The organism is Micromonospora sp. M42 (genome assembly GCF_000568915.1).
In the GTDB taxonomy this organism is placed as follows: domain Bacteria; phylum Actinomycetota; class Actinomycetes; order Mycobacteriales; family Micromonosporaceae; genus Micromonospora; species Micromonospora chalcea.
Genome location: NZ_KK037233.1, coordinates 2131028 through 2186203 on the forward strand (window position 1 = coordinate 2131028; position 55176 = coordinate 2186203).

General features: G+C 72.4%; 57 protein-coding genes and 2 pseudogenes (1 of these 59 running past the window's edge). 24 read left to right on the plus strand and 35 right to left on the minus strand.

Features of this window, described 5'->3' with window-relative positions:
- The coding region (locus MCBG_RS09595) for an FAD-dependent oxidoreductase (protein ID WP_223201145.1) at positions 1 to 653 on the minus strand (653 nt) is incomplete at its 3' end.
- A gap of 147 nt (positions 654 to 800) precedes the next feature.
- Between MCBG_RS09595 and MCBG_RS09600 the strand changes: the two genes are divergently transcribed.
- From MCBG_RS09600 to MCBG_RS09625, 6 genes are read left to right on the plus strand one after another with little or no spacing between them, the layout of a single operon-like run.
- The gene (locus tag MCBG_RS09600; protein ID WP_043325160.1) at positions 801 to 1214 is read left to right on the plus strand and encodes a YbaB/EbfC family nucleoid-associated protein; all 414 of its coding nucleotides are present in this window, start codon (positions 801 to 803) and stop codon (positions 1212 to 1214) included.
- A complete protein-coding gene (locus MCBG_RS09605) occupies positions 1211 to 1540 on the plus strand; it encodes a hypothetical protein (RefSeq protein ID WP_043325161.1) in 330 nt (109 codons plus the stop codon). Before MCBG_RS09600 ends, MCBG_RS09605 begins: the two co-directional genes overlap by 4 nt.
- A 3-nt stretch (positions 1541 to 1543) precedes the next feature.
- Entirely contained in the window at positions 1544 to 2038 is a 495-nt protein-coding gene (locus tag MCBG_RS09610) for a WXG100-like domain-containing protein (RefSeq protein ID WP_043325162.1), read from the plus strand.
- Complete coding sequence (locus MCBG_RS09615; protein ID WP_043325163.1) at positions 2031 to 2558, plus strand: hypothetical protein; 528 nt, start codon at positions 2031 to 2033, stop codon at positions 2556 to 2558. The genes MCBG_RS09610 and MCBG_RS09615 overlap by 8 nt, the downstream gene beginning before the upstream one ends.
- Complete coding sequence (locus MCBG_RS09620; RefSeq protein ID WP_043325164.1) at positions 2555 to 3106, plus strand: SUKH-4 family immunity protein; 552 nt, start codon at positions 2555 to 2557, stop codon at positions 3104 to 3106. The genes MCBG_RS09615 and MCBG_RS09620 overlap by 4 nt, the downstream gene beginning before the upstream one ends.
- Positions 3103 to 3639, plus strand: coding sequence for an SUKH-4 family immunity protein (locus MCBG_RS09625; RefSeq protein WP_030499656.1), 537 nt, complete (start codon positions 3103 to 3105; stop codon positions 3637 to 3639). Before MCBG_RS09620 ends, MCBG_RS09625 begins: the two co-directional genes overlap by 4 nt.
- Before the next feature lie 539 nt (positions 3640 to 4178).
- Here the strand turns inward: MCBG_RS09625 and MCBG_RS09630 are convergent.
- Both MCBG_RS09630 and MCBG_RS09635 read right to left on the minus strand, forming a co-directional pair.
- Positions 4179 to 4640 (minus strand): hypothetical protein, encoded by a 462-nt coding sequence (locus MCBG_RS09630; RefSeq protein ID WP_223201146.1) that lies wholly within the window; start codon positions 4638 to 4640, stop codon positions 4179 to 4181.
- A gap of 147 nt (positions 4641 to 4787) precedes the next feature.
- Positions 4788 to 5402: a dihydrofolate reductase family protein gene (locus MCBG_RS09635; RefSeq protein WP_043325165.1), complete on the minus strand. Its 615-nt coding sequence runs from the start codon at positions 5400 to 5402 to the stop codon at positions 4788 to 4790.
- Positions 5403 to 5560: 158 nt separating this feature from the next.
- On the opposite strand from MCBG_RS09635, the gene MCBG_RS09640 reads away from it, so the two are divergent.
- The gene (locus tag MCBG_RS09640) at positions 5561 to 5923 is read left to right on the plus strand and encodes a hypothetical protein (RefSeq protein WP_043325166.1); all 363 of its coding nucleotides are present in this window, start codon (positions 5561 to 5563) and stop codon (positions 5921 to 5923) included.
- A 48-nt stretch (positions 5924 to 5971) separates the two neighbouring features.
- On the opposite strand, the gene MCBG_RS09645 is transcribed toward MCBG_RS09640, so the two are convergent.
- Positions 5972 to 6709 (minus strand): VOC family protein, encoded by a 738-nt coding sequence (locus tag MCBG_RS09645; protein WP_043325167.1) that lies wholly within the window; start codon positions 6707 to 6709, stop codon positions 5972 to 5974.
- A gap of 144 nt (positions 6710 to 6853) precedes the next feature.
- Here MCBG_RS09645 and MCBG_RS09650 point away from each other — a divergent pair, with 144 nt between their 5' ends.
- Positions 6854 to 7279, plus strand: a complete 426-nt coding sequence (locus MCBG_RS09650) for an iron chaperone (protein WP_043325168.1) — start codon at positions 6854 to 6856, stop codon at positions 7277 to 7279.
- A gap of 8 nt (positions 7280 to 7287) precedes the next feature.
- Here MCBG_RS09650 and MCBG_RS09655 read toward each other — a convergent pair whose 3' ends face one another.
- Positions 7288 to 8241, minus strand: coding sequence for an FAD-dependent oxidoreductase (locus tag MCBG_RS09655; protein WP_043325169.1), 954 nt, complete (start codon positions 8239 to 8241; stop codon positions 7288 to 7290).
- Positions 8242 to 8333: 92 nt separating this feature from the next.
- Complete coding sequence (locus tag MCBG_RS09660) at positions 8334 to 9044, minus strand: hypothetical protein (protein ID WP_043325170.1); 711 nt, start codon at positions 9042 to 9044, stop codon at positions 8334 to 8336.
- A 196-nt stretch (positions 9045 to 9240) separates the two neighbouring features.
- Between MCBG_RS09660 and MCBG_RS09665 the strand changes: the two genes are divergently transcribed.
- The 5 genes from MCBG_RS09665 to MCBG_RS09685 all read left to right on the plus strand — a co-directional run bounded on the left by MCBG_RS09665 (position 9241) and on the right by MCBG_RS09685 (position 11710).
- Positions 9241 to 9690 (plus strand): MarR family winged helix-turn-helix transcriptional regulator, encoded by a 450-nt coding sequence (locus tag MCBG_RS09665; RefSeq protein ID WP_043325171.1) that lies wholly within the window; start codon positions 9241 to 9243, stop codon positions 9688 to 9690.
- The gene (locus MCBG_RS09670; RefSeq protein WP_043325172.1) at positions 9687 to 10502 is read left to right on the plus strand and encodes an NAD-dependent epimerase/dehydratase family protein; all 816 of its coding nucleotides are present in this window, start codon (positions 9687 to 9689) and stop codon (positions 10500 to 10502) included. Before MCBG_RS09665 ends, MCBG_RS09670 begins: the two co-directional genes overlap by 4 nt.
- A 62-nt stretch (positions 10503 to 10564) precedes the next feature.
- Positions 10565 to 10897, plus strand: a complete 333-nt coding sequence (locus MCBG_RS09675; RefSeq protein ID WP_043325173.1) for an ArsR/SmtB family transcription factor — start codon at positions 10565 to 10567, stop codon at positions 10895 to 10897.
- Positions 10894 to 11370, plus strand: a complete 477-nt coding sequence (locus tag MCBG_RS09680) for an SRPBCC family protein (protein ID WP_043325174.1) — start codon at positions 10894 to 10896, stop codon at positions 11368 to 11370. Before MCBG_RS09675 ends, MCBG_RS09680 begins: the two co-directional genes overlap by 4 nt.
- Positions 11348 to 11710: a nuclear transport factor 2 family protein gene (locus tag MCBG_RS09685; RefSeq protein WP_043325175.1), complete on the plus strand. Its 363-nt coding sequence runs from the start codon at positions 11348 to 11350 to the stop codon at positions 11708 to 11710. The genes MCBG_RS09680 and MCBG_RS09685 overlap by 23 nt, the downstream gene beginning before the upstream one ends.
- On the opposite strand, the gene ftrA is transcribed toward MCBG_RS09685, so the two are convergent.
- Positions 11683 to 12675, minus strand: a complete 993-nt coding sequence (gene ftrA / locus MCBG_RS09690) for a transcriptional regulator FtrA (protein WP_043325176.1) — start codon at positions 12673 to 12675, stop codon at positions 11683 to 11685. The two genes, MCBG_RS09685 and ftrA, sit on opposite strands and share 28 nt — an antisense overlap.
- Before the next feature lie 62 nt (positions 12676 to 12737).
- Here ftrA and MCBG_RS09695 point away from each other — a divergent pair, with 62 nt between their 5' ends.
- On the plus strand, positions 12738 to 13202 hold the full coding sequence (locus tag MCBG_RS09695; RefSeq protein WP_043325177.1) for a rhodanese-like domain-containing protein: 465 nt from the start codon (positions 12738 to 12740) through the stop codon (positions 13200 to 13202).
- A gap of 55 nt (positions 13203 to 13257) precedes the next feature.
- On the plus strand, positions 13258 to 13836 hold the full coding sequence (locus tag MCBG_RS09700; protein WP_043325178.1) for a dihydrofolate reductase family protein: 579 nt from the start codon (positions 13258 to 13260) through the stop codon (positions 13834 to 13836).
- On the opposite strand, the gene MCBG_RS09705 is transcribed toward MCBG_RS09700, so the two are convergent.
- Both MCBG_RS09705 and MCBG_RS09710 read right to left on the minus strand, forming a co-directional pair.
- Positions 13818 to 14528: a helix-turn-helix domain-containing protein gene (locus MCBG_RS09705; RefSeq protein ID WP_043325179.1), complete on the minus strand. Its 711-nt coding sequence runs from the start codon at positions 14526 to 14528 to the stop codon at positions 13818 to 13820. The two genes, MCBG_RS09700 and MCBG_RS09705, sit on opposite strands and share 19 nt — an antisense overlap.
- Positions 14529 to 14549: 21 nt before the next feature.
- Complete coding sequence (locus MCBG_RS09710; protein ID WP_043325180.1) at positions 14550 to 15425, minus strand: sulfotransferase domain-containing protein; 876 nt, start codon at positions 15423 to 15425, stop codon at positions 14550 to 14552.
- A gap of 321 nt (positions 15426 to 15746) precedes the next feature.
- Between MCBG_RS09710 and MCBG_RS34770 the strand changes: the two genes are divergently transcribed.
- Entirely contained in the window at positions 15747 to 15872 is a 126-nt protein-coding gene (locus MCBG_RS34770) for a hypothetical protein (RefSeq protein ID WP_255358599.1), read from the plus strand.
- A gap of 45 nt (positions 15873 to 15917) precedes the next feature.
- Positions 15918 to 16343: a VOC family protein gene (locus tag MCBG_RS09715; protein ID WP_043325181.1), complete on the plus strand. Its 426-nt coding sequence runs from the start codon at positions 15918 to 15920 to the stop codon at positions 16341 to 16343.
- A gap of 3 nt (positions 16344 to 16346) precedes the next feature.
- On the opposite strand, the gene MCBG_RS09720 is transcribed toward MCBG_RS09715, so the two are convergent.
- Both MCBG_RS09720 and MCBG_RS09725 read right to left on the minus strand, forming a co-directional pair.
- A complete protein-coding gene (locus MCBG_RS09720) occupies positions 16347 to 17321 on the minus strand; it encodes a BtrH N-terminal domain-containing protein (RefSeq protein WP_223201147.1) in 975 nt (324 codons plus the stop codon).
- Between the two features lie 11 nt (positions 17322 to 17332).
- Positions 17333 to 18460 carry a DUF3800 domain-containing protein gene (locus tag MCBG_RS09725; RefSeq protein WP_223201148.1) on the minus strand — a complete coding sequence of 376 codons (1128 nt, stop codon included), beginning with the start codon at positions 18458 to 18460 and terminating at the stop codon, positions 17333 to 17335.
- Between the two features lie 93 nt (positions 18461 to 18553).
- Between MCBG_RS09725 and MCBG_RS09730 the strand changes: the two genes are divergently transcribed.
- Together MCBG_RS09730 and MCBG_RS09735 are read left to right on the plus strand one after the other, a co-directional pair.
- Complete coding sequence (locus tag MCBG_RS09730) at positions 18554 to 19495, plus strand: daunorubicin resistance protein DrrA family ABC transporter ATP-binding protein (protein ID WP_043325183.1); 942 nt, start codon at positions 18554 to 18556, stop codon at positions 19493 to 19495.
- Positions 19492 to 20238, plus strand: coding sequence for an ABC transporter permease (locus MCBG_RS09735; RefSeq protein WP_043325184.1), 747 nt, complete (start codon positions 19492 to 19494; stop codon positions 20236 to 20238). The genes MCBG_RS09730 and MCBG_RS09735 overlap by 4 nt, the downstream gene beginning before the upstream one ends.
- Here the strand turns inward: MCBG_RS09735 and MCBG_RS09740 are convergent.
- The 6 genes and pseudogenes from MCBG_RS09740 to MCBG_RS09765 form a co-directional block, all read right to left on the minus strand.
- Positions 20222 to 23136: pseudogene (locus MCBG_RS09740) on the minus strand (BTAD domain-containing putative transcriptional regulator). The gene MCBG_RS09735 and the pseudogene MCBG_RS09740 overlap by 17 nt on opposite strands.
- 121 nt (positions 23137 to 23257) lie before the next feature.
- Positions 23258 to 24394, minus strand: a complete 1137-nt coding sequence (locus MCBG_RS09745; RefSeq protein WP_369799360.1) for an acyl-CoA dehydrogenase family protein — start codon at positions 24392 to 24394, stop codon at positions 23258 to 23260.
- 38 nt (positions 24395 to 24432) lie between these two features.
- Positions 24433 to 25379, minus strand: a pseudogene (locus MCBG_RS09750) (NAD(P)-dependent oxidoreductase).
- Positions 25380 to 25387: 8 nt separating this feature from the next.
- Positions 25388 to 26815, minus strand: coding sequence for an aldehyde dehydrogenase family protein (locus MCBG_RS09755; RefSeq protein WP_043325186.1), 1428 nt, complete (start codon positions 26813 to 26815; stop codon positions 25388 to 25390).
- Between the two features lie 2 nt (positions 26816 to 26817).
- Positions 26818 to 27855: an ABC transporter ATP-binding protein gene (locus MCBG_RS09760; protein ID WP_043325187.1), complete on the minus strand. Its 1038-nt coding sequence runs from the start codon at positions 27853 to 27855 to the stop codon at positions 26818 to 26820.
- Complete coding sequence (locus tag MCBG_RS09765; protein WP_043325188.1) at positions 27855 to 28889, minus strand: ABC transporter ATP-binding protein; 1035 nt, start codon at positions 28887 to 28889, stop codon at positions 27855 to 27857. Before MCBG_RS09765 ends, MCBG_RS09760 begins: the two co-directional genes overlap by 1 nt.
- A 120-nt stretch (positions 28890 to 29009) precedes the next feature.
- Between MCBG_RS09765 and MCBG_RS09770 the strand changes: the two genes are divergently transcribed.
- Genes MCBG_RS09770 through MCBG_RS09785 form a run of 4 tightly spaced genes read left to right on the plus strand, consistent with a single transcriptional unit; the run spans position 29010 to position 33625 of the window.
- Positions 29010 to 29540, plus strand: coding sequence for an Lrp/AsnC family transcriptional regulator (locus MCBG_RS09770; protein WP_030499629.1), 531 nt, complete (start codon positions 29010 to 29012; stop codon positions 29538 to 29540).
- A 19-nt stretch (positions 29541 to 29559) separates the two neighbouring features.
- Positions 29560 to 30507: a nickel ABC transporter permease gene (gene nikB / locus MCBG_RS09775; protein WP_043325189.1), complete on the plus strand. Its 948-nt coding sequence runs from the start codon at positions 29560 to 29562 to the stop codon at positions 30505 to 30507.
- Positions 30497 to 31402, plus strand: a complete 906-nt coding sequence (locus MCBG_RS09780) for an ABC transporter permease (protein ID WP_223201149.1) — start codon at positions 30497 to 30499, stop codon at positions 31400 to 31402. Before nikB ends, MCBG_RS09780 begins: the two co-directional genes overlap by 11 nt.
- Before the next feature lie 36 nt (positions 31403 to 31438).
- Positions 31439 to 33625 carry a thiamine pyrophosphate-dependent enzyme gene (locus MCBG_RS09785; RefSeq protein ID WP_369799361.1) on the plus strand — a complete coding sequence of 729 codons (2187 nt, stop codon included), beginning with the start codon at positions 31439 to 31441 and terminating at the stop codon, positions 33623 to 33625.
- A gap of 62 nt (positions 33626 to 33687) precedes the next feature.
- Here MCBG_RS09785 and MCBG_RS09790 read toward each other — a convergent pair whose 3' ends face one another.
- The 5 genes from MCBG_RS09790 to MCBG_RS09810 form a co-directional block, all read right to left on the minus strand.
- Entirely contained in the window at positions 33688 to 34668 is a 981-nt protein-coding gene (locus MCBG_RS09790) for a D-2-hydroxyacid dehydrogenase (RefSeq protein WP_051611099.1), read from the minus strand.
- The gene (locus MCBG_RS09795) at positions 34665 to 34865 is read right to left on the minus strand and encodes a tautomerase family protein (protein ID WP_018786431.1); all 201 of its coding nucleotides are present in this window, start codon (positions 34863 to 34865) and stop codon (positions 34665 to 34667) included. The genes MCBG_RS09790 and MCBG_RS09795 overlap by 4 nt, the downstream gene beginning before the upstream one ends.
- A gap of 1 nt (position 34866) precedes the next feature.
- The gene (locus MCBG_RS09800; RefSeq protein ID WP_043325191.1) at positions 34867 to 35733 is read right to left on the minus strand and encodes a tetratricopeptide repeat protein; all 867 of its coding nucleotides are present in this window, start codon (positions 35731 to 35733) and stop codon (positions 34867 to 34869) included.
- Positions 35734 to 35797: 64 nt separating this feature from the next.
- Positions 35798 to 37411, minus strand: coding sequence for an ABC transporter substrate-binding protein (locus MCBG_RS09805; protein ID WP_158559980.1), 1614 nt, complete (start codon positions 37409 to 37411; stop codon positions 35798 to 35800).
- Between the two features lie 31 nt (positions 37412 to 37442).
- Positions 37443 to 38498: a dipeptidase gene (locus MCBG_RS09810; protein WP_043325193.1), complete on the minus strand. Its 1056-nt coding sequence runs from the start codon at positions 38496 to 38498 to the stop codon at positions 37443 to 37445.
- A gap of 436 nt (positions 38499 to 38934) precedes the next feature.
- On the opposite strand from MCBG_RS09810, the gene MCBG_RS09815 reads away from it, so the two are divergent.
- Complete coding sequence (locus MCBG_RS09815) at positions 38935 to 39570, plus strand: helix-turn-helix domain-containing protein (RefSeq protein WP_223201430.1); 636 nt, start codon at positions 38935 to 38937, stop codon at positions 39568 to 39570.
- Positions 39571 to 39640: 70 nt separating this feature from the next.
- On the opposite strand, the gene MCBG_RS09820 is transcribed toward MCBG_RS09815, so the two are convergent.
- The 13 genes in view from MCBG_RS09820 to MCBG_RS09880 are tightly spaced (at most 15 nt apart) and all read right to left on the minus strand, a layout consistent with a single transcriptional unit that may run on beyond the window.
- Positions 39641 to 40732: an alpha/beta hydrolase gene (locus MCBG_RS09820; RefSeq protein ID WP_223201150.1), complete on the minus strand. Its 1092-nt coding sequence runs from the start codon at positions 40730 to 40732 to the stop codon at positions 39641 to 39643.
- Between the two features lie 5 nt (positions 40733 to 40737).
- Entirely contained in the window at positions 40738 to 41736 is a 999-nt protein-coding gene (locus tag MCBG_RS09825) for an LLM class flavin-dependent oxidoreductase (protein WP_043325196.1), read from the minus strand.
- Positions 41733 to 42062: a TIGR04076 family protein gene (locus tag MCBG_RS09830; protein WP_043325197.1), complete on the minus strand. Its 330-nt coding sequence runs from the start codon at positions 42060 to 42062 to the stop codon at positions 41733 to 41735. Before MCBG_RS09830 ends, MCBG_RS09825 begins: the two co-directional genes overlap by 4 nt.
- Positions 42059 to 43063, minus strand: a complete 1005-nt coding sequence (locus tag MCBG_RS09835) for an NADPH:quinone oxidoreductase family protein (protein WP_043325198.1) — start codon at positions 43061 to 43063, stop codon at positions 42059 to 42061. The genes MCBG_RS09830 and MCBG_RS09835 overlap by 4 nt, the downstream gene beginning before the upstream one ends.
- Positions 43060 to 43473 (minus strand): nuclear transport factor 2 family protein, encoded by a 414-nt coding sequence (locus tag MCBG_RS09840; RefSeq protein WP_043325199.1) that lies wholly within the window; start codon positions 43471 to 43473, stop codon positions 43060 to 43062. The genes MCBG_RS09835 and MCBG_RS09840 overlap by 4 nt, the downstream gene beginning before the upstream one ends.
- Positions 43470 to 44735 carry an amidohydrolase family protein gene (locus MCBG_RS09845; protein ID WP_043325200.1) on the minus strand — a complete coding sequence of 422 codons (1266 nt, stop codon included), beginning with the start codon at positions 44733 to 44735 and terminating at the stop codon, positions 43470 to 43472. The genes MCBG_RS09840 and MCBG_RS09845 overlap by 4 nt, the downstream gene beginning before the upstream one ends.
- Positions 44732 to 46402 carry a hydantoinase B/oxoprolinase family protein gene (locus MCBG_RS09850; protein ID WP_043325201.1) on the minus strand — a complete coding sequence of 557 codons (1671 nt, stop codon included), beginning with the start codon at positions 46400 to 46402 and terminating at the stop codon, positions 44732 to 44734. The genes MCBG_RS09845 and MCBG_RS09850 overlap by 4 nt, the downstream gene beginning before the upstream one ends.
- Positions 46395 to 48083 (minus strand): hydantoinase B/oxoprolinase family protein, encoded by a 1689-nt coding sequence (locus MCBG_RS09855; RefSeq protein WP_043325202.1) that lies wholly within the window; start codon positions 48081 to 48083, stop codon positions 46395 to 46397. The genes MCBG_RS09850 and MCBG_RS09855 overlap by 8 nt, the downstream gene beginning before the upstream one ends.
- Positions 48080 to 50131, minus strand: a complete 2052-nt coding sequence (locus MCBG_RS09860; RefSeq protein ID WP_043325203.1) for a hydantoinase/oxoprolinase family protein — start codon at positions 50129 to 50131, stop codon at positions 48080 to 48082. Before MCBG_RS09860 ends, MCBG_RS09855 begins: the two co-directional genes overlap by 4 nt.
- Positions 50128 to 52161 carry an ABC transporter ATP-binding protein gene (locus MCBG_RS09865; protein WP_043330407.1) on the minus strand — a complete coding sequence of 678 codons (2034 nt, stop codon included), beginning with the start codon at positions 52159 to 52161 and terminating at the stop codon, positions 50128 to 50130. Before MCBG_RS09865 ends, MCBG_RS09860 begins: the two co-directional genes overlap by 4 nt.
- 2 nt (positions 52162 to 52163) lie before the next feature.
- Entirely contained in the window at positions 52164 to 53051 is an 888-nt protein-coding gene (locus MCBG_RS09870; protein WP_043325204.1) for an ABC transporter permease, read from the minus strand.
- The gene (locus tag MCBG_RS09875) at positions 53051 to 54061 is read right to left on the minus strand and encodes an ABC transporter permease (RefSeq protein WP_043325205.1); all 1011 of its coding nucleotides are present in this window, start codon (positions 54059 to 54061) and stop codon (positions 53051 to 53053) included. Before MCBG_RS09875 ends, MCBG_RS09870 begins: the two co-directional genes overlap by 1 nt.
- A gap of 15 nt (positions 54062 to 54076) precedes the next feature.
- On the minus strand, positions 54077 to 55176 hold the 3' portion of the coding sequence (locus tag MCBG_RS09880; RefSeq protein WP_043325206.1) for an ABC transporter substrate-binding protein. The gene runs 556 nt beyond the window's last position; the window shows 1100 of its 1656 coding nt (coding positions 557–1656); its start codon lies beyond the right edge, outside the window — the gene reads right to left on this strand; the stop codon is at positions 54077 to 54079.

Below are 55176 nucleotides of genomic sequence, written 5' to 3' on the forward strand. Positions count from 1 at the left end.
GGATGCACGTACGTGATGCCGGCCCGAGGTCGCCCTCGTCGCGAACCCGAGACGGTCAGGTCGAGGGTTCGCCACCAGCAGGACGTGCCCGCGCGCCGGGTACACGGCCGGGTCGGCGGCGAGCCGCCCGGCGGCCAGACCGGTCGCGTTGACCACGACCGGCGCGACCTCGTACGCGTCGGCGAGCGTGCCCAGCCACGGCGGACGACCCGGCCGCCGCCCGACTCCAGGCGCTCCCGCAGCCAGGTGAGGTACGGGGTCATCTCCACCGACGGGGCGGTGAACCGCAGCAGCGCGGTGTACGGCGGCTCCGCCGGCTCGACCACCAGGTCGCCGCAGGCGTCGGCCCACCAGGGCGGCCCGGCGTAGCGATAAAAAAAACCACATCCGGGTGGGCAAAGTCGACCACAAAACGGCACGCCGTCGGCCGCCTGGCGGCGCAGCTCGGCGTGGGTGTCCCGGGCCCAGCGCAGCACCCGTGGGTCCTCGTCGGTGTGGCTCGGGTACCAGACGGCGGCGGCCACGGTGGAGACCGTGTCGGCCGGGTCGTGGGCGGTCAGCACGGTGACCCGGGCACCCCGCCGCTGGAGCGTGAGCGCTGTCGTCAGCCCGACGACGCCGCCGCCGACCACCACCACGTCCGCCTCGGTCATGTTCCGCTCCCGTCACCCGTACCCGTGTGTTCCTGCCGATGGTGGCCGCCCGGACGCCCGGTGTCCAAGACGGATCGGGCGGCGCACGGGACAAATCGCTTTGTCCGTCTCGGTTACGCTCGTGGCGTTTGGCCTTGGGGAGGTCTCATGAGTGCGGATCCTTCGATGAGCGGCGACTTCACCCGCATGCTCGACGCGACGATGGCGGCACTTCGGACAGTGGGTCCGCCGCCGGCGGACGAGCCGGAGACACCGGCGGTCGGCGAGGCCGCCGACGGGCAGGTCCGCGCCGAGATGGGACGCGACGGCAAGCTCCACGCGCTACACGTCGAGCCGCGGCTGATGCGGCTCGGCTCCGAGGAGCTGACCGCGCACATCGTCAGCGCGGTGAACGCGGCGATCGACGGGCTGCGTACCGGCGAGAATCCGCAGGTCGCGGACATGTCGCAGTTGCGGGAGCAGTTGCAGGAGGTACGGGACACCGCCGTTCCCCGGCTCGGGTCGTTCCTCGATGCGCTGACCGAGGCGCAGGAGCGGATGGCACGCGGCGGGCAGCGATGAGCGGCGGCGGCTTCGAGGTGCACCCGCCGCTGATCCGGGCCGCCGGGCGGGGCGTCACCGACGCGGCCAAGCGGTTCACCGGCGAGCTGGAGGCGTTCGAGGCACGGATGCAGGGCTACGGCGAGCCGTGGGGCGCCGACGACATCGGGTCGCTCATCGGCATCGCCTACACCGAGGTGGCGAACTACATCTTCGACTGCGTCGGCATGGCCGCCGACGAGTTCACCGCAGCCGGCGCCGACATCGCCGGGATGGCCGACTCGTACGAGCGGGTCGACGAGGACGGCGCGGGCGCCATGCGTTCGCTGGCCGGCGGGCTGGGCTGAGCCGTGGGACTGCAACTACCGGGTGAGCTGGTCACCGCGCTCGGCTGGATCGGCTACACCTGGCCGGCCGCCGACGAGGAGAAGCTCTTCGAGATGGGCCAGGCGTGGCTGGAGTTCGGCGGCCGGATCGGGGCGGCGGCCGGCGCGGCGGACGCGGCTGCCGCGCAGGTGTGGACGCAGAACGTCGGTCCGGCGATCGCGGCGTTCCAGAAGTGGTGGGGCGGCGAGCAGAACGGGCCGGTCGTGCTGCACGACAGCATGCCCGCGGCGATGCTGCTCGGCGCCGGGCTGATCATCTGCGCGGCGATCGTCCTGGCGCTGAAGATCGCGGTGATCGTGCAGCTCGCCATCCTCGCGTTCGAGGTCGCCCAGGCGATCGCCACCGCCGTGGTCACGTTCGGCGCCTCGCTGGCCGAGATCCCGATCTTCCAGATCATCACCCGGGAGATCGTCGGCGCGCTCATCGACCAGGTCATCGGGAGACTGCTCGATGCCTAGCCCGAGGCGCGGCCGGGGCGCCGCCGCGAAACCGGCGGCCGGCAAGATCGTCCGCAAGGCGGTCGAGAAGCTGGAGAAGCCGATCGTCCGGGTCACCGGGCCCAACCGGAGCCTGCCGACGAAGGTCGTCCGGGTGCAGCGCCGGGACTTCCACGCCACCGCCCAGTTCCGGCGCAAGATGGCCGCGCTGAAGAAGCTCAGCGACGACGGCAAGCTCTACAAGGCCACCAACCCGGTGGCCCGCGACAAGAACCTCACCGACGGGTACAAGGACCGGATCCGCCAGAAGATCTGGGACAAGTACTGGCCGCACGACAAGGACCTCGCCAACCGGCTCAGTCAACGGCTCAGCGACTACCACCCCGACCACGTGTGGGAACTGCAGCTCGGCGGGCCGGACACCGTCGACAACCTCAAGCTGCTGCATGGTAGAACCAACACGGACATCGGCTCCCAGATCTGGGGGCAGATCCAGAATCTGCCGGACGGAACCCCGATCCGAATAGAGGTAGTGGATTGACTTCCGATCTCGCGCAGCTTCTCGCCGAACTCCGCGCCGACCTGGCCGCGGACGAGCCGGCCAGTCTCGCGTACGGGCAGATCGGCGACCCGGCCGACGAGGGCGACGTGCCGGCGGAGCTGCCGGACGGCGTCCGCGAGTTCCTGCTCGTGGCCGACGGCCTGCGGGCCGGCGCGTTCGAGCTGGCCTCGACCGGCCGGCTGCCCGGTGTCCAGTACTTCCTCGACTACGCGCCCGACTTCTCCCCCATCGGCCAGGACAAGGGCGGCTGGCTGGTCGTCGGCACACGCAGCGACGAGCCGATCTTCCTGGAGCGCGCCACCGGGGCGGTCTGGTACTTCCCGCCGACCGGCACCGAGTGGTTCATGGGCGACGCGTTCGAGGAGCTGGCGCCGGACCTCGACTCGTTCGTGCACTACTACGTGCTCGGCCCCGGCTACGCCGAGCTGGTCACCGACGACGACGGGTGGTACGCGTTCCTCGACCGGCAGGGCCTGCTCGACGAGGCCGAAGCCGAGGACGAGGACGAGGACGAGGCGCAGCCGTGACAGTCACCCGCGAACAGCTCACCGCCTTGTGGGGTGAGCGGGGCGTCATCTACTTCCCCGACCAGCGCTTCGACGCGATCCTCGGGCCGCTCGGGCCGGAGGTGTTCCCGCCCGACGGCGCGCTGCCGGTCGAGGTGCCGATCCTGTTCACAGTGGACGTCTCGGTCCCCGACGTCGAGCTGTTCTCCACGCTGTCGATCGAGCTGGGCGACCAGGGCCCCCGCCCGTACGTCGTGCTCGGCTCCGCGCCGGAGGACCCGGCGCTGCTGTTCTGCCTGGACGCGGGCACCGGCGCGGTGATCCTGCTCGACCTGGAGACACCGAACCTGGAGACGGTGAACAGCACGTTCGCCGCGTTCGTGGAGTTCCTCTACCGGCTCGGCCAGCTCATCGCCACCGACCCCGGCGGGCGGGAACGGGCCGCCCGCGCGGCGGCGATCCGCGACGACCTGCGTCCGGTCGACCCGGTCGCGTTCGCCGAGCCGGAGTCGTGGTGGAACATGGCCTTCGACGAGCTGGAGTCGACCGCCTGAGGTCAACCGGCCGCCGGTGCGGCCCGGTCCGCGCCGGGTCAGCCCGGCGACGAGCAGCAGGTACGCGGCCCAACTCCACCGCCACCGTCAACGCCGCCACCGTTGCGGCATCGCCAAGGTGGGCGGGATGGCGTACCAGGCGAACAGGGCGGTGCCGTCCAGCCGACTGACATCACATAACTGCTTGTCGCCTGAAGCTACAAAGACGACGCCCGAAATCGAGGGGGATCAACCATCGCCTAGACACCAAGTCACTTTAGAATCCTCTCGACGTCTTGAATGTATATGTTATATACTCAAACCGATGTCGTACGAAGAGCTGATGCCCGCCGGTCGGTGTCCAGAAGGAAAATATCCAGAGTGAGTTAGCAAGAGGACCCCCCACACTCTTTTCTCCGGTTGTGGGAGTCTAGACACGTGGGCCTAGATAAGGTAACCTAGGCCTGCAAAGGGTTCTGGGGGCCCCCTGATCTAGGGTGTTACCTCGGTACCGGGATATGAGTTTCCCATATTGAGTGCGTGTCAGCTGACGTAGGCTTCTAAGGACCTGTGAGTAACTGCCCACTGTGGACGCAACCCATAGTGTCCACCCGGGTCAGCGTGGTCTCGGTGCGGATCTCCAGGCCCGGGGTGACGGCGGCGACGGCGACGCCGATGTCGGTGACCCGGACTGCCGCGTACCCGACGACGGGTGCGGCGGCGACCGCGGCGGCGATCAGGTGCCGGCGCCGTCCAGGGCCCCGGCACGCGACCAGCAGCACCGCCACCGCGACAAGCGCCGCCCAGCTCCCGGCGAGCGCCGCGTCGAAGCCGGCCGTCCGGTCGACGGCGCTGTCGCCGCTGCCGTACACCGTCCAGCCGAAGTCCCCGGTGCCCGGCCCGGCCGGCATGGTGCGGACCGCGTCCACGATCAGCGGTGCGAGCGCCGCCGGCACCGCCCAGCGCGGGGCGGGCAGTCCGGCGGCGACGGCGTACGCCAGCAGCAGCGCCAGGCTCAGCACCTTCCGCGCCGCGCCAGAGCGGTGCGGCCACCAGGACGCCGACGACGTGGGCGACGGCGGCCACGGCCGCAGGGATCAGCAGCAGCGGAGCACGACGCACCGGCGGATCCTTTCACGGCACACCGGGCCGCCGCCGCCCCGTGATCGTCAGCTGCCGGCCGGCACCTGGTCCTTGATGTCGTCGTACCCGGCCGCGCCCGGCGCCGACGCCGGGGTGTAGATCACCCGGATCACGCCGGTCGGGTACGCCTCCGTCGCGGCCACCCGCAGGTGGTACGGCGCGTCGCCCTCGTCGAACAGCCGGCGGCCCTTGCGGGCGGCGACCGGGTGCACCAGCAGCCGCAGCTCGTCCACCAGGCCCGCGGCGAGCAGTTGCTGCACCACCGAGATCGAGCCGGGGATGAGGATGCCCTTGATGCCGGCGTCGGCCTTCAGCGCGCGCACGGCGTCGGTCAGGTCGCCCTGGATCAGCTCCGAGTTGCGCCAGGAGAACTCCAGCGGCTGGCGGGACACGACGACCTTGCGCATGTCGCCGAGCTGCTTGGCGAACGGCGCGTCCTCACCGCCGGCGGCCTCCCGGTCCGGCCAGGCGCCGGCGAAGCTGTCGTACGTCTCCCGGCCGATCAGCAGCACGTCGGAGGTGTCGTAGTCCTCGGTGACGGCGCGGCCCATGTTGTCGTCGAAGTACGGGAAGTGCCAGTCGGGGTCGATCTCGGCGACACCGTCGGCCGAGATGAACAGCGTGGAGATGACTTTGGCCATCGCGGTGCTCCCTACCTGTCTGTCTGGGATGTCGAAGGGTGGACCGCCGAGGCTTCGCGAACTCATCGCACCCGCTGTCGATTCTGCTGCCGAAACCCGATGGCCGGTCGCGGCGCGCCGCCGGTACGGTGCCATGACCGTGGCAGAAGGGGTGCGTGGTGACGGAGACGACGACGCTGTGGCGCCCGACCGGCCCACGGGAGCTCGACCTCGTCCGCGCCTCCGGCTGGCGGGCCTGGCCGCCGCGGCTGCCGGACCAGCCGATCTTCTACCCGGTGCTCAACGAGCAGTACGCCGTCATGATCGCCCGGGACTGGAACGTGCCGGCGTCCGGCGCCGGCTACGTGACGCGCTTCCACGTCGAGCGCGCGTTCGCCGCCCGCTACCCGGTCCGGCAGGTGGGTGGCCGGGACATCCTGGAGCTGTGGGTGCCGGCCGAGGAGCTCGACGAGTTCAACCGGCACATCGTCGGGCCGATCGAGGTGGTCCACGAGTTCCGGGCGGAGAACCGGCCGGCCTGACCGACGCCGGGCGGGCGGTCGTACCCGCCCGGCGCCGCGGTCCGCGGATCAGCCCGGGGTGAGGACGCAGAACTCGTTGCCCTCCGGGTCGACCAGCACCCGCCACGGGATGTCGGTCCCGCCCAGGTCCGCGTCGGTGGCGCCGAGCGTCCGCAGGCGGGCGACCTCGGCGTCCAGGTCGTCGCCCGCGTAGGGGCGGACGTCGAGGTGGACGCGGTTCCACCCGGTCTTCGCGTCGGCGCTGCGGGCGAACCGCACGTACGGGCCGACGCCCTGAGCGGAGCGCAGCACCGCCTGCTGGTCGGTCACCTCGTGCACGGTCCAGTCGGTGGCCCGGCCCCAGAAGTCCGCCATGGCGCGCGGGTCGGCGCAGTCGACCACCACCTCGCCGATCGGCCCGGTGTCCGCGTGCCGCGGGTCCGGCTCGCGTACGCAGAACTCGTTGCCCTCCGGGTCCGCCAGGACCGTCCACGGCACGTCGCCCTGGCCCACGTCTGCGGGGGTGGCGCCGAGCGCGGTCAGGCGCGCGACCAGCTCCGTGTGGTGCGCGGGCGAGGTGGTCGCGAGGTCGACGTGGACGCGGTTCTTCGCCGTCTTGGGCTCGGTGGAGACGACGAGGTCGACGTAGAGGGCGCGGGGGTCCGGGTAGGTGAGGCCCGCGGGTTCGAGGTTGGTCACGCCGGGTTCCTCGCTGGACATCTCCCAGCCGAGCACCTCCGCCCAGAAGCCGCCAAGCGCCACCTCGTCGTGTGCCTTCATGTTGATCTGTACGAGCCGGGTTGCCATGGCCGCGATGGTAGGTGCCGCGCCGGGTCGCCGTGGTCCCGGCAGGTGGTCAGGAATCGAGAAGCGGGCGCCCACCGCCGGGCCATAGCGTTGCTGCCAGGCGGTCGGCACCACGCGGACCGCGAGTCACGAGGGGGGATCGAGATGTCCGACGGGTTCACTGCCGAGGAACGCGCCGCGATGAAGGAGCGCGCGGCCGAGCTGCGCGCCGAGGGCAGGAAGGGCGCGAAGAAGGCCGACGACCTGCAGGCGGTGCTCGACCGGATCGCGCAGATGGCGCCGGAGGACCGCGAGCTGGCCGAGCGCGTGCACATGACGATCATGTCCGCCGCGCCGGAGCTGGCGCCGAAGACCTGGTACGGCATGCCCGCGTACGCCAACGCCGCCGGCAAGATCGTCGTGTTCTTCCAGGACGCGGGGAAGTTCAAGTACCGCTACTCGACGGTGGGCTTCCAGGAGGCGGCGAACCTCGACGACGGCGACATGTGGCCGGCGTCGTTCGCGCTGGTGCGGTGGAGCCCGGAGGTGGAGAAGAAGCTCGCCGAGCTGGTGCGTACCGCCGTGTCCTGACCGTGCCGTCAGGCGGACGGCGCGGCGCCGAGGGCGAGCGCGGCGGCGTCGCGGGCGCAGCCCCAGGACAGCATCACGCCGTTGCCCGCGTGGCCGTAGTTGTGCACGACGAGCGCGTCGCCGCGCCGCTGCGCCGCCACGCGCGGCGCCGCCCGGCCGGGACGCAGCCCGACTGTGTGTTCGAGGACCTCGGCGGCGGCCAGGGCGGGTTCGATCGCGACGCACCGGGCGAGGACGTCGGCCTCCTCGGCCGGATCGGGGGTGGTGTCGTCGCTGCGTCGCTGGCCGCCGCCGAGCACCACGTGGTCGCCGTGCGGGAAGATCGACGCCCAGGCCGGCGCCATCGGCGCCTCCATGAAGAACCGTTCCAGGCCGGGGTTGCGCACCACGATCCGGGGGCCGCGCACCGGGTACAGGCCGGTGTCGCCGGTCAGGGCCCGCGCCGCCAACCCGGCGCAGTTGACCACCACCGGGGCCAGCGTCGCCGCCTCGTCCAGCGAGCCGACCGGCTCCTGGCGCACCTCGCCGCCGCCGTCGCGGAGTCGCTCCAGGAGGTACGCGAGGTAGACCGGCATGTCGACCAGCGGCAGGCGGACGGTGAACGCGGTGCCGAAGCCGGCCGGCCGCTCGTCGTCGCCGAGCTGCCGGAAGCCCGGCGTCTGCTCGGCGTACGGGGGCGTCGCCCCGGCCGGCCGGGCGGCGAGCGTGCCGTCGCGCCACACCACGCCCGGCATGGGCTCGGCGCCGAGCACCCGCAGCGTCTCGTCGGTCCAGGCGCGTTGCGGGTCGCCGGGTGGCGACAGGTTCGGGCCGACGAGCGCCGACGCCAGCGCCGAGGTGGTGCGGGCGGGCGGCACCGCCGTGCGGACGAGCACCCGGGCGCCGCTCTCGGCCAGCCGGATGCCGGTGCTGAGCCCGCTCACGCCGGCTCCGAGGACGACGACGTGCGGATGTGCGGTCATGGCGGGCCCCCATCGCGTCGCGGCTGCGGTCGCCCGCCCATTCTGCCCGGCGATCCCGCTCCCGTTTGCCCCGTCCGGCCGCCGTCAGTCGCTCAGCGCTGCCAGGAGTCGAGGCCGCGGACCGCGGCGGCGGCGATGTCGTCGGACAGGCCGGGGTCGTTGCTGGCGCCCTCCCAGCCCTGGTCGTGCACGACGGTGACCGCGTCGGCGACCCGGATCACGATGATCTGGCTGGTGGCCTGCCCTTCGGCCGGGCTGCCGTCGAGGCCGGTAGCCGGTCGCGTCACCGTCACCAGCAGGGCTTCGTCGCCGGTCCGGGCCATCGGCTCGGACCGGACGGTGACGGTGCCGCCCGACTCCTGGAACGACCGGCAGGACTCCATCGCCCCGCGGACCCGGCGCAGGTAGTCGGCGGCGCCGGTGCCCTCGAACGCGAAGACGGTCTGGTGCAGCGTGCCGAAGGGGACGTTCTCCGGCGGGTCCGTCGGCTTCTTGTAGGCGCTCGTCATGGCGGCGCTCGCGGTGACCGACCGTCCGCCGCTGCGGAACTCCTGGTCGCACAACTCGGGCAGCGCGTCGGTGACCTCCATCGGCTGCGCCTCGGTCTTGCGCAGCTCCGGCGGCAGGTCGGCGAAGGCGGACGTCGGGATCGTCACGCGCCCGCCGGACGACTGCGACGTCTCCGGCGTCGCGGGGGCGGTGGCCGAGGTCGCGCTCGGGTCCGCGGCGCCGCCGTCGTCCCCACCGCCGTCGCCGCACGCGCCGGCCAGCAGCGCGGTGACGAGCAGGGGTACGCCAAGCATCCGCCTACGGCGACTCGGTGTCCTCATGTCGACCTCCGTCCCGTGCCCGTCCCGACGACGTTCCCGATGCCACGCCGCCCGAAACGGCGTCAGTCCCCTGCTCCCCCAACTGCCGGGCGCCCCGTGGCGTTCCGGCGCGCAGCCACCTCTTGACATGTCGTTAGGCACCTGACAATGTTGTCAGGTGCCTAACGACATGAACGCCTACGAGCTGGCCGCTCCGGGCGTCTGGGCGAAGAAATACTTCCTCGCCAGCCGGGCCCTGATGGAGTCCGTGCTGCGCCCCTACGATCTCGGAAACACCCAGTGGTACGTGTTGTACCGGCTGAGTGAGGGCCGGCCGGTCGGCCAGCGCACCCTCACCCGCGAACTGGAGGTCGAACGGGCGACCCTCAGCGCGGTGATCGCGGCGCTCGTCCGCAAAGGCCTGATCGAACAGGTGCCCGACCCGGACGACCAGCGTCAGAAACAGCTGCACATCACGCCGGCCGGCGTGAACCTGTGGAACTCGCTCCCCGATCCGATGGCGTTGATCGCGGAGGTCGCCTTCGGCGGGGTCGACCCCGCGGACATCGAGACCATGAATCGCGTCCTCAGCGGCGCGACCAGACGACTGATCGACTACCGGAAGGAGCACGGGTCATGACCGTTCTCGTGACCGGCGGAACGGGCCTGGTCGGCCCCCGCCTGCTCGGGCGACTCACCGCGGCGGGTGTCGAGTGCCGCGCCCTCGTCCGTCCCGGAAGAGCAGTGCCCGACGGCGTACGGCGCGTCGAGGGTGACGTCCTCAGCCCCGAATCCCTGCCGGCGGCCGTGGAAGCGGTCACCGCGGTCATCCACCTGGCCGCCGTGTTCCGCACCCGCGACGACGAGCAGATCTGGGCCGTCAACCGTGACGGCACCCGCAACCTGATCGCCGCCGTCGAGAAGCACGCGCCGCAGGCCCGGTTCCTGCTGGCCAGCACCTCCCACGTCTACGGCGCCGACAGCACCCACCCCGGGCGTGAGGACGACCCCGTCGCGCCGACGCTGGCCTACCCCGCCAGCAAGATCGAAGCCGAGCAGCTGCTTCGCGCCAGCGGGCTCACCTGGGGCATCCTGCGCCTTCCCTTCATCTACGGCGACCGGGACGGGCACCTCGAATCGTTGCCCGAACTCGCGGCCGGCATGGGGTGGCACCCGGCACAGAGGCTGAGCGTCTGCCACCACGCCGACATCGCCACGGCGTTCGCACTGGCCCTCACGGGCGCGTTCGACAACCGCACCGTCAACATCGCCGACGAGTCGCCCCTGAGCATCTACGAGATGTCCCAGCTCGTCGGCTACTCCTACGGCTCCTCCGCCGAACCGCTCCGTCAGCCGTGGCGGGGGCAGATGGACGTCAGCCTCGCCCGCAGCCTCGGCTTCACACCGACGATCAGCACCATCTACGAGGCCGTCCGCAGCGGCGCGCTCTGACCCGGCGCGAGCATAAACAAAGGGTTGTTTGCGCAAACCTGTGTTTGCGCTAGCGTGAGGGCATGCGCTCCGATCCGGACCTCGATCTCGCCTTCGCCGCGCTCGGCGACCCGGTCCGCCGCGCCCTGGTGACCCGCCTCGCGCGCGGGGAGGCCACCGTGGGCGAGCTGGGTGAGCCGTTCGACCTGACGCCGCAGGCGATCTCCCACCACGTCGGCGTGCTGCGCCGGTGCGGCCTGGTCGAGCAGCGACGGGAGGGCACCCGGCGACCCTGCCGGCTGCGCGTCAACCAGCTCACCCGGCTCGGCTCGTGGATCGACGAGCAACGCCGCGCCTGGGACGACCGTCTCGACGCGCTGGAGACGCACCTCTCCGACCCGGAGGCGACCCGGTGAGGACGCGCGTCGAACGGCACGGCGACGAGCTGATCGCCCGGCGGCACCTGCCCGCCGCGCCGGACCGGGTCTGGGCGGCCTTCACCTCGCCGGCGAGCATCGCCGCGTTCTGGGGCGGTTCGCACGCCAGCGTGCCGCCGGGCTCGGTGACCGTCGACCTGCGGCCGGGCGGGGAGTTCGCCCTCGACACACGCGCGCCCGACGGCCGGACCGGGCGGCTCCGGTTCGTCTACGTCAGCGTGGACCCGCCACGGGAGCTGGTCTTCGACGAGCCGGTCACCGGCCTGCGTACGACCGTCACGCTCCGGCCCGCGCGCGACGGCACCGACCTGACGGTGCACCAGCGCAAGCTTCCGCCCGAGTTGCGTACCGACCAGGCCGCGGACGGGCTCGCCTCGATCCTCGACGCGCTCGCCGCCCACCTCCGACACCACGACGATGGAGACGACAGTGCCCCGAGCAACCCAGCGTGACCTGGTCGCGGAATACTTCGCCGGCTTCCGGGCGAGCGACCACGAGCGCATCCTCGCCACCCTCACCGACGACGTGGAGTGGGTCATCCACGGCCACCGCACCACCCGCGGCCGGGCCGAGTTCGACGGCGAGATCGAGAACCCCGCGTTCACCGGCAGTCCACGGCTCGACGTCGAGCGCGTGATCGAGGACGGGCCGGTCGTCGTGGTCACCGGCGAGGGCCGGGGCGCCACCGTCGCGCACGGGCCGTTCCGCTTCGCCTTCAACGACCTGTTCACGTTCCGGGACGGGCTCATCGCCCGCGTCGACTCCTACGTCGTACCGCTGCCCGGGGCGTGAGCGCCGCCTGACGCCCCGGTGAAGGCCCGCCGGTACGCCGACGGCGAGGTCCGCATCGCGGCGGTGAAGTGGTGCCGGAACGTCACCGCCGTCTCGAACCCCACAGTGGCGGCGACCTCCTCGATCGGCGCGCTCGTCGTCTCCAGCAGCGGCAGGCTGGCCTGGACGCGCCGGTCGATCAGCCAGCGGATCGGCGTGGTGCCGGTGGCCCGCGCGAAGTGCCGCAGGTACGTACGGGGCGACATGTGCGCCTGCCGGGCCAGCCTGGCCACGGTGATCTCGGCGGTCAGGTTCGCCAGCGCCCATGACATGCTCGCGGCGAGCCGGTCGTCGCCGGGGTCGGCCGGGACCGGCGCCTCGACGAACTGCGCCTGGCCGCCGTCGCGGTGCGGCGGTACGACCAGCCGGCGGGCGACCGCGTTGGCGATCGTCGGCCCGTGGTCGCGGCGTACCAGGTGGACGCAGAGGTCGAGACCGGCCGCGCTGCCGGCGCCGGTGAGGACGTCCCCGTGGTCCACGTACAGCACGTCCGGGTCGACGCGGACCGCCGGGTGCCGCCGGGCGAGCAGGTCGGCGTACCGCCAGTGGGTGGTGGCCCGGCGGCCGTCGAGCAGGCCCGCGCCGGCCAGGGCGAACGCGCCCGAGCAGATCGACACGATCCGGGCGCCGCGCCGGTGCGCGGCACGCAACGCGGCGGTCAGCCGGGGCGACGGGTCGGCGTACACGTCGGCGACGCCGGGCACGATCAGCGTGCCGGCGCCGGCGAACACGTCGAGGCCGTGGTCGGTGTGCAGCGTGGCGCCGCCGACCAGCCGCACCGCGCCGGGTGTCTCCGCGCAGACGGTCAGCTCGTACCAGGGCACGTCGAACTCCGGGCGGGGCAGGCCGAAGACCTCGGTGACGATCCCGGTCTCGAACACCGACATGCCCTCGTACGCCAGCACCGCCACGGTGGCACGGTTCATGGCGGGATGTTAGCGAAGGGCGGCGCTCACGCCACTGGGGCCACCGGACGGCGGTCGGCACGATGGGTGCCATGTCGAACGTCCTGCGCATTCCCGCCGCCCGCCCCGCCGACGCCGTCGCCCACTACGCGGCCCGGCTCTCCTTCCAGGCCGACGTCAGCGACGTGCACGCCGATCTGGAAGCGGGCGTGACCGGCCTGGTCGTGGTCGACTCGCGCAGCCTCGCGGCGTGGCGGCAGGGGCACATCCCCGGCGCCGTCCACCTGCCCACCGCGCAGATCGCCGACCGGGCCGCCGAGCTGATCCCGGCGGACGCCACGGTGGTCACCTACTGCTGGGGACCGGGCTGCGACGGCGCCACCCGTGCGGCGCTGGAGTTCGCCCGGCTCGGCCGGCCGGTCAAGGAGATGATCGGCGGATACGAGTACTGGGTGCGGGAGGGCTTCCCGGTACGCACCGACGCGGGGCTCGTCCGCCGGCCCGCCGACGACCTCACCGCGCCGGCCGGGGCGTCGTGCGGCTGCTGAGGGCGTGTCGGTTCCGTACAAGACACCGGGTGGCGGGCGTTCCTAGCATTGCCGCATGCGTGATCTTGTCTACACCGGATTCATGTCGCTCGACGGCGTGGTGGACTCCCCCGGCGGCGGCCCGGGCGAGGACCACCGCAGCGGCGGCTGGGTCGTCAAGGACGTCGAGTTCCTGCCCGAGGCGTTCTCCCTCAAGGGCGAGGAGCTGGAGCAGACCACGGCGCTGATGTTCGGGCGGCGCAGCTACGAGGCGTTCGCGCCGACCTGGCGCGACTCCGAGGACCACGCCGCCTACCGGGACCTGCCGAAGTACGTGGTGTCGTCCAGCCTGCCCGACGACGCGCTGGTCGACGGCTGGGGACCGACGACGATCCTGCGCTCCACCGCCGACGTGGCCGCGCTCAAGCGGGGCGACGGCGGCGACATCTTCATCCACGGCAGCGCGGAACTCGCCCGCCGTCTCGCCGAGGCGGACCTGATCGAGCGGTACCACCTGCTCGTCTTCCCGGTGCTGCTCGGCGCCGGCAAGGGCCTGTTCACCCGGGCGGACCGGGACCGGCAGACGCTGCGGCTGCGCGACAGCGCCGCCTACCCCAACGGCGTCGTCAAGCTGATCTACGACGTGACCCGCTGAGCCGGGTCCAGCGCGATCGCGCCACCGGCGCCCGCGCGCAGCTCACCGGCCGTCCGTCCGACGTACCGGCGCAGCGCGCGGGCCAGGTGCGGCTCGTCCACGTACCCGAAGGTGGTGACCGCGTCGGCGGGCGGGCCGCCCGCGGCCAGCAGCACGGCGGCCCGGCGCGCTCGGTCGATCTGCCGCACCGCGCCCCGGGTCAGCCCGGTCGCCGCCCGGAAGCGGCGTTCGAGGGTACGCGGTGACGCCGGTGGACGGCCGCCGCGCAGGGTCTCGGTGACGAGCGGGTCGCGGACCACCACGCCAGCCCGGACCAGCCGCTCGACCAGGGCCTCGGCGTCGTCCGGGCCGGGTGTCTCCCACCAACCGCCGTCGAGGCGGAACGTCCGGCGGCTCACGTCGGGCAGCTCGGCGCCGCTGTCCACAAGCTCAGGCGTGGGTACGAGCCGCAGCGAGGTGCCGACCGCGAACTCGATACCGACGAAGCTCGCGCCCTCGGGCACCGGCGCGGCGCCGGTGGCGGTCTCGGGGCCGGAGACGGCCGCGTAGGAGCGCCCGTCGCGCTGCCAGAACACGAGCCCCCAGCACGGCGTCGCCACCGAGGTCATCTCGTCGACCCGGTCGCTGACGCAGGTCCACACGGTGTCGATCCAGGCCGAGTCGGACGCGCGCGTGGTGAACCGCAGCTCCACGGCAGGAGCATACGGCGACGGTCAGCGGGCCGGGGTCTCGTCCCGGGCGGGGTAGCCGAGGATCTCCGCGAGGTCACCGGCGGCGGCCGTGTACGCGGCGTAGATGTCGTCGTCGAAGTGGTTGCGCCAGTCGCCGGACGCGCCCTTGCGGTAGTGGGAGATCCGCCCGGGGGTTTCCTTCGACTTCTTCATCTTGGTGAAGCTGTAGCGGGCCAGCAGGGCCTCCAGCTCGGCCGGCGGCAGCGTGATCCCACAGTGCCGCAGAAGCTGGTCGACCTCTTCGGTCTGCCGCTCGCCGGTCAGGTCCTCGTAGCGGAACAGCCGGAACGTCTCGTCGCTCGGCGCGACCGCCCAGGACCGCATCTGCCCGAACTGCTTCTTGTCGCGCAGCCGGTCGATGACGTAGAGCATTCCCTCCTTCTTCGGCAGTTCCTGGAGGGCCTTGCGCGCCTGCGGGATGTCGCCCATCGGGGCGTGCGAGTTGCGCAGCGAGAAGTAGCTGGACACGACCACGTCGCGCGGGTCGCGGATCACGAAGAACGCGCGGTAGCTGCCGGCCTTGGGCACCGCCTCGAACCGCTTGTGGGAGAGGAAGATCGCCAGGCCGACGCGGCCGGCCGGCACCGGCGCGGTCGCGCCGCCGGAGTAGAAGCGCGGGTCGTAGGGCAGCAGCCCGCAGTGGCGGTAGACGGCCGGATCGCTGAACAGCGCCTTGATCCACTGGCTGCCGGTCTTGCGGACGGTGCAGTGGAAGATGTTGGCGAACTCGCTGCGGGCCGCCACCGGAACGGTGAGTCGCATACGGGCGTTGCGCGCTTCCATCTGCGCCCGCCGGGCCTTGACGCGCAGAGAATTCGGCGAATTGTGCTTGGCGAATTCAACGGCCCGATTAATCATTTCCCAACCTCATCCGGACCCCGCGGAGCAGGGGCAGCACGAACACCTTTCCGCACGCCACGCAGGTGAAATCCGCAGACCTCGCCTGCTCCGCCCCGCGCCCCGACGCGCCGCTAGGAATATCCCCGACGGTCCGATTAATGTCAATCCCGGTCACCTGGGAGAACGCTGAAAATCTACAATTTCTCTAGGAATTGCGGAATAAGGGCGAGGGTCAGGTCGCGGCGCGCAACACGTCCGCCATCGTCTGCTCATCGCGACGGCGGCCCGACCCGGCGGTCCTCGCCGGGCGCGGCGACCTGGCCGGGCGGGCTGTTCGCGGTGACGCTCGTGGCGCACGGGTCGGAGTTCGGCTGGAGGACGCCGTGGCGGGACCTGCTGATCGGGTTGCGCCGCCATCCGGACGCGGACGTGCGGGAGGCGGCGTACACGCTCGACATGAGCTGACCAGGCCGGACGTCGCCCTATGCTCGGGGCGTGACGCTTCAGCGGATGGACCACGTCAGCGTCGTGGTGGACGACCTGCCGGCCGCGATCGCCTTCTTCACCGAACTCGGCATGGAGGTGGAGGGCGAGATGCCGGTCGAGGGGGCCTGGGTGGACCGGGTCAACGGCATGGACGGCGTGCGTGTCGACATCGCGATGATGCGCACCCCGGACGGCCACGGCAAGCTCGAACTGACGCGGTTCCGGGCGCCGGCACTCGTCGCCGCCGAACCGTCGGACGCGCCGCCGAACACGCTCGGCCTGCGGTCGGTCATGTTCGCCGTGGACGACGTCGACGACACGGTGGCCCGGCTGCGGGCCCACGGCGGTGAGCTGATCGGTGAGGTGGCGGACTACGGGGACGTCTACCGGCTGTGCTACCTGCGCGGCCCTGCGGGCGTCATCGTGGCGCTGGCCGAGCAGCTGAGCTGACGCCTACCCCGCGTCGACGGCGGCCAGCACCGTCATCGCCTCGCGTTCACGGACGGCCAGGTCGGCGAGGACCGCCGAGGCGCGGGTCAGGTGGACCGCGTCGCCGGTCCGCCCGGCGGTGGCGATGTGGTCGGCGACGGCGGTCCACAGCGGCGCGATGTCGGCGTACATCAGCTGCGCCCGGCGCAGGTGGGCGTCGCCGGTGACGGTGGCGGCCTCGGCGAGGAAGTCCCGGTACATGGCGCGGAACAGCGCGCCGCCGGTTCCGCCGCGTTCTATCAGCGTCGCGGCGAGCGGCAGGTCACGTGCCGGGTCGGCGGCGCGGTCCAGCCAGCGGGTCACCCGGGCGGCGGCGGTGGCGATCCCCCGGTGGCCGAGGTTGGCGATCGGCGGGTCGAGGAACGCTGCGGCGTTGGCGCGTACCGCCGCGCGGATCGCCGTGCCCAGGTCCGGCGGGCCGCCGGGCGCGGTGAGCGTGTACGACAGGTGGCGCGCGGTCATCGGCCCCCGCGCGGCACGGGCCCGGGCCAGGCTGTCCAGCGTGGTGGTCACCGCGCCGCCCTGCTGGGCGGTGTCGACCAGGTGGGCGTGGGTGTCGTCGTAGCCGTAGATGGCGACGGTGTGCCCGCCGAAGTGGACCCGGGTGGTGAAGTAGTCCAGGTGGTACGAGTCCAGTTGCAGGCCGACCGGCTGCCCCGCGTCCAGCGCCTCGGTGACGTTGCGCCACGCCCTGGCCGCCGACGTCGTCTCCCGTACCCGAAGGTCCAGGCCGAGGCGGTGGGCGGCGGCGCGGGTCACGCACAGCGGCTTGGTGCGCCCGCCGAGGAACCGCACGTCCATGCTCTTGGCGTCCCAGTAGACGAAGCCGAGCCCCTCGCCGAGGCCGAACAGCATGGGCTCGGAGAGGTCCAGGCCCGCGTGCCGGGTCAGCACGCCGAGCGTGGTGGTCTCGCAGTGCAGTCCGGGGCGAGGCGTCACGCCACTCAGGATCACGTAGCCTCCTGTTCCGCCGGCTCGGCTGCGGCGTTCGGGGCGGGTGGGGACAGCAGCGGGCGCAGCGGCCCGTCGCCGGGCATCCGGCGAGCCACGCCGGCGAGCAGGTCGGCGGCCTGGACGCGCGGGTCGTCGCGCGAGTCGGTCATCACCAGCCCGGCCAGCGGCGAGGGGCCGGCCGGGTCGCCCGCGGCCAGCGCCGCCTGGAGGCGGCGGAGCCGGTCCTCGGTGAGCGCGCTCTGCTCGTCGTGGATCACCAGCACCCGCCGCAGGCCGGCGCTCCAGTGCAGGACGGTCTCGGCCAGCGCCGGCAGCAGCGGTTCCAGCGGTGGCGGGATCGTCCGGTCGCCCGCGTACAACCGGGCCTGCACGGCTGCCACGCGGGCCGGGTCGAGCGCGTCGAGGACCGCGCCGGCCCGCGTGTCGTCGACGTGGCGCCGCAGCACGTCGCGCGCGGCGAAGAACCGCTCGACGCTCCGGTCGTCGGCCCGGTCCCGCCGCTTGGTGCGCAGCATCTCGACCACTGCGGCGAGGAAGGCCGCCCAGTCGGGCCCGGCCGCCCGCCCGGCCCGGTGCAGCGCCGCCGCGGCCGGACGCCGGTCACCGGCGAGGCGGGTGCCCGCCGCGTAGGACGGCTCGGCCAGCAGCAGGTCGACGACCCGGGTGGCGAGGAAGAACTCCTTGTCGACGAGGTGCACGTGGGCCCGGCCGCGTAGCGCCGCCAGGAACCACTGCACCGCCTCGGCGGCTTCGCGACGGCGCAGGAACTGCCGGGACTTGACCTCGTCGGGCGAGAACCGGAACCCGGACCGCAGCGTACGGATCAGCTCGGCGGCTTCGTCGCGGCCCAGGTCGACACTGGCGTGGACGATCACCGGGGTGGCCGGGTCAAGCAGGTTGGTGCCGGAGAAGCCGGACTCGTCGCAGGCGATCTCCCGCACCGCGCCGGTCAGCGCCTCGCCGGGTGGCAGCCCGCCCTGAAGCGGCAGCCTCGCACCCGTCGAACCGGCCATGCCGACATGCTCGCCGACCTGGCGCGCCGGGGCCAGCCGATTCGGCGACGCCGGGACGGGAGCAGCCCGGTCGGCGGCGTCGAGCGCCTCCCGGAACGTCTCCCGATCCACGGCGGGACCGTACGCCGCCCCACCGACAAGCTGTCAGCGGCCGTGTCAGCGCCGTGTCAGGGCGGTGGCGGTGCGGCCGCCCATGGTGGTCGCATGACGAGTTCAGCGATAGCGGTCTCCGGGCTGCGCAAGGCGTACAAGGACCGGGTGGTGCTCGACGGCATCGACCTGGACGTCCCCGCCGGCACGATCTTCTCCCTCCTCGGCCCGAACGGGGCCGGCAAGACGACTGCCATCAACATCCTGACCACGCTGATCCGCGCCGACGCCGGATCGGTGCGGGTCGCCGGGCACGACGTGGTCACCGAGGCCAGGGCGGTACGCGCGGCGATCGGCGTGACTGGGCAGTTCGCGGCGGTGGACGAACTGCTCACCGGGCGGGAGAACCTGCAACTGATGGTCGACCTCGGGCCGCGCAACCGGGTGACCGGCAAGCGGGTCGTCGCCGAACTGCTGGAACGGTTCGACCTGGTCGAGGCCGCCGACAAGCTGGTGTCGACGTACTCCGGGGGCATGCGCCGCAAACTGGACCTCGCGATGACGCTGGTCGGCGAGCCGCGGATCATCTTCCTGGACGAGCCGACGACCGGGCTGGACCCGCGCAGCCGCCGGACCATGTGGTCGATCATCAGGGAGCTGGTCGCCGGCGGCGTGACAGTCTTCCTCACCACCCAGTACCTCGACGAGGCCGACCGCCTCGCCGACCGGATCGCGGTGCTCGACCAGGGCCGGCTGGTCGCCCAGGGCACGCCGGAGGAGCTGAAGCGCCGGATCCCCGGCACGCACGTGCGGTTGCGGTTCGGCACCGGCGCCGAACTGGACGCGGCGGCGCTGGTGCTGCCCGAGGCGGTACGCGACGAGGAGGCGCTGGCCCTGCGCGTGCCCACCGACGGCGGATCCGCGGCGCTGCGCGCCCTGCTCGACCGGCTCGACGCGCACGCGATCAGCGCCGACGACCTGTCCGTCCAGACCCCCGACCTCGACGACGTCTTCCTGGCCCTGACCGGCCGTACCCCGGAGGTGGCCGCCAAATGAGCCGCAACCACTCGGTCGTCATGCTGCGCCGCAACCTGACGCACCTGCGCCGCAACCCGACCTCGGTGTTCAACGCCGTGCTGATGCCGATCATCGTGATGCTGATGTTCGTCTACATGCTCGGCGACGCGTTCTCCGTCGGCGTCGACTACGTCGACTACGCGACGCCGGGCCTGATGCTGCTGGCGGTCTGCTACGGCCTCGGCGGCACCGCGACGTCGGTGAACTCCGACATGACCAAGGGCATCATCAACCGGTTCAAGGTCATGCACGTGTCCCGGGGCGCGGTGCTGACCGGCCACGTCGTGGCCACCGTGCTGACGAACGTCCTCGCGGTCGCGGCCCTGGTCGGGGTGGCGTTCCTGCTCGGCTTCCGCCCGGCCGCCGAGCCGCTGCACTGGCTCGGTGCGGCCGGCGTGGTGGTGCTGCTCAGCGTCGCGGTCAGCTGGTTCACCGTCGCGCTGGGCCTGTTCGCCAAGTCGCCGGAGTCGGCGGGCATGGCCTCCGTGCCGCTGGTCCTGCTGCCGTTCTTCAGCAGCGCGATCGTGCCCGCCGACAAGATGGGGCCGGGCCTGCGGCAGTTCGCCGAGTACCAGCCGTTCACGCCGATCATCGAGACGCTGCGCGGCCTGCTCGAGGGCGCGCCGTCGGCCGGCGACGTGATCCCCGCGCTCGCCTGGTGCGCCGGCATCGCTGTGGTCGGCTACCTGTGGGCGCGGTCCACGTTCACGAAGCGAGCGTGACCTCGACCAGTCGCTCCCAGCCGGTCTCCCGGCCCTGCGCGACCGCCTCGGCGAACCCCGCGTCGCCGAGGCGGTCGCGCGCCGCCGCCTCGATCCGGGGCACGTCGGGGTGGGTGCGGTCGGGCTGGCCGCGTACCGCGGTGGCGGCGCCGAGCAGCCGCGCCGCCTGGTCCGGCCGGTCCAGCCGCACCGCCAGGTCCGCGACACCGACGAGCACCTGCGCGGTCAGCGGCGCGTAGCCCCCCTCGCGCGCCGCGCGGCACGCCGCCGCCCGATGGGTACGCGACAGCTCGACGTCCTCGGCCAGGTAACCCAGCAGATCCTGGGTGCCCGCCCGGACACTGGCCAGGTCCGCCTCGTCGCCGAGCAGCGCCGACACGGACCGCAGCTGCGCGTACGCCTCGTCCGCGTCACCGTCGTGGCGGGCCAGGTACGCCCGGACCAGCGCCAGTTCGGCCAGCGCCCCCGGCCAGGCGACCCCGGCGGCGAGCCGGTACGCCTCGGCCAGCGCGTCGGCGCTCGCCGCCTCGTCGCCGCCCAGCCGGTACAGCCAGGACAGCCGTGCCCGCATCCGGATCACGTCCTCGACGGCGCCGACCTCGGTGACCGCCGTGACCGCCTGCTCGTAGTAGTCGCAGGCGCCGGCGACGTCACCGCGCACGGCGATCAGCTCGGCCAGTTCGCTGAGCGCGAACGAGATCCCGAAGCGTTCGCCCACCGCCCGGAACTCGGCGAGCGCCTGCCGCAGGCACGCCTCCGCCTGCGCCGCCTCCATGCCGAGGATGACCCGCAGCTTGCCCAGGTGCAGCCGGGCCAGCGCGCGTACCCACGGATCGTCGTGGTCGAGCAGCGACTCCCAGGCGGGCAGCAGCGCGTCCGGTTCCCGCAGCATCCGCTCCATCGGCACGACCAGGGCCAGCTCCGGGTGGCCGCCGCGACCCTCCCCGCTCAGCCGGTACGCCTTGTGGATCCACTCGGCCGCGTGCTGCGCGTCGCCCGGCCCGGAGCTGAGGAACAGCACCACCAGTCCGTACACCACGGCTCGGGTGTCGTCGGGCACGTCGCCGGGCGCCTCGGTGGCCGCGATGATCACTTCCATGCCCTCGGTGCGGTGTCCGCCGAGCCACCAGTACCAGCCGGCGCCGGCGGCGAGCCGCATCGCCTCGGGCCGAGCATCCGGTAGCGCGGCCCGGCGTCGCCGGCGGCGACCAGCAGCGACTTCTCGGTCAGCGCGGTGAGCAGGTCGAGCACGTCGGCCGGCGCGACGGCGCCGCCGGCGCAGACCCGCTCGGCCGCGTCCAGGCCCGCCCCGCCGGAGAACACCGACAGCCGGCGCAGCACCGCGCGTTCGGCGTCGCTGAGCAGTTCCCAGCTCCAGTCGACCATCGCGCGCAGCGTCCGGTGCCGGGGCAGGGCGGTCCGGCTACCGCCGGTGAGCAGCCGGAACCGGTCGTCGAGCCGGGTGGCGAGCTGGTCGACGGACATGGCGCGCAACCGTGCCGCGGCCAGCTCGATGGCCAGCGGCATGCCGTCGAGCGCGCGGCAGATCCGGGCCATGGTCACCGACGTGTGGCCGTCGTACGCCAGGTCGCGGCGGACGGCGGCGGCCCGGTCCCGCAGCAGGCGCACGGCGGGCGACGACTCGACCTCGGCGGCAGTGGCGTCGCCGCCGGGCAGGCCCAGCGGCGCGACCGGCCACAACGCCTCCCCGGTGATGCCCAGCGGCTCCCGGCTGGTGGCCAGGATCCGCAGCCGCCGGCACTCGCCGAGCAGCCGGTACGCCAGCGCCGCCGCCGCCTCGACGACGTGTTCGCAGTTGTCCAGGATCAGCAGCATCTCCCGGTCCCGGATCGCCGCCACCAGCCGGTCGACCGGCTCCGCGCTGCCCGCGTCGCCGAGCAGCGCGTCCCGCAGGCCGAGCCCGGAGATCGTCGCCTGCACCACGTCCCCGTCGGCGCTGACGGCCGCGAACTCCACCAGCCACACGCCGTCCGGCAGGTCGCCGGTCAAACGGCGTCCGGTCTCGGTGGCCAGCCTGGTCTTCCCGGAGCCGCCCGGGCCGGTGAGCGTGGTGAGCCGGTGCTCGGCCACCAGCGCACCGACCGCGGCGAGGTCGGCGTCCCGGCCGACGAAGCTGGTCAGCTCGGCGCGCAGGTTGGTCCGGCGGGTGTCCTCCCGGCGTACCGTCTCGCCGCGCAGCAGCGCGACGTGCAGCGCCGACAGTTCCGGGGACGGGTCGGTGCCCAAGGCGTCGGCGAGCGCGTCGGCGGTGCGCCGGTAGACGAGCAGCGCCTCGGTGTCCCGGCCGGCCGCGACGAGCGCGCGCATCAGCGCCATGGCGAGCCGCTCGCGCACCGGATGGGCGGCCACCAGGTCGGTCAGCTCCGGGATCAGGTCGGGCCCGGTCTCCGCGTCGTACCGGTCCTCGGTTGCGGTCAGGCGCAGCCGTTCCAGCCGGGTGGCCGCCGCGTCGAGCGCCGGGCTGTCGGGCAGGCCGATGTCGCGCAGCGCGTCGCCGCGCCACAGCCCGAGCGCCTCGCGCAGCAGCCGTACCCGCTGCGGCCCGTCGCCGTCGCGGGCCCGCAGCAGCAGGCGTTCGAACCGTACGGCGTCGACGGCGTCGGGCTCGACGGCGAGCCGGTAGCCGTCGGGCAACCCGTCGACGACGCCCGCCGGCAGCGCCTTGCGCAGCCGGGAGACGAGGCGTTGCAGCGCGTTGGCGGCGTCGGCGGGCGGCTGCTCGCCCCAGATCCAGTCGACGAGCGTCGCCTTCGGAACCACCCGGCCGGGCTGGAGCGCGAGGGCGGCCAGCAGCCCGCGCAGCCGCGCGCCCGGCACATCGGCCGGGACACCGGCGTCCGTGGTGACCTGGAACGGCCCGAGCAACCCGATCTGCACCCGCCGATCCTGCCACGCCCTGCGATTCGATCCGGTCCGCCGGGCGCGGGGCTCAGGTGGCCAGGCGCAGGTGCCGGACCCGGCCCGGATCGCCGATCCGGGCCGGGACCACGCTCGCCGGTCAGCGGAAGGCCGCGTGACCGGTGAGCGTCTGCCCGATGATGAGCTGGTGCACCTCGGAGGTGCCCTCGTAGGTGAGCACGGATTCCAGGTTGTTCGCGTGCCGCAGCACCGGGTAGTCGAGCGTGATGCCGGCCGCGCCGAGGATCGTCCGGCACTCGCGGGCGATGGCGATGGCCTCCCGCACGCTGTTGAGCTTGCCCAGGCTGATCTGCCGGTGGTCCAGCGTGCCGGCGTCCTTCAGCGTGCCGATCTGCATCGCCAGCAGCATCCCCTTGCCCAGTTCCAGGGCCATGTCGGCGAGCTTGAGCTGGGTGGCCTGGTACGCGGCGAGCGGCTTGTCGAAGATCTGCCGGCTGCGGGCGTACGCCACAGTGGTCTGCAGGCAGTCGTGCGCGGCGCCGAGCGCGCCGAAGACGATGCCGAAGCGGGCCTCGTTGAGGCAGGTCAGCGGCCCGGACAGGCCGGCCGCGCCGGGCAGCATCGCGTCGGCGGGCAGCCGGACGTCGTCGAGGATCAGCTCGGAGGTCACCGACGCGCGCAGGGAGAGTTTGCGGGTGATCTCCGGCGCGGTGAACCCGGGCGTGCCGGCCGGTACGACGAAGCCCCGGATGCCCTCGTCGGTGCGGGCCCAGACCACTGCGACGTCGGCGACCGAGCCATTGGTGATCCACATCTTGGTGCCGTTGAGCACCCAGTCGCCGCCGTCGCGGCGGGCCCGGGTGAGCATGCCGGCCGGGTCCGAGCCGAAGTCCGGTTCGGTCAGCCCGAAGCAGCCGATCGCCTCGCCGGCGGCCATCCGGGGCAGCCACTCGCGCTTCTGCTCCTCGGAGCCGAACCGCCAGATCGCGTACATGGCCAGCGAGCCCTGCACCGAGACCAGGGACCGCAGGCCCGAGTCGCCCGCCTCCAGTTCGAAACAGGCCAGGCCGTACGCGACGGCCGAGGTGCCGGCGCAGCCGTAGCCCTCCAGGTGCATCCCGAGCACGCCGAGTTCACCGAGGTCCCGGGCCAGTTCCCGTACCGGCAGCCGGCCCGCCTCGTACCAGCCGGCGATCTCCGGCCGGATCCGCCGGTCCACGAAGCCGCGCACGGCGGCCTGGAGTTCCCGGGTGTCGTCGTCGACGAGCGTGTCCACACCGAAGTAGTCGAGGGCGGACGCGGGGACGGTCAGTGTCACGTACGGGTTCCTTCCAGGTGGGCGAGGACGCCGCGCGCCACGGCGACGGCCATCGCGTCGAGCGCGTCGGTGGTCATCGCCGCCATGTGCGGGGTGGCGAGGACGCGGGGGTGGTGCAGCATCGGGTCGTCGGCGGCGGGCGGTTCGGGCGCGAACACGTCGACCGCGTAGCCGCGCAGCCGGCCGGCGTCGAGCGCGGCGAGCACCGCAGCGCCGTCGACCACGCCGGCCCGCGCGGTGTTGACGAGCAGCGCGTGCGGCCGCATCCGGGCCAGCGCGGCGGCGCCGATCAGGCCGGTGGTCTGCGGCGTTGGGGCACGTGCAGGCTGACCACGTCCGATTCGGCGAGGAGCCGGTCCAGGTCCACCAGGTGTACGCCGTCCGGCGGCTCGGTGACCGCCACGTCGTACCCGAGGACCGTCATGCCCATCCCGCGGGCGCGGGCGGCGACGCCCCGGCCGATCGCGCCGAGGCCGACGAGTCCCAGCGTGCGGCCGGTGAGCATGGTGCCGGTCAGTCCGGCGGCAACGACCGAGCCGGGCAGTGACCGGCCGGGCGGGAAGCCGCCGGCGGCAAGCGTGGTCACGGCGGGGGTGAGCTGCCGGGCGAGCGCGAGCGCGGCCAGCACGACGAACTCGGCCACCGACTCGGCGTTGGCGCCGGGCGTGCCGACGACGGGGACGCCGAGCCGTTGCGCGGCGGCCAGGTCGATGCCGTCCAGCCCGGCGCCGTGCCGGCCGACGACCTTGAGCCGGGGCGCGGCCTCCAGCATCGCGGCGGTCACCGGTGAGGAGCGCACCACGAGCGCGTCGGCGGTGGCGAGCGGCCCGGCGGCGAGCGCGGCGGGGTCGGTGAGGTGGGCGACGCGTACCTCACCGGCGGCGTGCAGCAGCCGCATCCCGGCCTCGGCGATGGGCTCGGTGAGCAGGATCTGAGGGGACATTGCCGTCCTTACCAGCCGGTGTAGCAGGTCACCGGCACGCTGTAGAAGTCGCGGGCGTAGCCGCCCTGCTCGCGGGGGCCGTGGTTGGACGCCCCGGTGCCGCCGAACGGCAGGTGCAGTTCGGTGCCGGCGGTGGGCAGGTTGACGGTGACGATGCCGGCGCGGGCGTCGCGCTTGAACCGTTCGGCAGCAGACAGGGAGGTGGTGACGATCCCGGCGGACAGCCCGTAGTCGGTGTCGTTGGCCAGCTCGATCGCCTCGTCGAGGTTCTCGGCGCGGATCACGCAGGACACCGGGCCGAAGATCTCCTCCCGGGCCACCCGCATGTCGTTGTGCGCGCCGACGAGCAGGGTGGGCCGCATGAACTGCCCGTCGTGCGTACCGCCGGCCGCCACCGCCGCGCCCTCGTCGCGTCCGATCCGGACGTAGTCGAGGTTCTGGTCGAGCTGGCCGGCGCTGACCACCGGGCCGAGCTGGCTGTCCGGGTCTAGCGGGTCGCCGACCCGCAGCGCCTGCGTCGCCTCGGCCAGCGCCGCGACGAACCGGTCGTGGATGCCGGCCGTCACGATCAGCCGGCTGGACGCGGTGCAGCGCTGGCCGGTGCTGAAGAAGCTGCCGTCCAGCGCGCAGCGCACCGCCACGTCCAGGTCGGCGTCGTCGCAGATTACGAGCGGGTTCTTGCCGCCCATCTCCAGCTGGAACCGCTTGTTGCCGTGGGCGATGCAGCGCTGGGCGACGTGCGCGCCGGTGCGGGTGCCGCCGGTGAACGAGATGCCCTGGAGTCCGTCGCTGGTGAGCAGTTCCTCCCCGACCACCGAGCCGGCGCCGACGACAAGGTTGAACACGCCGGGCGGGACACCGGCGTCGGCGATGATCCGGGCGAGCTCCCCGGCGCTGGCGGGTACCAGCTCGGCGGGTTTGAGCACGACGGTGTTGCCGTACGCGAGCGCCGGCGCGACCTTCCACGCCGGAATCGCCAGCGGGTAGTTCCACGGCGTGATGATCCCGACCACGCCCAGTGGACGGCGGCGGACCTCGGCGTGCACGTTCGGGCGGGTGGAGGCGTAGACCTCACCGGTGGGCTGGAGCAGCTGGTGGGCGTAGTAGCGGAACGTCTGGCCGGCGCGGACGACCTCGCCGCGGGCCTCGGCGAGCAGCTTGCCCTCCTCGCGGGCGAGCAGCGTGGCGAGGTCGTCGGCGCGGTCCAGGATGGTGGCGCCGATGCGGTCCAGCATCCGCATCCGGTCGCCGACGGGCAGCTTCGCCCATCCGGGACCGGCCCGGCGGGCCGCATCGACCGCCGCGCGGGCGGTGTCCCGGTCGGCGACCGCGTACTCGCTGACGACCTCGCCGGGGCGGGCCGGGTTGAGGTTCGGCCGGCGTTCGCCGTCGACCCACTCGCCGTCGACCAGGTTGCGGTGGTACGGAACGGACACGTCTACCGCCCCGCGCCGGCGGCGGCGAGCGGCTCGCCCCGCGGGTCGGTGTTCTCCGGGAAGTGGCAGGCGACCTGGTGCCCGGCGCCGGTGAGCTTCGGCGTCTCGGTCGCGCAGATGTCCTGCGCCTTCCAGCAGCGGGTCCGGAAGCGGCAGCCGGACGGCGGGTTCAGCGGGCTGGGCACGTCACCGCTGAGGATCACCCGCCGGCGCTCGGTCTCGACCAGGGGGTCTGGGATCGGCACCGCCGAGAGCAGGGCCTGGGTGTAAGGGTGGCGCGGCCGGTCGTACATGTCCTCGCACTCCCCCACCTCCACGACCGAGCCGAGGTACATCACCGCGATGCGGTCGCAGAGGTGCCGCACGACGGCCAGGTCGTGGGCGATGAACATCATGGTCAGGCCCAGTTCCTCCTGGAGTTCCTCCAGCAGGTTGACGATCTGCGCCTGCACCGAGACGTCGAGCGCGGAGACCGGCTCGTCGGCGACGATGAACTGCGGGTTGCTGACCAGGGCGCGCGCGATGCCCACGCGCTGGCGCTGGCCACCGGAGAACTCGTGCGGGTACCTGTCGTGCCACTTCTCGCTTAGCCCGACCATCTGCATGGTCTGCAGCGCCTTGGCCCGCCGCCCGGCCGCCGGCAGGTCGGAGTGCACGAGCAGCGGCTCCTCGATCAGCTCGCCGACGGTCATCCGGGGGTTCAGCGAGGCGAACGGGTCCTGGAAGATCATCTGCATCTGCCGGCGCATGGCCCGCATCCGCCGCCGGTCCAGCGTGGTCAGTTCGGTGCCGTCGAACGTGACGGTGCCCTGGCTGGGCTTGAGCAGCTGGAGAATGGCGCGGCCGGTGGTGGACTTGCCGCAGCCGGACTCACCGACCACGCCGATGATCTCGCCGCGCCGGACGTCGAGGTCCACGCCGGAGACCGCGCGCAGCCGGGCCGGCAGCATCGAGCCGCGTACCGGCACCTTGAAGTCGACGGCCAGGTCACGCACGCGCAGCAGCGGGTCCGGGGCGGTGTCGGGGGCAGGGGTCGTCATCAGCGCACCTCCGCGCTCTGGTCGGCGAAGCGGTCCTCGGTGGTCAGCCAGCCGCCCTGGTCCGCCGGGCGCATGCCCCAGCAGCGGGTGAGCTGGTCGCGGGCCGGGACGGTGGTCAGGCCGGGCGCCTTGTCCTGGCAGACGTCGCGGGCGTGGACGCAGCGCGGCGCGAAGCGGCAGCCGGGTGGGATCTCCGACAGCTCCGGCGGGCGGCCGGCGATCGGGCGCAGCTTGCCGCCGCGGGCCTGGTCGAGGCGGGGCACCGAGCCGAGCAGACCCCAGGTGTACGGCATCTGCGGCTGGTGGAACAGGTCGACGGTCCCGGCGCGCTCGACGATCTGGCCGGCGTACATGACGTTGACGCGCTCGGCCATGCCGGCGACCACGCCGAGGTCGTGCGTGATGAACAGGACCGCGGTGCGCGTCTCCAGGGCCAGTTCCCGCAGCAGGTCCAGCACCTGCGCCTGGATGGTGACGTCGAGCGCGGTGGTGATCTCGTCGGCGAGGATCAGCCGCGGCCGGCAGGAGAGCGCCATGGCGATCATGACGCGCTGGCGCATGCCGCCGGAGAGCTGGTGCGGGTACGAGCTGAGCCGGGTCTCCGCCGCCGGGATCCGCACCATGTCCAGCAGCTCGACCGCCCGCTTGCGCGCGGCCCGGCGGCTCATCCCGAGGTGCAGTTCCAGCGCCTCGGTCATCTGCCGCCCCACGGTCAGCACCGGGTTCAGCGAGGTCATCGGATCCTGGAAGATCATCGAGATGCCCTTGCCGCGCACCGCGCGCAGGTCCCGTGCGGACAGTTTCAGCAGGTCCCGCCCCTCGAAGAGCACCTGGCCACCGGTCACCTGGCCGGCCGGCGGCACGATCAGCCCCATGATGGACTGAGCGGTCGCCGACTTCCCGCAGCCGGACTCGCCGACGAGGGCGACCATCTCCCCTGCGTCGACAGTGAACGACACCCCGTCCACCGCCGTCACCGAGCCCCGCGCGCCGCGGAATTCGGTGCGCAGGTCCCGGACCTCCAACAAGGCCATCGATCCCCCTGAGTTAGACTCCCGAACGCCACCATTCGTCATCCGGGAGTGTTGCACAGACGATGTTCGTCGTCTAGGCTCCCGGCAGCGACGAATTCCGTCACTAAGAGTTGGAGCGAGATGGCATCCAAGAGCTCGATCGAGAAAGATCGCAGCATCATCCGGGAGCTCGTTCAGGATCCACGGCAGACGAACGTCGCGCTGGCGGCGAAGGTCGGCCTCTCCGAGGGATCCGTACGACGCCGGGTGGAACGGCTTGTCACCGAGGGTCAGCTGCAGTTCGCCGCGATTCCCAGCGCCGCCTTCATGGGGCGGCCGGTGCACACGCTGTTCGAGATCCAGAGCGCTCCGGGTGCCACAGAAAGGCTCATCGACAAGCTCGCCGGGATGCCGGAGATCGCGTACGTCTACCACGTGACCGGCCAGTTCGACATCATCGCCGTCGGCTACTTCGCCTCCAGCAACGCCATGCGGCGGTTCTGGACGGAGCGGCTGGGCAACCTCGACGGGGTGATGGAGAGCCGGTCGGTGATGGTGCTACGGGTCGCCAAGCGCGCGCACGAATGGGCGCGCGACATCGCCGTCACGGGGGACGAGGAAGCCGGCTGGGACGCGGAAGCCGACCCCGGCACACCCGGCGCTGACACCTGACCGACCGGAGAAACCCGCAATGCTGCGCATCACGTTGACCCGTCTCTTATCGGTTATTCCAGTCCTTTTCGGGATCTCGGTGATCTCATTCCTGGTCATCCGCATGATCCCCGGCGACGTGATCAGCTCGATCATGGGTCAGGACTTCGGCGACCCCGCGATCGAGGCGGAGATGCGCCGCTACTTCGGGCTCGACATGCCCGTGTACGAGCAGTTCCTGAGGTGGCTCGGCGCCCTGGTCCAGGGCGACTTCGGCACCTCGATGCGCACCGGCCAGCCGGTGCTCGAAGAGATCATGCAGCGCCTTCCGTCCACGCTGCTGCTGGCCGTGTCGGCGCTGCTGGTCTCGATCCTCATCTCCATCCCGCTCGGCGTGCTCAGCGCCACCAAGCGCAACGGACTGCTGGACGCCACCACCCGGGTCGGCTCGCTGGTCGGGCTGTCGCTGCCGAACTTCTGGCTCGGCATCCTGCTGGTGTACGTCTTCTCGGTGTCGCTGGGCTGGCTGCCGTCCCAGGGCGCGGGTGAGGGTGAGGGCTCCTGGGGCACCCTGAAGCACCTCATCCTCCCCGCCGTGACGCTCGGCTCCAGCCTCGCCGCGATCAGCATGCGGATGACCCGCTCCAGCATGCTGGAGGTGCTCAACCAGGACTACGTACGCACCGCCCGGTCCAAGGGCCTCGGCGAGCGCGTGGTCATGACCCGGCACGCGCTGCGCAACTCGCTGATCCCGGTCGTGACGGTGCTGGGCATCCAGGCCGGCGCGCTGCTGGGCGGCACGGTCATCGTCGAGCAGGTGTTCGCCTGGCCGGGCCTGGGGACGATGGTCATCCGCGGCATCTCCCAGCGCGACTACCCGGTCGTCCAGGGCACCCTGCTCTTCCTGGCCTTCTTCTACGTCGTCGTCAACTTCCTCGTAGACCTCATCTACACCTACCTGGATCCGAGGTTGCGCAGTGGTCACTGACACCGCCCCCGACCGCCGCCCCGCCGAGGCGGCGTCCACTCGCCGGACCCCCCGCAGCCTGGAGTTGCTACGCCTGATCTGGCGCGACCGGGTGGGCGCCATCGGCCTGGTCATCGTGGTGCTGATGGTCGGCGCGGCGGCGCTGGCCCCGCTCATCGCCCCGTACGACCCGACCGCCATGTCCAACCAGCGGCTCGCCGCGCCCGGCGGCGACTTCCTGCTCGGCGCCGACGAGGCCGGCCGCGACCTGCTCAGCCGCGCCCTGTACGGCGCACGCACCTCGCTGACGGTCAGCCTGATCGTGGTGACCTGCGCGGGCGCGATCGGCGTCCTGCTCGGACTGCTCGCCGGCTTCTACCGGGGCTTCCTCGACGCGATCATCACCCCGGCCACCGACATCATGTTCGCCTTCCCCACGCTGCTGCTCGCGCTGGCGGTCGTCGCCGCCCGGGGCCCCGGCACCGAGAACCTGATCCTGGCCCTGATCCTCGTGTTCATCCCGAGCTTCGCCCGGGTCGTACGCGGCACGGCGATGTCGGTGCGCCGCGAGCCGTACGTGGAGTCCGGCCAGGCGGTCGGGCTCACCAACGCCCGGCTGATCATCAAGTACATCCTGCCCAACTCGGTCGCCCCGATCGCGGTGCAGTTCACCACGAGCCTGGCCACCGCCATCCTGGTCGAGGCGTCCCTGGGCTACCTCGGGCTCGGCGTGCAGCCGCCCCAGCCGTCCTGGGGGTCGATGCTCTCCAGCGGCAAGGCGTTCATGGAGATGTCGATCTGGCCGTCGGTCGTCCCCGGCGTCTGCATCATGATCGCGGTGCTGGGCTTCAACCTGCTGGGCGACACCCTCCGCGACGTGCTCGACCCGCGACTGCGCGGCCGTTCCAGCCGCTGACCCCTCGCACCCCCGGCAAGGAGCAACGTGGAAACCATCGACGAACACCTGGTTCGTCAACTGTCGGAATGGTCGGCGGGCGCCGCGGCGCCCGCCGACCCGTCGCCGGACGTCGAGATCGACGCCGGCCTGCTGCTCGACTACTTCGACGCCCAGATCCAGAGCCGCCACCTCGACCTCGCGTTGCGCTGGCTGCAGTCGAAACGGGAGGGCTTCTACACGATCGGATCCAGCGGCCACGAGAGCAACGCCGCCGTCGCGCTGGCGCTGCGACCGACCGATCCGGCGCTGCTGCACTACCGGTCCGGCGGCTTCTACGCCGCCCGGGCCGGGCAGGTCCCCGGCTCCACCCCGATCACCGACGTGCTGCACTCCGCCGCCGCGTCCCGGCGGGACCCGATCTCCGGCGGCCGGCACAAGGTGTTCGGGCACCGGGCGCTGAACGTCATCCCGCAGACCTCGACGATCGCCTCGCACCTGCCCCGCGCGATGGGCATGGCGTTCGCGCTGGAGCGGGGCGTCGGCGACACCGGTTACCCGGCCGACGCGGTGGTGGTGTGCAGCTTCGGCGACGCCTCGGCCAACCACTCCACCGCGGCGGGCGCGCTGAACGCCGTCGGGTGGGCCGCCCACCAGGGGCTCGGGATGCCGGTGCTGTTCGTCTGCGAGGACAACGGCATCGGCATCAGCACCCGGTCCCCGCACGGCTGGGTGGACCGGATGCTGTCCGCGCTACCAGCCCTGGACTACACCGCCGTCGACGGCGCCGATCCCGCGCGGCTGCTCGCCGTCGCGGGCGAGGTGGCCGATCGGGTACGCGCCGGACGCCGCCCTGCCGTGCTGCACCTGCGCACGGTCCGGTTCATGGGCCACGCCGGTTCCGACGCCGAGCTGGCGTACCGGTCCCGGTCGGAGATCCTCGCCGACTACGCCCGCGACCCGCTGCTGGCCACGGCGGCGGTGCTGGCCCGGCGCGGCATCCTCGCCCCGGCCGAGAGCCTGGCCCGCTACGAGCAGGCCCGCAAGCTGGTCATGGACCAGGCCGAGGCGATGCTCGGGCGGGTCGAGCGGCTGCCCGACGCGGCTGCGGTGACCGCTCCGCTGACCGAACGCCGGACCGACCGGGTCAGCGCGGCCGCCGGACGGGCCGGCGCCGGACGGGAGAAGGTGTTCGGCGGCCGGCTCCCCGAGTCGCGCGGGCCGCTCACGCTCGCCCAGTCGGTCAACGCCGCGCTGCACGACGCGCTGCTCACCTGGCCGCAGGCGCAGGTCTTCGGCGAGGACGTGGCCCGCAAGGGCGGCGTCTACGGCGCCACCCGCGGGCTGCGCAAGGCGTTCGGCGCGAACCGCGTGTTCGACACGCTGCTGGACGAGCAGACCATCCTCGGGGTGGCGCTCGGCGGCGCGCTGGCCGGCACGCTGCCGATCCCGGAGATCCAGTACCTCGCCTACCTGCACAACGCCGAGGACCAGCTGCGCGGCGAGGCCGCCTCACTGCGGTTCTTCTCCGACGGGCAGTACGGCAACGGCATGGTGGTCCGGATCGCCGGGCTGGCGTACCAGAAGGGGTTCGGCGGGCACTTCCACAACGACAACTCGGTGGCGGTGCTGCGGGACATCCCCGGCCTGGCGCTGGCTGTCGCCTCCCACCCGGCCACCGCGCCGGCGCTGCTGCGGCAGTGCCTCGCGCTGGCCGAGCAGGAGAAGCGGGTCTGCGTGTTCCTGGAGCCGATCGCGCTCTACCACACCCGTGACCTGCACAGCGACGGCGACGGCGGCTGGCTGGCCCGGTACGCCCCGCCGGACCAGTGGGCGGCCACCGAGGCGCCGCTCGGACAGGTCCGGACCGTACGCGACGGCGACGACCTGGCGCTCGTCACGTTCGGCAACGGCGTGCCGATGAGCCTCCGGGTGGCCGAGACGCTGGCCGCCGAGCGGGGCGCCGGCACCCGCGTCGTGGACCTGCAGTGGCTCGCGCCGTTGCCGGCCGCGAGCATGCTCGCCGCGCTCGACGGCGTACCCCGGGTGCTGGTGGTGGACGAGACCCGGGCCGGCGGCGGCGTCTCCGAGGCGGTGGTGGCCGCCCTGGTCGACGCCGGTTACCCGGGGCGGATCTCCCGCGTCAACAGCGTCGACAGCTACGTCCCGCTGGGCCCGGCGGCCGACCACGTCCTGCTCGGTGAACACGACGTGCTGACGGCGGCCCGCGCGCTGCTCGACTGACGTACGGCACGACGAAGGCGGCCCACCGGATCGATCCGGTGGGCCGCCTCTCGTTCGGACGCTCAGTACCCCAGGTCGGGCTGCCGCTTCAGGCCGGCCAGCTGCTCGCCGGCCAGGTAACGCTCCAGGTTGACGCAGAAGTCGGCGTAGAGCCGCTGGAGGTTGCCGGTGCCGCGGAACGACGTGTGCGGGGTGATGGTGGTGTTCGGCAGGTCCCACAGCCGGTGGTCGGCCGGCAGCGGCTCCTCCTCGAACACGTCCAGCACCGCGCCGGCGATCCGGCCGGACCGCATCGCGTCGACCAGGGCGTCCTCCACCACGAGAGCGCCCCGCCCGACGTTCACCAGCACCGCCGACTCCTTCATCGCCGCGAAGTGCTCGGCGTCGAAGAAGTAGCGGTTCTCGGTGGTCAGCGGCATGGCCAGGACCACCGAGTCGGCCTCCGGCAGCACGGCCATGTGCTCGGCGTACGGGATCACCCGGTCGAAGCCCTCGGCCGCGGTGCCGGAACGGTTCACCCCGATCACGTCGACGCCGAGGGCCCGGGCCCGCCAGGCCACCTCGCCGCCGATGCCGCCGGTGCCGAAGACGAGCATCGTGCTGCCGATGAAGTCCCGGCCGGTGATCCGCACCCACTCCCGGCGCTCCTGCGCCTCCCGGTGTTCCGGGAACGCGCGGAAGCGCATCAGCACGGCGCCGATGGCGTACTCGGCGATCGGCACGTTGTAGGAGTTGGGCGACCGGGTGTAGAGCAGCCCTTCGGCGAGGCGGCGCTGCATCAGCTCGCCGCCCACCCAGTCGAACCCGGCCGCGGTGATCTGCACCCACCGCAGCCGGTCGCACTTGGCCAGCAGCTCGTCGAAGGTGTCCTCGTTCATCGCGCTGCGCAGGATCACCTCGGCGTCGAGCCACTCGTCGCGTACCGGCTCACCGTCCGGTACCGGGCTGAACCGGCACTGCGGGAACCGCTCCCGCAGCTGCGGGAGCAGGTCCGACAGGTTGGGCGTGAGCAGGATGTGCGGTCCCGCGGCGGCGCCGGTCACGAGGACTCCTGCGCACGCTTCCGGTTGTTGTACGTCACGCCGCCCTTGGCCCAGTTGTCGTACGACACCTCGTAGAGCAGGACGTGGGTGTTCTCGCGCGGCGAGCCGTACTTGACCAGCACGTCGGTCAGGTCGGCGATCATCGCTTCCTTGGTGGCCTGGTCCCGCTTGCCGATCTCGGCACGGATGATTGCCATCTCAGTTCTCCTTGCTCGTGGTCGCGAAGTCCGGGTTGCGCTCGTACTCGGCCTTGACTGCCAGGTACGCGAAGGCGTGCGTGACGCGGGTCTTCAGCACCCCGTCGAACACCTCACGCGCCTTGTCGACGTCACCGTTGTAGTAGTGCCAGTTACCGAGGCCGTACCCCTGGGTGACGGTCTTGAGGCTGTTGCCGTCGCACATCGCCCACAGCTCGTCCGGACCGATCTCGCCGGTGTAGAGCTTCATCCGGCCCTCGTAGCCGACCAGGTGCGGCTCGTCGACCAGGTCGACAGTGCGGAACCGGTCGAGCACCTCCTCGGCCTCGGCGGTCCGGCCGAGGCGCCGCAGCGCCATGTACTGCCAGTCCTGCGACGCGACCAGGCCCTCCTGGTGCCGGGACGCCTTCTCCGACTCGGCGAAGCTGGGCAGGCAGCCCTCCAGGTCACCGGCGAGGTACTGGGCGACGCCCAGGTGGTACCAGACGGAGGCGTGCAGCGTGGTGTTGTAGCGGCCGAGGATCTCCGGGTTCGCGGCGGCGTCGGTGTCGCTGAGGTGCTGCGGGCGCACGTCCTCGGGCCGGCCGAGGATCAGGCTGACGACGTCCTTCTCCACCTCCGGCTGGTACATCTCGTACTCGTCCTCGACGCCGGCGAGCTGGTCGGCGGCGGCGCGCAGGTCCGCGATCGCGCCGGCGTAGTCACTGATGGAGATCCGCCGGTGGCCGCGGAAACGCAGCAGGCGCGGGCTGTCCGGTTCCAGTTCGAGCGCCTCGGTGAGCAGCGCCACGGACTCCTCGTGCTTGCCCAGGTAGCCCTTCAGCCGGGCGGCGATGACGTAGCGATGGGTCAGGGGTACGGCCGTCATGGATTGCCTTTCGTCGCGGTGCGGCGGAGGGGACGCCGTGGGCCGGCGTCCCCTCCGCGACTCGTCAGCGGTCGAGCCAGAGGTGCCGGTAGAAGCGGTAGGTCGGCGTGGGGTCACCCCGGTAACCCATGACGTCCTTCTGCACGACGTCGAAGTCGGCGTTCAGGAAGGTCATGGCCACCGGGCCCCGCTCGGCCAGGATCTTCTCGGCCTGCTGGTAGAGCTGGGCGCGCTTGTCCTTGTCCAGCTCGGAGCGGGCCTTGACGATCAGGTCCTCGTACTCCGGGTCGGACCAGTTGCCGTAGTTCAGGCCGCCGCCCTTGAGGAAGCTGGCGGTGAACCGCTCGTCCGGGTCGTAGGTCAGGCCGAAGCCGGACTGGTACATGTCGAAGTCCCCGGACTTCGTCTTGGTGTCGGCGATGGTGGACTCGACCGACTCCAGCGTCACCTTGATGCCGATCTTGGCGAGCTGCTGCTGCTCCACCTCCGCCGAGCGCACCTGGAACGCCGAGGTGGCGATCACCATGAGCTTGGCGTCGAAGCCGTTCGGGTAACCCGCCTCGGCCAGCAGCGCCTTGGCCTTCTCGATGTCGGGCTTGCCGTACACCGGCTCCTTCAGCGCGCCGAAGCGGTCCGGCGGCAGGTAGCCGGCGTTGAGCGCGGTGCCGAAGCCGGAGTTGGCGACGTTCAGGATCTCCTGCCGGTCCAGCGCCAGGTAGATGGCCTGCCGGACCTTGACGTTGTCGTACGGCGCCTTCGAGGTGTTCAGCCGCAGGTGCAGCGACAGCGAGCCGGAGCCGCCGTACCACTTGAGCTTCTCGTCGCGCTTGAGCGCGTCGATGAACTCGGGCGCGGGCCGCCACAGGAAGTCGACGGTGCCGCTGCGCACGGCGGCGGCGCGGGCGTTGTCGTCCGGGTTGAACGTGAAGTCCAGCCCGTCCAGGTACGGAACCCCGGACTCCCAGTACTTGTCGTGCTTGTCCAGCTTGATGGCCTGGCCGGTGGTCCGGGCCGCGAGCTTGAACGGCCCGCTGCCGCCGTCGACGCTGCCGTTGAGGTCGCCCTGCTTCTCGACCACGGTCCGGTCGACGATCGACGACGCGGCGGTGGACAGCAGGGTCAGGATGGCGGCGTTGGGCTTGGCCAGCTTCATCACGACGGTACGCTCGTCGGGCGCCTCGACCGAGGTGATGCCCTCGTAGCTGCGGGCGCGCGGCGCCCGGGTGGCCGGGTCCTTGATCCGCTCGATCGAGTACTTCACGTCGGCGGCGGTCACCTTGCGGCCGCTGTGGAAGTACGCGTTGTCGCGCAGCTTGAACGTCACGGTCTGGCCGTCCGCGCTCAGCTCCCACGACTCGGCGATCGCCGGCTTGATCTCGCCCCGGTACGACTGCACGAGCGACTCGTAGATCTGCTCGTTGATGACGAAGGCCGAGGTCTCCGACATCCGGTGCGGGTCGAGTTCGTTGGCGTCCAGCCGGATCATGATCCGCAGGCGGCCACCGGACTTCGGCGTGCCGGCGGCCTGCGTCTCGTCCTCGAGCTTGACGTTGCTGGTGAGGCCGTCGCTGGCGTTGCCACCGGACTTGCCCGACGGCGGCTCGCCGCCTCCGCAGCCGGCCGCGAGCGTCGTCACGACGCCCACCGCCAGCGCTCTCATCAGAATTCGGGTACGCATCAGTCTCCTTGGCAGTGTCACGATTAGCGCTTCATCGCGCGGCCGGCTTCCATGCCTCCCCATAGACCCGAAGCCAGTTGCCGCCGAGGATCTTGATCACGTCCTCCGGCGAGAATCCGCCGGCCAGAAGCGCCTCGGTGATGTTGGGGAAGTCCGCGGCGTCGTCCATGCCGATCGCCCGGCGCTCCTCCCATCCGAAGTCACCGAGCAGGTTCTGGTGCTCCTTCGAGTTCGCCTGCGCGATGCTCTTGAGCTGCGCGATCCGCATCTCCTCGGTCCACGTCTCGTCGTAGTCGGTGGCGACGGCGACGTGGTCGACGCCGGCCACCTCCACCACTCGGCAGACGTGCTCCACGAAGCGGGTCAGGTCCGGACGACGGGACGGGTCCTCCGGGTGGTACAGGAACCCCGACAGGGTGGTGATGCCCATGACGCCGCCCTGCTCGGCGAGGCGCCGCAGGTATCCGTCCGACTTGGCGCGGATGTGCGGCGACAGCGCGTCGCAGAAGGCGTGCGTGACGACGACCGGCTTGTCCGAGGCGTCCATCGCGTCCAGGCCGGTGCGCTCGCCGCTGTGCGAGACGTCGACCAGCACGCCCAGCTCGTTCATCGCCTTGACGAAGGCGCGGCCCCGGTGCGTCAGCCCCGAGTCGGTGTCCTCGCCGCAGCCCGCGCCGAGCAGGTTCTGCCGCTGGTAGGTCAGCTGAAGGATGCGGACGCCCAGGTCGTGGAACGTGCCGAGCAGGTCGAGGTCACCCCCGATCATCTCGGTGTCCTGCGGGCCGAGGATGACGGCCTCCTTGCCCTCGGCCTTGGCCCGGTGGATGTCGTCCACGGTCAGGGCGAGCAGCACCTCGTCCGGGTGTGCGTCGATCCACCTGCGGCAGCGGTTGACCTCGCGCAGGGCGGTGACGGTGTCCGCGTACGGCCGGGTGACCGTGTGGTTGACCGCGGTGACGCCTCCTCGCCGGATCCGGTCGAGGTGGGCGTCGCTCAGCTCGATGACCGTGCTTCCGTCCACCACTGTTGCGGCGGCGTGCAGGTCGGCGGCGGAACGAACGGGTTGGGCGGTGGCGGCAGTCTTCACGTCATCTCCAGATCATCGGAAGATGCCGAGACTCTACGAGCCACGCCAGTTATTGTCCATGAAATCTCAGCAACTCGTCGGTAGACAGCTTTGAAGCGACGAATTTCGTCGTTATAGCTCTAGCAAACCGATCGAGGGCGCCCGTCCGGCGCGAATCCGCCATAGCGCGAGAAGACCCTTATGGACGACAAGTAGGCACAGTCGCGACGGGCACTCGTGCCGGAGCGCGCACAGTGGACCGCAGCGGATGGCCGGCCGTACGACTGCGAACAGACGATCGCGCTGGACGCGACGGTGCCGGCACCACGGCTTCGCCGCCGCGGCGGACCGGAAATGCCGGCGCTCCACCCCTCGCACAAGTGCGGGCATGTTCGATAGGATCGAACATCCCGGGCGGATCCCCCCGCCACCGCAACAGGAGGTCCCCGTGCGGTCCATGGACAGTCAGCCGCCGTCGGAGCAGGCCGCCTCCGGCGGCCCCGCGGACGAGAGCACCCCGGTGGGGGTGGTCGGCGCCCGGATCCGGCGCTACCGCAAGGAGCGCGGGCTCACCCTGCGCGGCCTCGCCTCCCGCTCCGGCCTGTCGATCGGCTTCCTGTCCCAGGTCGAGCGCGGCATCTCCTCGATCGGCCTGACCGCGCTGGGCAGCGTCGCCAAGGCCCTCGACAAGTCGGTGGCCGACTTCTTCGACGCCGGCAACGGCACGTCCGACAGCAACGTCTCCCAGCTTCCCCGGCACTTCACGCTGACCAGGGCGGAGACGTCGGCAACGCAGTACGTGTCGGGGCAGCAGACCTACCGCATGCTCTCGGACCGGGGGCCGGACCTGGTGCTGGAGCCGATGCTCGTGCACATCGCGCCGGGCGGGCGGCGGGAGAACGCGTACGGCCACCGGGGCGAGGAGTTCGCCTACGTCATCTCCGGCGAGCTGCTCTACGAGGTCGAGGGCGTGGAGCACCGGCTGTGCCCGGGCGACAGCGTGCACCTGCGCTCGTCGGTGCCGCACCAGATGTACAACGACACCGACTCGGTCACCACAGTGGTCTCGGTGGTCACGCCCCGGCTGTTCTGACCGGCGCCACCAACCGCCCTCCGTGTTCACCTACGTGAACTCGGAGGGCGATTCGGTTGCGGGCGCGACGTCAGCGACCGAGGCGGGCGTCCACTGCCGTCATGGTGTCCCGCCAGATGTCCGACGCCGGGTCGATGACGGCGAAGTGGTCCCCCGGCTGTTCCAGGTGGCGGATCTCGTCGCCCGCGGCTGCCGCCGCCGCGGCGTAACGCCGGTTGGCGTCGACGAGGTCGAGACTGTCCGCGGTCCCCTGCACGAGCAGCGTGGGCACCCCTGTCGGCAGCCGCAGCATCGGGTCGCTCTCGGCGTACCGGCGCGGGGCCGTGGCCGGTGAGCCGCCCAGCGCCGCGGCGATCGCGCCGTCACCGAGGTAGCGCCGCTCGCCCTCGGTGAGGTCGAGCACCCCGGCCAGCGACACCGCGAGCGCGACGCGCGGACCGCCCGTACGCGTGGCAAGGTCCGCCGCGGCGCGCAGCGCGAGCTGCCCGCCGGCCGAATGGCCCAGCACCACGATCCGCTCCAGGTCGATCGGCCGGTCGGCGGCGATGTCCCGCAGCGCGGTGAGGCCGGCTTCGACGTCCTCCGTGGTGGCGTCCCAGCCGTGCCGGTCCGGACGCCGGTACTCCAGGTTCCAGGACGCGTAGCCTCGGGCGGCCAGATCGACGGCGAGCGCGTCCATCAGGTCCGCGCCCCAGACCGACCGCCAGAATCCGCCGTGCAGCAGCACCGCGACCGGCGCCGGCCCGGTGTGCGGGCCCGACGGCAGCCGCAGGTCACCCCACTGCTCCGGGCCGGGACCGTAGGCAATCCGATCGGCCGGCGCGCGGAAGCGGTGCACGGCGTGCCGGATAGCCCAGGTCACGCCCCACAGTCCCCGGCCGGCCAGGTGGACCGCGCCGGGGACCGGCGTCTCGACGGTGAGGTCGTACCAGACCGCGTGCGGCGGCTGCGCGCCGATCAGGGCGCGGGCCGGTGTGGTGGGGCCGGGCAGCACCACAGTCGGGCCCTGCGCCGCGGCGAGCAGCGAGCGCAGCTCGTCGGCCGAGGCGGCGGTGACGACCGTGCCGGTGCTGTCCAGCTCGGCGCTGCTGGTGGCGACGAGCGACGCCAGCAGTTCGGTGTCGGCCACCAGGCCGGGGCCGACCACGACGGTGAGCCGCACCGCGCTCACCTGCGCAGCAGGGGCAGGACGGCGGAGCCGAGCAGGTCCACGCCGCGCTCGTCGGTCAGGCCGTGCGGCGTACCGAACTCGACCCGGCGCACGCCCGCGTCGATGAGCGCCTGGGCCTGCGCGGCGACCTGCTCCGGGGTGCCGGAGAAGGCGAACCGGTCCAGCACGTCGTCCGGGATCAACCGGCCCGCCGCCTCGTCCTCGCCCGCGTCGACCAGGTCGCCGACGCGCTTCACCAGGTCGTCGGGGAGCACGACGGTCGGATCCAGCTCCGCCACCACGGCCAGGTACATGGCCACCTCGGTACGGGCCTTGGCGCGGGCGGCCGCGCCGTCGGTGTCGACGACCGTCACCGCGCCGAGCACGATGCCGACGTCCGCCACGTCGCGCCCGGCCTTCTCCGCGCCGGTCCGCAGCCGCTCGCGGATCACCGGGACCATGTCCGGGTTGGCGCTGCCGCCCACCTTGATCTCGTCGGCGATCCGGCCGGCCAGCGCCGCGCCCTGCGGACCCCACGCGCCCAGGAGCAGCGGCGGGTCGGGCCGCTGCACGTCGTAGCGCAGCGCGGTGCCGGCCTCCAGCGAGAAGACCTTTCCGGTGAAGCCGCTGCGGTCGCCGCGCAGCAGGCGGTAGACGACCTGGACGGCCTCCTCGATGGTGGTCAGCGGCCGCGGCTGCGGCAGGCCGACCGAACCCAGCCAGGTCCCCCGGGCCAGGCCGAGGTAGGCCCGCCCGTGCGAGGCCAGGTCCAGGGCGGCGAGCTGACCGGCGATCTCGTACGGGGCCATCGAGTACGGGTTCAGGCAGGCCGCGCCGAGGCGTACCCGTTCGGTCGCCTGCGCCATCTCCAGCAGCGGGAAGATCGGCGGCTGGTACATCAGGTCGCCGAAGACGGTGAGCACGTCGAAGCCGTGCGCCTCGGCGGCGCGGGCCAGCCGGGCGTACGCGCCGGCCGGCTTGTCGCTCTGCAGGCCGAGTCCGATCTCGACGGTCATGTCAGGTCCGCCGAGTTCATCGTGCGCCGGCAGGTCCGTTCCACCTTCATGACGAGCCGCTCCTCCGGGTCGGGGCAGATGAAGTGGGAGTCCTGGGCCAGCCAGTCCCCCGGCGCCAGGTCACGCTGCTTGGCGGCGAGGAAGGGCAGCACGGACGCGAGCGCGTACACGCAGAAGTGCTTGCCCTCGGGCAGCCGCAGGTGGGCGCTGTTGGTCAGCTCGAAGGAGTCGCCCACGGCCATGCCGCACACCGACCGGCCCTCGATCCGGTCGACTGTCACCTTCAGGTCGTAGATCTCCATGTCGCCGTCGGCGGTGTCGCTCACGGCCCCTCCCCTTCGTCGATCCGTACGATGATCTTGCCGGTGGTCCGGCGTTCGGCCAGCTCGGTGAGCGCCGCGGGCGTCTCGTCCAGCGACACGACGCGGCTGACCGGCGGCCGGACCGCGCCGGAGGCGCACATGTCGAACAGTTCCTGGTAGGCGGCCTCGACCGCGGACGGGCGCTGCCACGGGTACTGCGAGCCCCAGGACAGGCCCACCAGCGTCGCGTTCGCCGCCATCAGCCGCAGCGGATCGACGGGCGGCGGCGCGCCACCGGCAGCGCCCACCGCGACCAGGCGGCCCTCGAAGGCGAGGCACTCCCAGGAGCGGGCGAACACGTCGCCGCCCACCGGGTCCACCACGACGTCCACGCCCCGCCCGCCGGTGGCCTCCCGCACGGCGGCCACGAAGTCCTCCGCCGTGTAGTCGATCGCCACCTCGGCGCCCTGGTCGCGGCAGATCGCCGTCTTGACCGGGCCGCCGGCGGTGGCGAGGACCCGGGCGCCGCGGGCGACCGCGAGCTGGATGACGGAGATGCCGACACCGCCCGCGCCGGCGTGCACCAGCACTGTCTGCCCGGCGGTGACGCCCGCCCGCTCCAGCGCGAACCACGCGGTCTGGTAGGTGACCGGCAACGCCGCCGCGGTGACCGGGTCGACGGTGGACGGCCGCGGCACCACGACCGCGGCGTCCACTGTCACCGTGGTGCCGAGCGCGCCGCGCGGCAGCGCCGGGCAGGCGAGCACCTCCTGACCCAGCAGGTGCCCGGCCCCGTCGCCGGCGGCGACGACCCGCCCGGCCGCCTCCACCCCCGGCGTCATCGGCGGGTCCGGACGCACCGGGTACTCGCCCCGGCAGAGCATGACGTCCAGGAAGTTCAACCCGACCGTACGGACGGCGAGCCGCACCTGGCCGGGGCCGGGCGGCGGGTCGTCGGGCAGCTCGGCGACCGACAGCACGTCCGCCGGCTCACCGGTCCGCTCGGCGACCAGCCGCCGGATCATGCCGCGCCCACCGGTTCCCGGACCAGCTCGGCGTGGTGGTGCACGATCACCCAGCGGCCGTCGACCCGGCGCACCACATCGGTGACCCGGGTGATCTCCGGCTCGTCGTCCGGGCCGAGCTGCGCGACCAGCTCGTACCGGGCCACGCCGAAGTCGTCCCACACGTCGATGCGCTTGCCCCGCGCGGCGAGCACCGCCAGCTGGGGCCGCTGACCGGCGGCGTCCCGCTGGGCGCGGTACTCGTCCAGCTCGGCCCGGGTCCGCAGCGGTCCCGGCAGGTGCGTCTCCCAGGTGGTCACCTCGGGGTCCAGGTGCGTGTCGAACCGCTGCTGGTCCCCGGCGAGGAACGCGTCGTACATGTCGTCGATGCCGGCGGCGATCTCCGCCGCGCCTGCCTGCGCGAAGGTCATCGCGTCTCCTCCTGGTTGCGGTCGTCGCGGGCGATCTGCCCGCCCTTCATCACCCACCGCACGTCCCGGAAGGCCGAGGTGTCGGCCAGCGGGTCGGCGTCCGTCGCGATCAGGTCGGCCAGCTTGCCGACCTCGACGGTGCCGAGGTCGGACTCCGCGCCGAGCCACCGGATCGGGCCGAGCGTGCCGGCGTGGATGGCCCGGGCGGCGCCGATCCGCTCGGACATGTACTCCAGCTCCCGGATCGAGGCGGTGGTGCCCTCGAACTCCCAGAACGGGGGCATGTCGCTGCCGAGCAGGACCTCCACCCCGGCGGCGATCGCCATGTCGAAGCTCTCCAGGTGCCGGGGGCCGGCGCCGAGCGAGCGGCACTGCATCCACTCCGGCACGCCCAGCTCGTCGAAGAACTCCTTGCAGCGGGTCACCAGCAGCGTCGGCACGAGCGCCGTGCCGCGCTCGGCCATCCGCGCCGCGACCTGCGGGGTGAGCTGGTAGCCGTGCTCCACGCAGTCCAGTCCCAGCTCGACCGCCGCGCCGATCACGTCGGCGGGCCCGGCGTGCGCGGTCACCTTGCGGCCCCACGCGTGCGCCGTCTCGATCACCGCCGTCATCTCGTCGGCGAACAACTGGGGCGTGTGGATGCTCTCGTGCTCACCGGCGATGCCGCCCGAGATCATCACCTTGATCAGGTCCGCGCCGGCCTTGATCTGGCTGCGCACGCCGTGGCGGAAGCCCACCGGGCCGTCGCACTCGAGCGTGTCGTTGCTCTCGTGCCCGTGCCCGCCGGTGCACACCAGCGCCCGGCCCGCGGTGTAGATGCGCGGACCGGGGACCCGCCCGGCGTTGATCGCCCGCCGCAGCGCGAAGTCCGCGTGGTCCTTCTCCGCGACGCAGCGCACGGTGGTCACGCCGGAGTGCAGCGTGCGCCGCGCCCCGTCGGCCATGTAGTGGGCGAGGTCGTACGCGCCCATCCCCTTGACGCCCTCGCCGGCGGAGCCGGGCAGCGACAACGAGAAGTGGGTGTGCATGTTGACCAGGCCGGGCGTCACGTAGGCACCGTCGAGGTCCACCTCGGTCAGCCGGCCGGCGGCCCGCGCCTGCTCGGCCACCTCGGCGTACGGCCCGACGGCGGCGATCCGGTCACCCCGGACCCACACCCCGGCGCCGGTCACCGGCGCCATGCCGTCCACCACGCGGGCGTCGAGCACTGTGCAGTTGCCGAGCAGCGTGCTCGGCTGCTCGGGCGAATAGGCGGCACTCACGCGATCACTCCATAAACGTCTCGGGCGGCCCGCGCGGAGACGTAGCCCTCGGCCACGTCCCGTCGCACCGCCTCCGGATCCCGACTCCCCGGGTCGCCGTGCCCGCCGCCACCGGCGGTCAGCAACGTCACCCGATCCCCCACCGCCACCGCGGTACGCCGTGTGCTCACCCGGTGCTCCCGGTCCGTGCCCGGGAAGACGATCACCTGGTTCGGCTCCGGCTGTGCGCCGCCGGCCAGCGCCCACGGCGCGCTCTTCGTCTTCTTGATCACCGTCAGGAACTCGCCGGGCGTCACGAACCGGATGTCCCGCCGCAGGCCGCAGCCGCCCCGGAACCGGCCCGCGCCACCGGAGTCGGTACGGATCTCCACCCGCTCGAAGAACATTCCCGTCTTCGACTCCAGCACCTCGACGGGCGTGTTGCGCGCCTGGGTCTGGCACAGGTGGTTCGCCGGCCCGATCCCGTCGTGCCGGGGCGTGCCGCCCCAGCCGACCGGGTCGTTGTTGCTGACCGCGAACATGTCGCCGGTGTCCGGGTGCCGGCCGACCATCATGAACCCGGGCACGTCGCCGCCGGAGGAGGCGGCCAGCCGGTCCGGCATGCCCTGGGCCAGCGCCTTGAGGATCAGCTCCAGTGCGACGGTGCCGGTCCACTGGGTGAACGTGGCGGCCGGGTACTGCGCGTGGAACAGCGTGCCGGGCTCGGCGCGTACCCGAAGGGGCTCGAAGTGCCCGGCGTTGGTCTGCTCGTGCGGCGTGGTGACGCCCTTGAACGCGACCCGGCAGGTGGCGATGGTGGCGCCCAGCGGCAGGTTCACCGGTCCGGGCACCGCCGGCGACGAGCCGGTGAAGTCCACTGTGAACTCGCCGTCGGCGACGGTGACGGTGACCCGCATGAGGATCGGGTCGTCGCTGACGCCGTCGTCGTCGAGCCAGTCCTCGGCGGTCCAGCTGCCCTGCGGCAGCGCGGCCACCGCCTCCCCGGCGCGCTGCGCGGCGACGTCGATCACCCGGTCGATCACCGCGTCGACCACTGCGGGGCCGTAGTCGCGGTACAGCTCGGTCACCCGCCGCTCGCCGGTACGCAGCGCGGCGATCTGCGCGTTGAGGTCACCGATGACCAGTTCCGGCATCCGCGAGTTGAAGCGGATCAGCTCGAGGATCTCGCGCACCGGCTCGCCCCGGTCGTACACCTTCGTGCCGGGGAAGATGATCCCCTCCTGGTGCATGTCCGTGGAGTCGAGCACGTACCCGGGGTCCTTGGCGCCCAGGTCCATCCAGTGCGCCCGGATGCACAGGAAACCGATCAGCTCCTCGCTGTCCGGCAGGACGACCGGCGCGAACATCGTCGCGTCGTACGTGTGCGCCGCGTTCCAGTACGGGTAGTTCAGCAGCACCACGTCGCCGCGGCGCAGGTTCTCCCGGCCGACGTACTCCACGCCCTTGCGCAGCGAGTAGTCGTTGGCGCCGAGGAAGCGGGACAGCCCCGTGGACTCCGCGACCAGCCGCAGCTGCCGGTCGTAGATGGAGATGCCGAAGTCGTACACCTCGTAGATCACCGGGTTGAACGCGGTGCGCACGAGCGCGGCCCGCATCTCCTCGGCGGCCGAGACGAGATGGCTGCGGACGACCTCGACGGTTGCCCCGTCGACCGTCGGCTCACCCATCGACGTCCACTCCGTAGACGTCCCGGGCCGCCTCCCGGGAGACGTAGCCCTCGGCCACGTCCCGCCGTACCGCCTCCGGGTCGCGGCTGCGCGGGTCGCCGTGCCCGCCGCCACCGGCGGTCAGCAGCGTGACCCGGTCGCCCGCGGCCACCACGGTGCGCTTGGTGCTCACCCGGTGCTCGCGGTCGGTGCCCGGGAAGACGACCACCTGGTTCGGCTCCGGCTGCTCGCCGCCGGCCAGCGCCCACGGCGCGCTCTTGGTCTTCTTGATCACGGTCAGGAACTCACCGGGCGTCACGAACCGGATGTCGCGGCGCAGGCCGCAGCCGCCCCGGAACCGGCCCGCGCCACCGGAGTCGGCGCGGATCTCCCAGCGCTCGAAGAACATCCCGGTCTTGGCCTCCATGACCTCGATCGGGGTACCCCGGCCGGTGCTGCCGGAGACGTGCGTGGCGGCGTCCATGCCGTCGTGCGTCGCGGTGCCGCCCCAGCCCACCAGGTCGTTGTTGCTGACCGCGAACATCTTCCCGGTGTCCGGGTGCAGGCCGACCATCATGAAGCCGGGCACGTCGCCGCCGGAGGAGGCGGGCAGCAGGTCCGGCATGCCCTGGGCCAGCGCCTTGAGGATCAGCTCCACCGCGACGATGCCGGTCCAGAGCGTGAACGTGGGCTGCGGGTAGACGGCGTGGAACAGGCTGCCCGGCTCGGCCCGCACCTCAAGCGGCGCCACGGTGCCGGCGTTCGACGGCTCGTCCCGCGACGTCAGCGACTTCAGCACGACCTTGCAGATCGCCTCGGTCGCGCCGAACGGCATGTTGATCGGGCCGCGGGTGGCCGGGGCCGAGCCGGCGAAGTCGACGATGAAGCGCCCGTCGTCGATGGTGACGGTGACGCGCATCTTCACCGGGTCGTCGGTGATGCCGTCGTCGTCCACCCAGTCCTCGGCGGTCCAGGTGCCCTGCGGCAGCGTCGCCAGCGCCGCGCGGGCGCGGGCCTCACCGTCGGCGATGATCCGGTCGATCGCCTGGTCCACGGTGTCCCGGCCGAACTTCTCGATGATCTCCAGCATCCGGCGCTCGCCGGTGCGCAGCGCGGCGATCTGCGCGTGCAGGTCACCGAGCACCGCGTCGGGCATCCGCGAGTTGAAGCGGATCAGCTCGTGGATCTCGCGCACCGGCTCGCCCCGGGACACGACCTTGGTGCCCGGGAAGATCAGCCCCTCCTGGTGCATGTCGGTCGAGTCGAGCACGTAGCCCGGGTCCTTGGCGCCCAGGTCCATCCAGTGCGCGCGGACGCAGAGGAAGCCGACCAGGTCGCCGTCCGCGTCCGGGTCCGCCTCGTCCGGCCGGAACACCGGGGCGAACAGCGTCGCGTCGTACGCGTGCGCCGCGTTCCAGTACGGGTAGTTCAGCAGCACCACGTCGCCGCGGTGCAGGTTCTCCCGGCCCACGTACTCCACGCCCTTGCGCAGCGAGAAGTCGTTCGCGCCGAGGAAGAACGTCAATCCGGTGGCCTCGGCGACCAGCCGCAGGTCGGCGTCGTACATCGACAGGCCGAAGTCGTGCACCTCGTAGATGACCGGGTTGAACGAGGTACGGATGAGGGTGGCCCGCATCTCCTCCGCGGCCGACAGCAGATAGCTGCGGACGACCTCGACCTGGGCTCCGTCCAGCGTGGTCATGCGGCTTCCTCCAGGGTGACGAGCAGGTATCCGTGGTCGTCGACGGTGACCCGCTGGCCGCTGGGCACCACAGTGGTGGAGGTGCCCTCGTCGATCAGCGCCGGTCCGTCGAAGGTGTCGCCCGGCTCCAGGCGGGCCCGGTCGTAGACCGCGAACGGCACCACCGCGTGCTGCCCGAAGTCGTAGGCGTCGCGGTGCGTCAGCAGCGCCTGCGACGGGTCGCCGTCGCCGCGCGGCAGGGTCTGCAGCTCGGGCCGGTCGGTGCGCCCGATGCCGCGCACCCGCAGGTTGAGGATCTGCAGCGGGTTGCCCATGGTGTGGCCGTACCGGGCGCGGTGCGTCTCGTCGAACGCGGCGCGGATCGCGTCGCGGTCCAGCTCGCGCCCGACGGTGACCATCAGGCTGTGCTCCTGGCCCAGGTAGCGCAGCTCGAACTGCCGCTCCAGCACCGCCTCGCCGGCCGGCACGCCCTGCGCCACCAGCGACGCGACCGCCTCGGCCTCGACGGCCTTGAACAGCTGCTCCAGCTCCGCCAGGTCGGCGTCGTCGAGCGTGGCCATCACGGTACGGCTGAAGTCGTTGACGATGTCGGCGGAGAGCATGCCCCAGGCGGAGAAGCCGGACGGCGCGAACGGCACGATGACCTCGCCGATGCCCATCTCGCGGGCCAGCAGCGGGGCCAGCAGCGGCCCGGCGCCGCCGAACGCGAGCAGCGCGAACTGCCGGGGGTCGTGACCCCGCTCGACGGTGATCTGGCGGACCGCGCCGACGGTGCGGGCCAGCAGCACGTCGAACACGCCGGCGGCCGCGTTCTCCACGGTGAGGCCGAGCGGCTCGGCGAGTTGCTCCTGAATTGCGGCGCGCGCCTCGGCGTCGCGCAGGCCCATGGTGCCGGCGAGGAAGCGCTCCGGGTCCATGTAGCCGAGCACCACAGCGGCGTCGGTGACCGTCGGCTTGGTGCCGCCCCGGCCGTAGCAGACCGGGCCGGGGTCGGCGCCGGCGCTCTGCGGGCCGACCTTGAGCAGGCCGTGGTCGAGCCAGGCGATCGAGCCGCCGCCGGCGCCGATGGTGCGGATGTCGTACGTGGGGATGAGCAGCGGGAAGTGCTCCAGCTGGGCCTCGTACGCGGCGACCGGGTTGCCGCGCTCGATCACGCAGGCGTCCAGCGAGGTGCCGCCGATGTCGAACGTGAGCACGTTGTCCCGGCCCAGCTCGGAGGCGACGTACGCGGCGCCGACGATGCCGCCGGCCGGGCCGGACAGCACGGTGTGCGTGGGGGCGGTCTTGGCGACCGCGCTGGTCATCGAGCCGCCGCCGGACCGCATGATCAGGAAGCGCCCGGCGAAGCCGCGCTCGGCCAGGCCGGACTCCAGCTCGTCGACGTACCGCTCGAAGATCGGCCGGATGTACGCCTCCAGCACCGTGGTGCTGGTCCGCTCGTACTCCCGGTACTCGCGCACGATGTCCGTCGACAGCGACAGGCTGACCTCGGGGAACTCCTCGTGGATGAGGCGCGCGGCCTCCCGCTCGTGGCTCGGGTCGAGGAACGAGTGCAGGAAGCAGATGGCGATCGAGGTGACCTGCTGGTCCACCACGAGCGTGCGCGCGGCCGCCCGGACGCTGTCCGGGTCCAGCGGCTCCACCACCCGGCCGCGGTAGTCGAGCCGGCCCCGCACCCCGGCGGTGAAGCGGCGCTGCACCAGGCTCTCCGGCCGCTGGTACTGGAAGTCGTACATGTGGTCGGACGGCACGTTGCCGCGCCCGATCAGGAAGATGTCCCGGAAGCCCTCGTTGGTGATGATTCCGGTACGGCCACCGCGACGCTCCAGCACCGCGTTGAGGCCGAGCGTGGTGCCGTGGATGAACAGCTCCACCTCGGACAGGTCGGTGCCGAGCGCGCTGATCGCGTTGAGGACACCGTCCGCGGGCCGGGCCGGGGTCGTCGCCGCCTTGCGGAAGCGGACCCGGTTGGTGCGCGTGTCGAGTTCCATGGCGTCCACGAAGGTCCCGCCGATGTCGACGGCGAGCCGGATGGGGCGACGGGTCATGGCGTGACAGCCTGCCTTCCGATGAGGGCGGGAAGCTCGGGAACGCGCCAGCAGGCGGCCCGGCTCTCGCCGTACGACTGAAGCTCCTGCTGCTCCGATCGGCACCGGTCGGTGACGAACGGGCACCGGGCGGCCAACGGGCACCCGGTTGCGGCGTCGGCTTCCTCCAGGTCCTTGACCAGCTCGACGGCCTCGCCGTCGGACCCGGCCGTCCCGCCGAGGCGGGGGGCGCTGCCCAGCAGCGCGCGGGTGTACGGGTGCCGGGGCGTGTCGAAGACGACGTCCACCGGACCCTCCTCGACCACCCGGCCGAGGTAGAGCACCACGACGCGGTCGGCGAAACCGCGCACCGTGGCCAGGTCGTGGGAGATGAACACCGAGGCGCGGTCGGCGTCGGCGGCCACGTCGGCGATCACGTCGAGGATCTGCGCCTGGACGGTGACGTCCAGGGCCGAGGTCGGCTCGTCGAAGACGATCAGGTCCGGCTCGCCGACCAGGGCGCGGGCGATGCCGATGCGCTGGGCCTGGCCGCCGGACAGCTCGTGCGGGTACCGCTGCAGGATCGAGCGGTCCAGCTCCATCCGGTCCAGCACGGCGGTGACGCGCTCCTCCCGCTGGGCCGGGGACAGGCCCGCGGCGCGCAGCGGCTCGGCGATGGAGTCGCCGACGGGACGGCGCGGGCTCAGCGAGCCGATCGGGTCCTGGAACACCAGCTGGGCGCGGGTCCGGGCCCGGCGCAGCGCCCGGCCGCGCGGGCGCGGCCGGCCCGGCTGCTTGACCAGGGCCTGTCCGGCGACGGTGACGGTGCCGGAGGTGGGCGCGACCAGGCCCATGACGAGCTTCGCGAGGGTGCTCTTGCCGCAGCCGCTCTCGCCCACCACGCCCAGCGTCTCACCCGGTGCGAGCCGCAGCGTGACGCCACGCAGCGCGTGGTGACCGCCGGAGCCGAACCGGCTGCGGTAGACGACGTGGGCGTCCTCGATCTCCAGCACGGCGGGCTTCGGGTCCGCAGCCGCCGGCTGGGCGTCGCCCGCGTCCGGTGTGTGCGACGTGGACGGCAGGTCGGCGTCGAGCGGCCGGGTCTGCGGGTGGAAGCAGGCCAGCGACCATTCGCGGCCGCCGGGGATCGGCTGGGTGCCGGGCCGCCGGGACGAGCAGGTGCGGTCGGCGTGCGCGCAGCGGGCGACGAACGGGCAGTTCTCCGGCGCCTCGGTGAGCAGGGGCATGGCGCCGGGGGTGGCGACGACCGGCCGGCCGCCGACGTCCGGCACCGACCGCAGCAGCGCCCGGGTGTACGGGTGCGCGGGCTCCCGCAGCACCTGCGCGGCCGGGCCGCTCTCCACCACCGTGCCGGCGTAGAGCACCACCACCCGGTCGCAGACCTCGGCGATCGAGGCGAGGTCGTGGGAGATCAGCAGCACGCCCCGGCCGTCGGTGTCGGCGGCGTGCCGGAACTGGCGCAGGATCTCCCGGGTCAGCGTCACGTCCAGGCCGGTGGTCGGCTCGTCGGCGATCAGCAGGTCCGGCGCGCAGCCGGTGGCCAGCGAGATCATCACCCGCTGGGCCATGCCGCCGGACAGCTCGTGGGCGTACGCGTCGAGCCGCCGCTGCGGGCTGCGGATCCCGACCGCCTCGAACAGCTCGCGCGCCGCCTCCCGGGCCCGGTCGCCGGACATGTCCTGGTGCGTGGCGAGCCGGTCGACGAGCTGCTTGCCGATGGTGCGGGTGGGGCTGAGCGCGCCGCGCGGGTTCTGGAAGCAGATCGCCACCCCGCGTCCGCGGTGGGCGGCGAGCGCGGCGTCGTCCATGCGCAGCACGTCCGAGTCGCCGCACAGCACCCGGCCGGTGGCGTGCGAGCCGCCGGGCAGCAGCCCGACGATGGCGCGGGCCACCATGCTCTTGCCGCCGCCGCTCTCCCCGACCAGGCCGACGACCTCACCGGGGCGTACCGCGAAGGTGACGCCGCTGAGCGCGGCCACCTGCCGGCCGGGTCGCCGGATGGTCACCGAGAGGTTCTCGATCGACAGCATGGTCACCGCCGCTTCGCGTTGGCGCGGTCCTGCAGGCCTTCGCCGAGCAGGCTGAACCCGAGGACGCAGACGAACAGGGCCAGGCCGGGTGGGACGGAGGTCCACCAGCGGCCACCGACCACGTCCGCGGCGCCCAGGCTGATCATGGCCCCCCACTCCGCCTCGGGGATGCTCACGCCCAGGCCGAGGAAGGAGAGCCCGGCCAGGGTGAGCATCGCCCAGCCGCAGTTCAGCGGCGCGATCACCCGGACCGGGGTGAGGCTGTTGGGCAGCAGGTGCCGCCAGAGCACGCCCACCGGCGACGCCCCGGAGGTGATGGCGGCGTCCACGAACGGCAGTTCCCGCAGCGACCGCACCTCGGCGCGGACCAGCCGGGCGTACGCCGGCGCGTTCACCGCCGCGATCGTGATGATCAGGTTGATCGTGCCGTTGCCGAGCAGGGCGGCGACCGCCAGCGCCAGGATGAACGTGGGGAACGACTGGAAGATGTCGACCACCCGCATCAGCACGTCGTCGAGCCAGCCGCCGAAGTAGCCGGCGACCAGGCCGAGCAGCGTGCCCACGACCACCGCGAGCGCCACCGCGGCCAGGGCGATGCCCAGGTCGAGCCGGGCGGCGTAGAGCACCCGGCTCCAGATGTCCATGCCGTTGCCGTCGGTGCCGAGCAGGTGGTTGCCGCCCGGCGCCACCAGGGTGTTCGCCTGGTCGATCTCGGTCTCGCCCCACGGGCTCAGCAGCGGCGCGAACACCGCCACCAGCGCCACCACCGACAGGATGGTCGCACCGACGATGATCATGCGGCGGGCGAACCGGCTGTCCCGGTCGCCGCCGGCGACGACCACCGGCGTCTGTGCGGAGTCGCCGCTGACGGCGGCGCGCAACTCGGCCATCAGAGCCTCACTCTCGGGTCGAGGATCGCGTGGACCACGTCGGCGATGAGGAACACCAGCACGTAGCACAACGCGATGACCAGCACCGACGCCTGAACCACCGGGTAGTCCCGGTAGAGCAGGCCGCGCAGGGCCCACTGGCCGAAGCCCTGCCACGAGTACACGTACTCGACGAGCACGGTGGAGCCGATCGCCGTGCCGAAGACCAGCGCCGCCAGTGACGGCAGCCGGACCAGCGTCGCCCGCAGCAGGTAGCCGTAGTGCAGCGTGCGGTCGCGCAGCCCGTGCGCCTTCGCCGCGGCGTACGACTCCGAGTGCAGCACCTCCAGCGCGGAGGCCCGGACGCTGCGCAGCAGCGGCGCGACCACGCCGACCACCAGGGTCAGCACGGGCAGCACCAGGTACGCCGCGGCGGAGGCGATCGCCGGGCCGTTGGCGGTGAGCACGGCGTCGACGAGATCGGCCCCGGTGAGCGGGGTCAGGTTCGTGTCCGGGTCGACCCGCCCGTTCGGCGCCGGGAACCAGCCGAGGATGCTGTAGCCGACCAGCACCAGCACCAGGCCGAGCCAGAACTCGGGGATCGAGTTGCCGACCAGGGCGAACATCCGCACGCTGTGGTCACCGACCCGGTTGGCCCGTTTGGCCGACCAGATGCCCAGGACCGTCGCCACGACGAGCGCGATGCTCACGGCGATGACGACGAGTTCCAGGGTGGGCCCCACCCGGAGCGCCATCTCCGATCCCACGGAGTTGCCGCTCTGGATGGAGGTCCCGAAGTCACCGGTGACCAGTCCCCTGAGGTAGTCGAGGAACTGCTGCCACAGCGACTGGTCCAGCCCGAAGCGGGCCCGGGCGGCGGCGGCGTCCTCCTCGGTGGCGTTCTGCCCCAGGATGCTGCGGACGGGGTCGCCCGGCAGCACCCGGACCAGGAGGAACGCCAGGACGACCACTCCGAGCAGAACGGGGATCAGCTGGAGCAGTCGCCTGACGACGAAGCGGAAGATTCGCATGGGCGGTTGACGTTCCTAGGCCGACGCGCTCAGGTAGCGCAGGCGGGCGAGGCCGTCCATCGGCTGCACCCAGCCGGCGACGGACTCCCGGACGGGCAGGTTGAAGTTGGGCTGGCAGATGACCACCCACGGCACGTCGGCGGCGAGGATCTCCTGGACCCGCTTCCAGAGCGCGTTGCGGGCGGCCGTGTCGACGGTGGTGTGCGACTTCTCGTAGATCTGCTCGATCTCCGGGTTGCTGTAGTTGGAGTAGTTGAGGTTGGCGCCCTTGACGAAGCTCGTCGCCAGCATGTACTCGACGTCGTCCACCCAGAGCTGCCCGGAGGTGATCTGCAGCGGGATGTTCTTCTTGGTCCGCCGCTCACCCAGGGTGGCCGGGTCCAGCGGGGTCAGCTTGAGCCGGATGCCCGCCTTCGCCGCCTCGCTCTGCACCTGGACGGCGATCTTCTGCTGCTCCTCGTTGTCGGCCTCGAAGACCAGCTCGGAGTCGAGCGACGACCGGCCGGCGGCGGCCATGGCGGCCTTCGCCTTGTCCAGGTCGTAGGTGAACGGGTAGCCGCTCTCGTCGTAGCCGGGCATGTCCAGCGGGACCGGGCTCTTGGCCGCGCGGGCGTCGCCGCCGTACACGTTGTTGATGATCTGCTCGTAGGGCACCGCGTACGCGAGCGCCTTGCGCACGTTCACGTCGTTGAACGGCGCGGCGGTCACCGACATCTGGATCGCGACCTGGCGGTTGCTGGCGGCCGAGATGACCTTGATGCCCGGGGCCTTCTTGAGGTCCTGGATGTCGCGCTGGCTGATGCCCAGCGCGATGTCGATGTCGCCGGCCTGCAGCTGCAGCCGCTGGTTGGACGCGGCCGGCACGACCGAGATCCGGATGGTCGGCGTCTTGGCCGGGTCCGGGCCCGGGTAGTCGGTGTTCGCGCTGAGTTCGATCTCCTGGCCCTGGGTGGCCTTGGCAACGTTGAAGTAGCCGCCGGTCGGCGGGTTCTTCGCGAACCACTCCTTGGCCCAGGGGTCGCTGGAGCTGGCGCGCTTCTTCGCCTCGACCGAGTCGAAGACGTACAGCGAGATCGCCTGGATCTGCCGGGTGAGCGCGCTGGGGAAGGCCTGGT

What these genes read in the sequence shown, in the direction of transcription:
- MCBG_RS09695 (WP_043325177.1), top strand. Translation starts at nt 12,738, where the DNA reads ATGGGTGCCATGTCGAACGTCCTGCGCATTCCCGCCGCCCGCCCCGCC.
- MCBG_RS09650 (WP_043325168.1), top strand. Translation starts at nt 6,854, where the DNA reads ATGTCCGACGGGTTCACTGCCGAGGAACGCGCCGCGATGAAGGAGCGC.
- MCBG_RS09865 (WP_043330407.1), bottom strand. Translation starts at nt 52,161, where the DNA reads ATGCTGTCGATCGAGAACCTCTCGGTGACCATCCGGCGACCCGGCCGG.
- MCBG_RS09770 (WP_030499629.1), top strand. Translation starts at nt 29,010, where the DNA reads ATGGCATCCAAGAGCTCGATCGAGAAAGATCGCAGCATCATCCGGGAG.
- MCBG_RS09600 (WP_043325160.1), top strand. Translation starts at nt 801, where the DNA reads ATGAGTGCGGATCCTTCGATGAGCGGCGACTTCACCCGCATGCTCGAC.
- MCBG_RS09760 (WP_043325187.1), bottom strand. Translation starts at nt 27,855, where the DNA reads ATGACGACCCCTGCCCCCGACACCGCCCCGGACCCGCTGCTGCGCGTG.
- ftrA (WP_043325176.1), bottom strand. Translation starts at nt 12,675, where the DNA reads ATGAACCGTGCCACCGTGGCGGTGCTGGCGTACGAGGGCATGTCGGTG.
- MCBG_RS09670 (WP_043325172.1), top strand. Translation starts at nt 9,687, where the DNA reads ATGACCGTTCTCGTGACCGGCGGAACGGGCCTGGTCGGCCCCCGCCTG.
- MCBG_RS09710 (WP_043325180.1), bottom strand. Translation starts at nt 15,425, where the DNA reads ATGATTAATCGGGCCGTTGAATTCGCCAAGCACAATTCGCCGAATTCT.
- MCBG_RS09875 (WP_043325205.1), bottom strand. Translation starts at nt 54,061, where the DNA reads ATGCGAATCTTCCGCTTCGTCGTCAGGCGACTGCTCCAGCTGATCCCC.
- MCBG_RS09795 (WP_018786431.1), bottom strand. Translation starts at nt 34,865, where the DNA reads ATGGCAATCATCCGTGCCGAGATCGGCAAGCGGGACCAGGCCACCAAG.
- MCBG_RS09765 (WP_043325188.1), bottom strand. Translation starts at nt 28,889, where the DNA reads ATGGCCTTGTTGGAGGTCCGGGACCTGCGCACCGAATTCCGCGGCGCG.
- MCBG_RS09855 (WP_043325202.1), bottom strand. Translation starts at nt 48,083, where the DNA reads ATGACCACGCTGGACGGAGCCCAGGTCGAGGTCGTCCGCAGCTATCTG.
- MCBG_RS09635 (WP_043325165.1), bottom strand. Translation starts at nt 5,402, where the DNA reads ATGGCCAAAGTCATCTCCACGCTGTTCATCTCGGCCGACGGTGTCGCC.
- MCBG_RS09850 (WP_043325201.1), bottom strand. Translation starts at nt 46,402, where the DNA reads ATGGGTGAGCCGACGGTCGACGGGGCAACCGTCGAGGTCGTCCGCAGC.
- MCBG_RS09805 (WP_158559980.1), bottom strand. Translation starts at nt 37,411, where the DNA reads ATGCGTACCCGAATTCTGATGAGAGCGCTGGCGGTGGGCGTCGTGACG.
- MCBG_RS09615 (WP_043325163.1), top strand. Translation starts at nt 2,031, where the DNA reads ATGCCTAGCCCGAGGCGCGGCCGGGGCGCCGCCGCGAAACCGGCGGCC.
- MCBG_RS09825 (WP_043325196.1), bottom strand. Translation starts at nt 41,736, where the DNA reads ATGACCGTCGAGATCGGACTCGGCCTGCAGAGCGACAAGCCGGCCGGC.
- MCBG_RS09870 (WP_043325204.1), bottom strand. Translation starts at nt 53,051, where the DNA reads ATGGCCGAGTTGCGCGCCGCCGTCAGCGGCGACTCCGCACAGACGCCG.
- MCBG_RS09735 (WP_043325184.1), top strand. Translation starts at nt 19,492, where the DNA reads ATGAGCCGCAACCACTCGGTCGTCATGCTGCGCCGCAACCTGACGCAC.
- MCBG_RS09605 (WP_043325161.1), top strand. Translation starts at nt 1,211, where the DNA reads ATGAGCGGCGGCGGCTTCGAGGTGCACCCGCCGCTGATCCGGGCCGCC.
- nikB (WP_043325189.1), top strand. Translation starts at nt 29,560, where the DNA reads ATGCTGCGCATCACGTTGACCCGTCTCTTATCGGTTATTCCAGTCCTT.
- MCBG_RS09645 (WP_043325167.1), bottom strand. Translation starts at nt 6,709, where the DNA reads ATGGCAACCCGGCTCGTACAGATCAACATGAAGGCACACGACGAGGTG.
- MCBG_RS09815 (WP_223201430.1), top strand. Translation starts at nt 38,935, where the DNA reads ATGGACAGTCAGCCGCCGTCGGAGCAGGCCGCCTCCGGCGGCCCCGCG.
- MCBG_RS09835 (WP_043325198.1), bottom strand. Translation starts at nt 43,063, where the DNA reads ATGATCCGGCGGCTGGTCGCCGAGCGGACCGGTGAGCCGGCGGACGTG.
- MCBG_RS09665 (WP_043325171.1), top strand. Translation starts at nt 9,241, where the DNA reads ATGAACGCCTACGAGCTGGCCGCTCCGGGCGTCTGGGCGAAGAAATAC.
- MCBG_RS09800 (WP_043325191.1), bottom strand. Translation starts at nt 35,733, where the DNA reads ATGACGGCCGTACCCCTGACCCATCGCTACGTCATCGCCGCCCGGCTG.
- MCBG_RS09655 (WP_043325169.1), bottom strand. Translation starts at nt 8,241, where the DNA reads ATGACCGCACATCCGCACGTCGTCGTCCTCGGAGCCGGCGTGAGCGGG.
- MCBG_RS09660 (WP_043325170.1), bottom strand. Translation starts at nt 9,044, where the DNA reads ATGCTTGGCGTACCCCTGCTCGTCACCGCGCTGCTGGCCGGCGCGTGC.
- MCBG_RS09840 (WP_043325199.1), bottom strand. Translation starts at nt 43,473, where the DNA reads ATGACCTTCGCGCAGGCAGGCGCGGCGGAGATCGCCGCCGGCATCGAC.
- MCBG_RS09700 (WP_043325178.1), top strand. Translation starts at nt 13,258, where the DNA reads ATGCGTGATCTTGTCTACACCGGATTCATGTCGCTCGACGGCGTGGTG.
- MCBG_RS09715 (WP_043325181.1), top strand. Translation starts at nt 15,918, where the DNA reads ATGGACCACGTCAGCGTCGTGGTGGACGACCTGCCGGCCGCGATCGCC.
- MCBG_RS09860 (WP_043325203.1), bottom strand. Translation starts at nt 50,131, where the DNA reads ATGACCCGTCGCCCCATCCGGCTCGCCGTCGACATCGGCGGGACCTTC.
- MCBG_RS09730 (WP_043325183.1), top strand. Translation starts at nt 18,554, where the DNA reads ATGACGAGTTCAGCGATAGCGGTCTCCGGGCTGCGCAAGGCGTACAAG.
- MCBG_RS09675 (WP_043325173.1), top strand. Translation starts at nt 10,565, where the DNA reads ATGCGCTCCGATCCGGACCTCGATCTCGCCTTCGCCGCGCTCGGCGAC.